The 57,671-nt window shown below is 63.6% G+C and carries 45 protein-coding genes and 1 tRNA gene (1 of these 46 cut by a window edge); 24 read left to right on the top strand and 22 right to left on the bottom strand.

Translation table 11 applies throughout. The features are described from left to right. A protein-coding gene (locus CEJ45_RS08260; RefSeq protein ID WP_187697645.1) for a UvrD-helicase domain-containing protein crosses the window boundary here: on the bottom strand, window positions 1-1,951 show its 5' portion. Its footprint begins 1,520 nt before the window's first position; only the first 1,951 of its 3,471 coding nucleotides appear in the window; it begins with the start codon at window positions 1,949-1,951; the stop codon falls past the left edge of the window. Beyond that, entirely contained in the window at window positions 1,948-4,707 is a 2,760-nt protein-coding gene (locus tag CEJ45_RS08255; protein ID WP_088754676.1) for a PD-(D/E)XK nuclease family protein, read from the bottom strand. Before CEJ45_RS08255 ends, CEJ45_RS08260 begins: the two co-directional genes overlap by 4 nt. A gap of 493 nt (window positions 4,708-5,200) precedes the next feature. Between CEJ45_RS08255 and trxA the strand changes: the two genes are divergently transcribed. The 5 genes from trxA (at window position 5,201) to CEJ45_RS08230 (ending at window position 10,851) form a co-directional block, all read left to right on the top strand. Continuing rightward, a complete protein-coding gene (gene trxA / locus CEJ45_RS08250; RefSeq protein WP_006462943.1) occupies window positions 5,201-5,527 on the top strand; it encodes a thioredoxin TrxA in 327 nt (108 codons plus the stop codon). Between the two features lie 131 nt (window positions 5,528-5,658). Continuing rightward, window positions 5,659-6,921 carry a transcription termination factor Rho gene (gene rho, locus CEJ45_RS08245; protein ID WP_008325783.1) on the top strand — a complete coding sequence of 421 codons (1,263 nt, stop codon included), beginning with the start codon at window positions 5,659-5,661 and terminating at the stop codon, window positions 6,919-6,921. Window positions 6,922-7,198: 277 nt separating this feature from the next. After that, window positions 7,199-7,468, top strand: a complete 270-nt coding sequence (locus CEJ45_RS08240; RefSeq protein WP_088754675.1) for a type B 50S ribosomal protein L31 — start codon at window positions 7,199-7,201, stop codon at window positions 7,466-7,468. A 248-nt stretch (window positions 7,469-7,716) separates the two neighbouring features. After that, on the top strand, window positions 7,717-9,441 hold the full coding sequence (locus CEJ45_RS08235; RefSeq protein WP_088754674.1) for an ArnT family glycosyltransferase: 1,725 nt from the start codon (window positions 7,717-7,719) through the stop codon (window positions 9,439-9,441). A gap of 18 nt (window positions 9,442-9,459) precedes the next feature. Next, complete coding sequence (locus CEJ45_RS08230; protein WP_088754673.1) at window positions 9,460-10,851, top strand: MATE family efflux transporter; 1,392 nt, start codon at window positions 9,460-9,462, stop codon at window positions 10,849-10,851. Here the strand turns inward: CEJ45_RS08230 and CEJ45_RS08225 are convergent. Then, the gene (locus CEJ45_RS08225; RefSeq protein ID WP_088754672.1) at window positions 10,841-12,943 is read right to left on the bottom strand and encodes a putative bifunctional diguanylate cyclase/phosphodiesterase; all 2,103 of its coding nucleotides are present in this window, start codon (window positions 12,941-12,943) and stop codon (window positions 10,841-10,843) included. The two genes, CEJ45_RS08230 and CEJ45_RS08225, sit on opposite strands and share 11 nt — an antisense overlap. A gap of 993 nt (window positions 12,944-13,936) precedes the next feature. Here CEJ45_RS08225 and CEJ45_RS08215 point away from each other — a divergent pair. Further along, a complete protein-coding gene (locus CEJ45_RS08215; protein ID WP_088754670.1) occupies window positions 13,937-14,395 on the top strand; it encodes a DNA-binding protein in 459 nt (152 codons plus the stop codon). Window positions 14,396-14,632: 237 nt separating this feature from the next. Here the strand turns inward: CEJ45_RS08215 and ybiB are convergent, their stop codons facing one another. Further along, the gene (ybiB, locus tag CEJ45_RS08210; protein ID WP_088754792.1) at window positions 14,633-15,652 is read right to left on the bottom strand and encodes a DNA-binding protein YbiB; all 1,020 of its coding nucleotides are present in this window, start codon (window positions 15,650-15,652) and stop codon (window positions 14,633-14,635) included. A 131-nt stretch (window positions 15,653-15,783) separates the two neighbouring features. Between ybiB and tsaD the strand changes: the two genes are divergently transcribed. After that, window positions 15,784-16,830 (top strand): tRNA (adenosine(37)-N6)-threonylcarbamoyltransferase complex transferase subunit TsaD, encoded by a 1,047-nt coding sequence (gene tsaD, locus CEJ45_RS08205; protein ID WP_088754791.1) that lies wholly within the window; start codon window positions 15,784-15,786, stop codon window positions 16,828-16,830. A gap of 57 nt (window positions 16,831-16,887) precedes the next feature. Here the strand turns inward: tsaD and CEJ45_RS08200 are convergent, their stop codons facing one another. From CEJ45_RS08200 to CEJ45_RS08180, 5 genes are all read right to left on the bottom strand, one after another. Then, the gene (locus CEJ45_RS08200; RefSeq protein ID WP_088754669.1) at window positions 16,888-17,193 is read right to left on the bottom strand and encodes a HigA family addiction module antitoxin; all 306 of its coding nucleotides are present in this window, start codon (window positions 17,191-17,193) and stop codon (window positions 16,888-16,890) included. A gap of 133 nt (window positions 17,194-17,326) precedes the next feature. Then, the gene (plsY, locus tag CEJ45_RS08195; protein WP_088754668.1) at window positions 17,327-17,944 is read right to left on the bottom strand and encodes a glycerol-3-phosphate 1-O-acyltransferase PlsY; all 618 of its coding nucleotides are present in this window, start codon (window positions 17,942-17,944) and stop codon (window positions 17,327-17,329) included. 95 nt (window positions 17,945-18,039) lie between these two features. After that, on the bottom strand, window positions 18,040-18,540 hold the full coding sequence (locus tag CEJ45_RS08190) for an aminoacyl-tRNA deacylase (RefSeq protein WP_088754667.1): 501 nt from the start codon (window positions 18,538-18,540) through the stop codon (window positions 18,040-18,042). Between the two features lie 76 nt (window positions 18,541-18,616). Then, window positions 18,617-19,540 carry a site-specific tyrosine recombinase XerD gene (xerD, locus tag CEJ45_RS08185; protein ID WP_088754666.1) on the bottom strand — a complete coding sequence of 308 codons (924 nt, stop codon included), beginning with the start codon at window positions 19,538-19,540 and terminating at the stop codon, window positions 18,617-18,619. A gap of 9 nt (window positions 19,541-19,549) precedes the next feature. Then, window positions 19,550-20,053 (bottom strand): methylated-DNA--[protein]-cysteine S-methyltransferase, encoded by a 504-nt coding sequence (locus CEJ45_RS08180; RefSeq protein ID WP_088754665.1) that lies wholly within the window; start codon window positions 20,051-20,053, stop codon window positions 19,550-19,552. An 88-nt stretch (window positions 20,054-20,141) separates the two neighbouring features. Between CEJ45_RS08180 and CEJ45_RS08175 the strand changes: the two genes are divergently transcribed. After that, window positions 20,142-20,792 carry a VOC family protein gene (locus tag CEJ45_RS08175; protein WP_088754664.1) on the top strand — a complete coding sequence of 217 codons (651 nt, stop codon included), beginning with the start codon at window positions 20,142-20,144 and terminating at the stop codon, window positions 20,790-20,792. Window positions 20,793-21,302: 510 nt separating this feature from the next. Here CEJ45_RS08175 and CEJ45_RS08170 read toward each other — a convergent pair. From CEJ45_RS08170 to CEJ45_RS08160, 3 genes are all read right to left on the bottom strand, one after another. Then, window positions 21,303-22,583 (bottom strand): TRAP transporter large permease, encoded by a 1,281-nt coding sequence (locus CEJ45_RS08170; RefSeq protein WP_088754663.1) that lies wholly within the window; start codon window positions 22,581-22,583, stop codon window positions 21,303-21,305. Continuing rightward, a complete protein-coding gene (locus CEJ45_RS08165) occupies window positions 22,580-23,140 on the bottom strand; it encodes a TRAP transporter small permease (RefSeq protein ID WP_039790095.1) in 561 nt (186 codons plus the stop codon). The genes CEJ45_RS08170 and CEJ45_RS08165 overlap by 4 nt, the downstream gene beginning before the upstream one ends. A 127-nt stretch (window positions 23,141-23,267) precedes the next feature. After that, window positions 23,268-24,284 carry a TRAP transporter substrate-binding protein gene (locus CEJ45_RS08160; protein WP_088754662.1) on the bottom strand — a complete coding sequence of 339 codons (1,017 nt, stop codon included), beginning with the start codon at window positions 24,282-24,284 and terminating at the stop codon, window positions 23,268-23,270. A gap of 208 nt (window positions 24,285-24,492) precedes the next feature. On the opposite strand from CEJ45_RS08160, the gene CEJ45_RS08155 reads away from it, so the two are divergent. Genes CEJ45_RS08155 through CEJ45_RS08145 form a run of 3 tightly spaced genes read left to right on the top strand, consistent with a single transcriptional unit; the run spans window position 24,493 to window position 28,047 of the window. Further along, window positions 24,493-26,520, top strand: a complete 2,028-nt coding sequence (locus tag CEJ45_RS08155; protein WP_088754661.1) for a PAS domain S-box protein — start codon at window positions 24,493-24,495, stop codon at window positions 26,518-26,520. A gap of 41 nt (window positions 26,521-26,561) precedes the next feature. Beyond that, window positions 26,562-27,152, top strand: a complete 591-nt coding sequence (locus CEJ45_RS08150) for a response regulator transcription factor (RefSeq protein ID WP_088754660.1) — start codon at window positions 26,562-26,564, stop codon at window positions 27,150-27,152. 4 nt (window positions 27,153-27,156) lie between these two features. After that, entirely contained in the window at window positions 27,157-28,047 is an 891-nt protein-coding gene (locus CEJ45_RS08145) for an AEC family transporter (RefSeq protein ID WP_088754659.1), read from the top strand. 36 nt (window positions 28,048-28,083) lie between these two features. Here CEJ45_RS08145 and CEJ45_RS08140 read toward each other — a convergent pair whose 3' ends face one another. Together CEJ45_RS08140 and queG are read right to left on the bottom strand one after the other, a co-directional pair. Then, window positions 28,084-30,507 (bottom strand): penicillin acylase family protein, encoded by a 2,424-nt coding sequence (locus tag CEJ45_RS08140; protein WP_088754658.1) that lies wholly within the window; start codon window positions 30,505-30,507, stop codon window positions 28,084-28,086. Window positions 30,508-30,533: 26 nt separating this feature from the next. Beyond that, window positions 30,534-31,718: a tRNA epoxyqueuosine(34) reductase QueG gene (gene queG, locus CEJ45_RS08135; protein WP_088754657.1), complete on the bottom strand. Its 1,185-nt coding sequence runs from the start codon at window positions 31,716-31,718 to the stop codon at window positions 30,534-30,536. Between the two features lie 67 nt (window positions 31,719-31,785). Between queG and tsaE the strand changes: the two genes are divergently transcribed. After that, window positions 31,786-32,271, top strand: coding sequence for a tRNA (adenosine(37)-N6)-threonylcarbamoyltransferase complex ATPase subunit type 1 TsaE (gene tsaE / locus CEJ45_RS08130; protein WP_039790104.1), 486 nt, complete (start codon window positions 31,786-31,788; stop codon window positions 32,269-32,271). Continuing rightward, entirely contained in the window at window positions 32,235-33,596 is a 1,362-nt protein-coding gene (locus CEJ45_RS08125) for an N-acetylmuramoyl-L-alanine amidase (protein WP_088754656.1), read from the top strand. Before tsaE ends, CEJ45_RS08125 begins: the two co-directional genes overlap by 37 nt. A 97-nt stretch (window positions 33,597-33,693) precedes the next feature. On the opposite strand, the gene CEJ45_RS08120 is transcribed toward CEJ45_RS08125, so the two are convergent. Next, complete coding sequence (locus tag CEJ45_RS08120; RefSeq protein WP_088754655.1) at window positions 33,694-34,356, bottom strand: VTT domain-containing protein; 663 nt, start codon at window positions 34,354-34,356, stop codon at window positions 33,694-33,696. A gap of 524 nt (window positions 34,357-34,880) precedes the next feature. On the opposite strand from CEJ45_RS08120, the gene CEJ45_RS08115 reads away from it, so the two are divergent. The 6 genes from CEJ45_RS08115 to CEJ45_RS08090 all read left to right on the top strand — a co-directional run bounded on the left by CEJ45_RS08115 (window position 34,881) and on the right by CEJ45_RS08090 (window position 44,725). Further along, window positions 34,881-37,883 (top strand): sensor domain-containing protein, encoded by a 3,003-nt coding sequence (locus CEJ45_RS08115; RefSeq protein WP_088754654.1) that lies wholly within the window; start codon window positions 34,881-34,883, stop codon window positions 37,881-37,883. Window positions 37,884-38,425: 542 nt separating this feature from the next. After that, window positions 38,426-40,399, top strand: coding sequence for a methyl-accepting chemotaxis protein (locus CEJ45_RS08110; protein WP_088754653.1), 1,974 nt, complete (start codon window positions 38,426-38,428; stop codon window positions 40,397-40,399). Window positions 40,400-40,533: 134 nt separating this feature from the next. Further along, a complete protein-coding gene (gene mutL / locus CEJ45_RS08105; RefSeq protein ID WP_167386288.1) occupies window positions 40,534-42,465 on the top strand; it encodes a DNA mismatch repair endonuclease MutL in 1,932 nt (643 codons plus the stop codon). Between the two features lie 10 nt (window positions 42,466-42,475). Then, window positions 42,476-43,432, top strand: a complete 957-nt coding sequence (gene miaA, locus CEJ45_RS08100) for a tRNA (adenosine(37)-N6)-dimethylallyltransferase MiaA (RefSeq protein WP_088754651.1) — start codon at window positions 42,476-42,478, stop codon at window positions 43,430-43,432. A 93-nt stretch (window positions 43,433-43,525) separates the two neighbouring features. Then, window positions 43,526-43,602: transfer RNA gene (locus CEJ45_RS08095), tRNA-Met, on the top strand. 193 nt (window positions 43,603-43,795) lie between these two features. Beyond that, window positions 43,796-44,725 carry an HNH endonuclease gene (locus CEJ45_RS08090; RefSeq protein WP_141106967.1) on the top strand — a complete coding sequence of 310 codons (930 nt, stop codon included), beginning with the start codon at window positions 43,796-43,798 and terminating at the stop codon, window positions 44,723-44,725. A gap of 135 nt (window positions 44,726-44,860) precedes the next feature. On the opposite strand, the gene CEJ45_RS08085 is transcribed toward CEJ45_RS08090, so the two are convergent. Further along, complete coding sequence (locus tag CEJ45_RS08085) at window positions 44,861-45,790, bottom strand: LysR family transcriptional regulator (RefSeq protein ID WP_088754649.1); 930 nt, start codon at window positions 45,788-45,790, stop codon at window positions 44,861-44,863. Between the two features lie 100 nt (window positions 45,791-45,890). Between CEJ45_RS08085 and CEJ45_RS08080 the strand changes: the two genes are divergently transcribed. The 5 genes from CEJ45_RS08080 (at window position 45,891) to CEJ45_RS08055 (ending at window position 50,939) form a co-directional block, all read left to right on the top strand. Further along, window positions 45,891-47,021: an alkene reductase gene (locus tag CEJ45_RS08080; protein ID WP_088754790.1), complete on the top strand. Its 1,131-nt coding sequence runs from the start codon at window positions 45,891-45,893 to the stop codon at window positions 47,019-47,021. Between the two features lie 30 nt (window positions 47,022-47,051). Then, window positions 47,052-47,747, top strand: a complete 696-nt coding sequence (locus CEJ45_RS08075; RefSeq protein WP_088754648.1) for an SDR family oxidoreductase — start codon at window positions 47,052-47,054, stop codon at window positions 47,745-47,747. Window positions 47,748-47,754: 7 nt separating this feature from the next. Continuing rightward, window positions 47,755-48,162: a VOC family protein gene (locus tag CEJ45_RS08070; protein WP_088754647.1), complete on the top strand. Its 408-nt coding sequence runs from the start codon at window positions 47,755-47,757 to the stop codon at window positions 48,160-48,162. 488 nt (window positions 48,163-48,650) lie between these two features. Continuing rightward, window positions 48,651-50,075, top strand: a complete 1,425-nt coding sequence (locus CEJ45_RS08060) for a GGDEF domain-containing protein (RefSeq protein WP_088754645.1) — start codon at window positions 48,651-48,653, stop codon at window positions 50,073-50,075. A 54-nt stretch (window positions 50,076-50,129) separates the two neighbouring features. Further along, a complete protein-coding gene (locus CEJ45_RS08055) occupies window positions 50,130-50,939 on the top strand; it encodes a TIGR02285 family protein (RefSeq protein ID WP_370516361.1) in 810 nt (269 codons plus the stop codon). Between the two features lie 8 nt (window positions 50,940-50,947). Here CEJ45_RS08055 and CEJ45_RS08050 read toward each other — a convergent pair whose 3' ends face one another. The 6 genes from CEJ45_RS08050 to CEJ45_RS08025 form a co-directional block, all read right to left on the bottom strand. Continuing rightward, window positions 50,948-52,138 (bottom strand): AGE family epimerase/isomerase, encoded by a 1,191-nt coding sequence (locus CEJ45_RS08050; protein WP_088754643.1) that lies wholly within the window; start codon window positions 52,136-52,138, stop codon window positions 50,948-50,950. Between the two features lie 26 nt (window positions 52,139-52,164). Next, window positions 52,165-53,181 (bottom strand): ABC transporter permease subunit, encoded by a 1,017-nt coding sequence (locus tag CEJ45_RS08045; RefSeq protein ID WP_088754642.1) that lies wholly within the window; start codon window positions 53,179-53,181, stop codon window positions 52,165-52,167. A gap of 2 nt (window positions 53,182-53,183) precedes the next feature. After that, window positions 53,184-54,776 (bottom strand): sugar ABC transporter ATP-binding protein, encoded by a 1,593-nt coding sequence (locus CEJ45_RS08040; protein WP_241517302.1) that lies wholly within the window; start codon window positions 54,774-54,776, stop codon window positions 53,184-53,186. 118 nt (window positions 54,777-54,894) lie between these two features. Further along, window positions 54,895-55,845 carry an ABC transporter substrate-binding protein gene (locus CEJ45_RS08035; protein ID WP_088754641.1) on the bottom strand — a complete coding sequence of 317 codons (951 nt, stop codon included), beginning with the start codon at window positions 55,843-55,845 and terminating at the stop codon, window positions 54,895-54,897. Between the two features lie 91 nt (window positions 55,846-55,936). Further along, complete coding sequence (locus tag CEJ45_RS08030) at window positions 55,937-56,566, bottom strand: nucleoside/nucleotide kinase family protein (RefSeq protein WP_088754640.1); 630 nt, start codon at window positions 56,564-56,566, stop codon at window positions 55,937-55,939. A 399-nt stretch (window positions 56,567-56,965) separates the two neighbouring features. Continuing rightward, a complete protein-coding gene (locus CEJ45_RS08025) occupies window positions 56,966-57,574 on the bottom strand; it encodes a cysteine hydrolase family protein (RefSeq protein WP_088754639.1) in 609 nt (202 codons plus the stop codon). Window positions 57,575-57,671 lie beyond the last annotated feature (97 nt).

Genomic DNA, 57,671 nt, shown 5'->3' with positions numbered 1-57,671 from the left:
AAATGAAGGGAATCCCTGCGGCGCGCAAGGCGCTCTCGTAAGCGGCCAGGTGCGTGCGCTTGCGGACCAGCAGCATGATGTCGCCCCAGCGCATGGGCCGCGTGCCCCGGGCGTCGGCCACCGGCACTTCGCGACGGGCTTTGAGCAAGGCCTGCGCCAGCGCCTGCCCTTCCAGCAGGCGGCGGGCGTCGTCTTCCTCGCCGCGCGGCGTGGTCAGCGGGTTGCGCCAGGGCATGACGTCCTCGGGCTTTTCGGTAGATTCGGGCGAGGCCGATCCTTCGGCGGTTTCAGGCGCAATGACGTTTTCTGCATCATCGTCCTGCCGCGCCAGCGGAAGCCGCCACACCTCGCCCCCCGCAAGGCCCAGCGTGGTCTGCTGCGCGAACAGCGGATTGCCGCCCATGACGAATGAACGATTCAGTACATCGACCACGGCCGAGGCATTGCGGCGCGTCTGGTTGGCGCGCAGGATGGCGGCACCCTGCACGCGCAGCATCTCGCGCGCGGCCACGAACACGCGCGGCTCGGCGCGGCGGAAGCGATAGATGGATTGCTTGGGGTCGCCCACCACGAAGACGCTGGGCTGGGCCGCATCGCCGCCATAGGCATCGAGCCAGCAGCGCACGATGCACCATTGCAGCGGGTTGGTGTCCTGGAACTCGTCGAGCAGGATGTGCTTGTAGCGCGCATCCAATCGGGTCTGCAGGTAGGCGGCGCTGGCCTCGTTGCGCAGCAGGCGGTAGGCCTGCCATTCGAGGTCGGCGAAGTCCAGCACGCGCTGTTCGGATTTCACCTCCTGATAGCAGGCCAGGTAGGCGCGGCCAGCGGTGAAGAGGGCCCGGTTGAGTTGCAGGACCGCCTTTTCCTTGCTGCGCCCCTGCAGCTTGCGCAGTGCGTTGCCGATGGCATTGAACTCTTCTTCAAACGCCGCCAGGGCAGCTTCCTCGCTGCTGCCGAAGTGCTGCACCAGAGCGGCCAGCAGCGACTTGACCTTGCCGTTCTTGCGCGGCTTGTCCTTGTCATCGAAGAACTGGCTGTAGAGGGCGTCGAAATTCTCCAGCGCAGACCCGGCCGTCAATGCCGATTCGATGGCTACCGCGCGGGTCTTGTTGGCGCTGCCCCCCTGGCCCAGCAGGATCGCCACCTGGCTGGCCCGCGCGACCAGTGCGGGATCGTCCCACAGCGACAGGCGCGCATCGCGCTGCGCATCGGGGCCGCACAGGTCTTCCAGCCAGCGCAGGGGCGAGGACATGTCGGCTGCCTCTTCACCTTGCTCGCCATCGTCTTGCGTGGCAGCCCACCATTCGGCGCGCTTGTCGATGAAGGCATCGAGCAACTGGCGCGCGTTGAAGTCGCCTGCCAGTTCGTACAGTTCCAGCAGAGCCGCCTTGACGGGCGCGCCCTCCGGCTCGCGCAGTGTCTGCATGAAGCGGCGGTAGGCTTCATCGATCAGCTCGCCGTTCTTTTCGGTCAGGGAATAGCCGTGTGGCACCCCGGAGGCCAAAGGTGCAATCTGCAACAAACGTGCGAACCAGCTGTGGAAGGTGTCGATGGACAGGCTCTGTTCAGACGAGAGGATGCGCTCGTAGAGTCCGCGCGCCACCGGCAGCAAGCGGGGCAGGTCGGGCTCGGCCACACCGCGTTCGCGCAGCAGCATCGCCGCCTCGGTATCGTCTGCCAGGGCCAGTTCGTGCAGCAGTTCGAGCAGGCGTTCGCGCATCTCCTGCGCGGCCTTGCGGGTAAAGGTGATGGCCAGCAGCTCCGGTGCCTGCGCTCCGGCCAGCAGCAGGCGCAGCATGCGCGCTACCAGCAGCCAGGTCTTGCCGCTGCCGGCGCAGGCCTCGACCACGACCGAATGACGCGGATCGCAGGCGGCGCGCGTGAAGACAGCGGCCTCGACGGCTTCCCCATTGACCTCGTAGGCCGCGGGTTGCTTGTCGGCCGCGCTCACAGCCAGGCTCCCTTGCGGCACAGGCCGCGCATCTCGCAATACTGGCAGACCGATTCAATGCCGTTGGCCGGCAGGGCCGCGCCGTGGGCGACGGCTTGCATGGTGGTGGTGATCTGTTGCTGGAGCATCTTCTGTTGGCGTGCAAAATCGGGAGCGGCGGCGTCGCCGGTTTTCTTGTCAGGGCCCAGTTCGAGGGCGACGTAGTGCGCGTGTTCCACTGCACCACCGGCCAGCAGGCCATAGAAGGCCAGCTGGTGGTCATCCTCTTCCTTGACCTTCTGCCGGAGGCTGGCGGCGGTACGGGTCTTGTAGTCGAGCACGGCGCGCTCGCCGTCGGCATTGCGGTCGACCCGGTCAAGGCGTCCGAACAACTCGATGCCGCCATCCTGCCATTGCAGGGCGTGTGATTGCGACTCTTCACCGAAGGCGAATTGCCAGCCTTCCGCTTCGCGCTCGTTGGCCCACAGCAGATAGGCCGGCATCACCTTCTGCCAGCGCGCATGGAAAGCCAGCGCGGCCGGATGGCGTTGCATCTCGCGCTGGAACACTTCCTCGGAAAGCTGCGCCAGCAAAGGCGCACGGGCCGGCAGCGGGGTGTCGTTGTCGCGCAGGTGCGCGTGATAGCGATAGAGAATTTCGTGCAGCCAGCTGCCGTAGTCGCGCTTCTCGGGCATGTCCGAGAGCTCATCCATCACCGCCACGCGCAGCATGCGTTGCGCAAAGAACTGATACGGGCAGGCCAGGAAACTGCCGAAGCCGCTGGCCGACAGCGACGCCGGCAAGAGATCCGGCGCGCTCGGCATCGGCATGGAGGAGAGCACCGCACCCAATGATTTCAATGGCGGCGGCAAGCTCACACGTTCCAGGGGCGTGGCGCCCTGCTGCGCCAGCTTCAGTTCAAGGCGCTGGATCCACGGGCTCACGGGATTGGGCTCGCCATCCTGGTGGGTCTGCCAGCACAGCACCACCTCCGGATTCACGCACAGCAATTCGGTGAGGTCGCGCAATTGCTGGCGCTGGCGCGTGGCACGCGTGGCCAGGTTCAGTTCGCGCCGCACGGCATTGGAGAAGAACAGGGTTTCCTGCGGAGGTGAAGGCAAGTGCGCCGCATCCGCACCGATCACCAGCACCGCCTCGAAACGCCGCAGCCGCGCGCCGTTCAGGGGCAGCATCACGACGCGCCGGTCCTTGATGGGCGGCATGAAGGAAGTCGCATCCAGGCGCAAGTTGAGCAGCGCGCGCCATTCCGCAAAACTGAAGGTATCGCCCAGTCCACCCTGCTCGGCGGCGATCTCGTCGAGCATCAGCAGGCATTGCTCGCCCGCGCCATCGGCGCGCAGCGCGCTTTCCATGCCCAGCGCCTGGCACAGGCCGCGCTGCGTCTCGCACCATTGCGCCAGCGTCTTGCGGCCACCGAAGCGCGCGGCCTGTTTGGCCAGCGTGATGATGCAGGCCAGGTCATCAGCCTGCCCCGCTTCGGCAAAGGCCGACTGCAGTGCCTGCCAGTCGCCGGCAATGTTGGTACGGCGCAGCCGGGCTTCGATGCGCATGACGCGGTCGCTGCGGTCGGCATCATCGGGAAAGACGAAGGGCGACTTCAACAGGTCCAGCAGCGCATTGGTTTCACCGCGCGCCGAGACCAGGTCATTCCATGCGGCCAGCGCAGCAGCAGCACGGGTGGTGGAGAGCTTCCAGCCGGTCTCGTCGGCCACGGCCACTTCGGCACGCTCCAGCAAGGCGCGCAGGCGGCGTGCGGTGACGCGATCCTGGGCCACGATGGCGATGTCGGTCTTGCCCTGCTGCAGCCAGCGCAGCACGATCTGTGCGCTTTGTATCGCGGCGTTTTCCAGGTCGCCGGCCGGGCACAGCCGGGGCAGCGCGACGGGGTGTACGGGGGATGCGGCAGCTTGGTCCGCTTCCATCGGCAGGCCTTCATCGTCGCGCACCAGCTCTTCCCAGGCCGACAAATAGAGCGGATGCAGCGGCGCAATCGCCGCACGGCTCCAGTCCAGCGTGACGATGCGCACCGGCTGGCGCTGTGCATAGGCCGACAGGAAGGCCGCATCCAGCGCTTCCGGTTCGGTCGGGCTGACCCACACCAGCGGCAGGCTGGCCTGGTCAGCCAGGGTCAGCATGGCATCAAAGCGTTGCACGATGCGGTCATGGGCATCGAGCTGAGTCTTCCAGACCTGCCATACCAGCGCCGCTTCATCGGAGAGCATGCCGTGCGCCGAAGGTGCGAGCGGCTCCAGCAATTGCGCCAGGGCCTGGGTCCAGCGGCCCACCGCAGCCTCTTCGCCCTCTGCATTGGCGCGGATCTCCGGCAACAGCGCCAGGGTCAGCTCATCGGACAAGGACAAGAGCGTCTGCGCCAGCGGCAGCAGGTCGGCATTGCGGCGGGCGGAAAACATTTTCTTGAGCCAGCCGTGTTCGCGCAGTTGCGCATAGAGCTGCATGAGCCGCTCGCTCTCGGAGGGCGGCACGCTCTCACCCGGCGGCTGCATCGCCAGCAGGCCGGAGAGCGTATTGATGCGCGGGGCGATGTAGGGCCGGCGCAGTTCGCGCGCCAGGGCCGCCTTGAAATTCTGGGCGTGGGAAAACGCCGGCACCATCAATTGCACGCCCGAGAAATCCAGCACGCCGTCCTGTTGCGCCTGCAGCGCCTGACCCAGCGGCTGGTCCTCGCGCAGCAGCGCGCGCACGGCCTGTTGCCAGAAATCGGGAGTGGGCGGGATCGGTACGGTGGCAAGCAGCATGCGTTCTCTGGATTCGGTGAGGGCTGGTGAGGATAGCGCGTATCTGCACGGCCGAGGTGACGGCCGAGGCGGCACAAGAGCGTCAACGGACCGCGCGGTCATTGTATTTTTCTCTTGCTCCGACAGATTTTTTCAATCGCGCCGGGGCAGTCCATGCTGCGCATTGTATGCCAGACAGCGCCCTGCCGGCCCTGCGGGTGCAGCGGGCAAAGCCGCGCCGGTGCTAGCGCAGCGCCGCAATGGCAGGGATGAGGACGGGTGACAACAGGCCACGGACCGCGCGTCCACACTTTCCCTCAAAATGGGTTATGATTGCCCCTGTATCCCGCCGCTTACCTCTGCCGCGCTTCAATTACAACTTGAATCGGCGCGCAACGACTCCACGTAGACCTAGCAACTCCGGAAGCGTTGATGGCTCACGCCAGGCCTGATGGTATGTGTCCACCGGCGCTGATTGACTAATTACACCACTGCCTCACACCGAGGAAATGCCATGAGCGAACATATCAAACATATTACTGACGCCTCCTTCGAAGCCGATGTGCTGAAGTCCGACAAGCCCGTGCTGGTTGATTTCTGGGCGGAATGGTGCGGCCCCTGCAAGGCCATCGCCCCGATCCTGGAAGAAGTCGCCAAGGAATACGACGGCAAGCTGCAGATCGCCAAGCTGGACGTGGACTCCAACCAGGCCATCCCGGCCAAGTTCGGCATCCGCGGCATCCCGACCCTGATCCTGTTCAAGAACGGTGCCGCCGCTGCCCAGAAGGTCGGCGCACTGGCCAAGGGCCAGCTGGTCTCGTTCATCGACAGCAACATCTGATTCTGATGTAACATCCGACGGCGGCGCGCTCGCGCTGCCGTCCGCCCGCCACACGGTGGCCGGCTTTATCCTAGATCCACACCACGCAATTCCCTCCCCCACCTTTACTTATCCCGTCCCGGGACACTCATATGCACTTATCAGAACTAAAAGCGATGCACGTCTCTGCCTTGCTGGAAATGGCCATCAGCCTGGACATCGAGAATGCTGCGCGCCTGCGCAAACAGGAGCTGATGTTTGCCATCCTGAAGAAGCGCGCAAAATCAGGAGAACAGATTTTTGGCGATGGCGCCCTCGAAGTGTTGCCTGACGGCTTCGGCTTCCTGCGCTCGCCCGACGCCAGCTACATGGCGTCCACCGACGACATCTACATCTCGCCTTCGCAGATCCGTCGTTTCAACCTGCACACCGGCGACTCCATCGAAGGTGAAGTGCGCACGCCCAAGGACGGCGAGCGCTATTTCGCCCTGGTCAAGGTCGACAAGGTCAACGGCGAACCGCCGGAAGCCTCCAAGCACCGCATCCTGTTTGAAAACCTGACGCCCCTGCATCCCAACAAGCTCCTGCAGCTTGAGCGCGACATGCGCGGCGAGGAAAACATCACCGGCCGCATCATCGACCTGATCGCCCCGGTCGGCCGCGGCCAGCGCGGCCTGCTGGTGGCCTCGCCCAAGTCGGGCAAGTCGGTGATGCTGCAACACATCGCCCACGCCATCACCACCAATCATCCGGATACCGTGATGATCGTGCTGCTCATCGACGAACGTCCTGAAGAAGTGACCGAAATGCAGCGCTCGGTGCGCGGCGAAGTGGTCGCCTCCACCTTCGACGAACCGGCCACGCGTCACGTGCAGGTCGCCGAAATGGTGCTGGAAAAGGCCAAGCGCCTGGTGGAAATGAAGAAGGACGTGGTCATCCTGCTGGACTCGATCACCCGCCTGGCACGCGCCTACAACACCGTGATCCCGGCCTCCGGCAAGGTGCTCACCGGTGGTGTGGACGCCAACGCGCTGCAACGCCCGAAGCGTTTCTTCGGCGCTGCCCGCAACGTCGAAGAAGGCGGCTCGCTGACCATCATCGCCACCGCCCTGATCGAAACCGGTTCGCGCATGGATGACGTGATCTACGAAGAATTCAAGGGCACCGGCAACATGGAAGTGCACCTGGAACGCCGCCTGGCCGAAAAGCGTGTCTACCCCGCCATCAACCTCTCCAAGTCCGGCACCCGCCGCGAAGAGCTGTTGATCAAGCCGGACCAGCTGCAAAAGATCTGGGTGCTGCGCAAGCTCATGTACGACATGGATGAAATCGAGGCGATGGAATTCATCCTCGACAAGATGAAGTCCACCAAGAACAACGCCGAGTTCTTCGACATGATGCGCCGGGGCAACTAAGTTCATCAAAGCAACTAAGTCCTTGGCAGGTTCGGAAAACGGCATGTCCCTCACCGGACATGCCGTTTTTCATTGCCCCATGGGAAACAAGGCGGGCGCATTTTCATCTGAAATACCACGCCGCACCGGTCGGCTCGGTCGCCCGCCTTGACCCAAGCCCCTGATTCCACTGTATAATTTCGGACTTTTCCAAACCGGCAAGTGATCATCAATCGGGTCAAGAAGCAGGGCGACCGACGAAGTGGCGATTGGCTACCAAACTACTCTTGAGGCAATCATGAAAGAAGGCATCCACCCGGATTACCGCGAAGTCCTGTTCCACGACATGTCGAACGACTTCAAGTTCATCACCCGCTCCACCATCGGCACCCGCGAAACCGGCGAGTTCGAAGGCAAGGAATATCCCCTGGTAAAGATCGAAGTGTCTTCCGAATCGCACCCGTTCTACACCGGCAAGCACAAGATCGTCGACACCGCTGGCCGCGTCGAGAAGTTCCGCCAGAAGTTCGGTTCCGTCGGTTCGAAGACTGCTGTCTCGAAGGCGTAATCAGTACTTCCTCCAAAAAAGGCAGCTCCGGCTGCCTTTTTTGTTTGGTCCACCCGTGGTACGTAGCCCGTGGCCTGCACCAGCATGTAGCAGACAGAAACAACTATTTACCGGGTTTTCCTGCACAATAGGGCCTGCTAAAAAAACAGCCAACAATATCAGCCGCCGACAACGGCAAGCGCGGCCAAGGCCACCCCAGCCCGCGCATCACCCAACACGCAGCACAGAACAAGAGCAACAAGATCTTGATGAAGCCAGTCCGTCTTCCCGCCGCCGCGACCAATGCGCTTCCGCGCATGGCCCTGCTTGCGCTCGCCCTCCTCTACATCCTGCCCGGCCTGATCGGCCGTGACCCCTGGAAGAACGAGGACGCCACCACCTTCGGCGTGATGTGGACCATGGCCCACGGTACGCTCACCGACTGGCTCACCCCCAACGTGGCCGGCCTGCCGCTGCCGGCTGAAAGCCCTCTGGCCTACTGGTTCGGTGCAATTTGCATCAAACTGTTCGGCTGGCTGCTGGGCGACCCGCTGGCCGCGCGCCTCTCGGTCATCGGCTGCTTCCTGGTCGGTTCGCTCTCGATCTGGTACACCACCTACCTGCTGGGCCGTCGTGCCGAAGCCCAGCCCTTGAAGCTGGCCTTCGGTGGCCAGCCCGAACCCAAGGACTTCGGCCGTACCCTGGCCGATGGTGCCTTCCTGATCTATCTCGGTTTCCTCGGCCTGCTGCTGCACAGCCATGAGACCAGTCCCAAGACCCTGCAGATCGCCCTGGTGGCCTATGCCATGTTCGGCGCGGCCCGCGTGTTCGATGCCGGCAAGCTGCGCCATGGCATCTGGCTGGGCGCGGCGCTGGGCATGCTGGTGCTGACCTATGGCTGGCTCCTGCCGGCCGGCGTATTGATCGCCCTGGTGTTGCTGGCCGCGCTGCGCAAGGATGGCCGGGCCCTGGGCCTGCTGCTGTTGTTGTCGCTGCCGCTGGCCCTGCTCATGAGCGCCGCGTGGGTGGTCACCCTGCACAAGCTGATCCCGGCTGAAGCCGCCAGCCAGTTCGAGCTGTGGATGAGCTGGAACATCTACCAGTTGAACCGTCCCACCCTGGCCACCGTGGCCTTCCTCGGCAAGTACGGCGTCTGGTTTGCCTGGCCCGCCTGGCCCTTCGCCGGCTGGGCGCTCTACGCCTGGCGGCGCCAGCTGGGTTCGCTGCATATCGCGCTGCCGCTGGCCTTCCTGATCCCCATCACGCTGCTGATCCTGATCAACGTGCATCGCGAAGAAGGCATGCTGCTGCCGCTGCTGCCGCCGCTGGCGATCCTGGCCGCCTTCGGCCTGCCCACCATGAAGCGCGGCGCCATCAATGCGGTGGACTGGTTCTCGGTGATGACGCTGACCACCTCGGCCGCCTTCATCTGGATCGGCTGGATCGCCAAGGAAACCGGCTGGCCGGCCAAGATCGCGCGCAATGCCTACAAGCTTGCGCCCGGCTTCAAGCCCGGCTTCGAATGGATCTCGCTGGCCATTGCGGTGGCCGCCACCATCGCCTGGATCGTGGTGGTGCACTGGCGCATCTCGCGCCGTCCTTCGGTCTTGTGGCGGGCGGTGGTGCTGTCTTCGGGCGGCGTGATCCTGTGCTGGGTGCTGCTCATGACGCTGTGGCTGCCCTGGGTCAACTATGGCAAGAGCTATGCCGGCGTGGCCGAGCAGATCGAAGCCAAGCTGACCTCGGTCAAGCAGTGCGTGCAGACCAATGTCGGCCCGGCGCAACGGGCTTCCTTCGCTTATTTCGGCAACGTGCGTTTTGCCGATGAGCGCGACCAGAGTTGCGATTACCTGCTGCTGCAGGATGACATCAGCAACCAGGACGCCACGCTCCTGTTGCGCCAATATCCCGGCAACTGGCGCATGGTCTGGGAAGGCCGCCGCCCCTCCGACCGTGACGAGCGCTTCCGCCTCTATCGCCGTGCCGGCCGCTGACCAGGGCTTGCTTCTCGCGTGACCACTGAACTGCCCGCCCTCTCCTCCCGCCATCACGCCGGCCGCATCGCGCGGCTGGCCTGGCCGCTGCTGATCGGCCAGCTGGCCATCATCGCCAATGGCGTCATCGATACCGCGATGGTCTCGCGCTTTTCCGCGCTGGACCTGGGCGCGCTGGCGCTGGGGGTGTCGATCTACGTGAGCGTCTTCGTCGGCTTGTCCGGCGTGCTGCAGGCGCTGCAGCCGACCATCGGCCAGCTCTACGGCGCAGGCCGCGTGGGCGAGATCGGCCATGAGGTCAAGCAGGGCATGTGGCTGGCGGTGCTGCTTTCCATCGTCGGCTCGCTGATCCTGATGTTCTCGCCGCTCTTTTTGGCCGTCGCCAAGGCTTCGCCGGAACTGGTCGAGAAGGCCACGCTGTACTTGCGCATCGAGGCACTGGCCCTGCCTGCCACGCTGTTCTTCCGCGTCTACTCCTCGCTCAACACGGCGCTGGCCAAGCCCAAGATGGTGATGGCCTTGCAGCTGGGCGGCCTGCTGCTCAAGCTCCCCTTGAATGCACTGCTCATCTTCGGCGGCCTGGGGCTGCCTGCCTTTGGCGGCCCCGGTTGCGCCATCGCCACGACGGTGATCGCCTGGCTGATGATGATCGCGGCATGGCTCCTGGTGGCGCGCCTGCCGCTGTATCGTCCGCTCAAGCTGTTCGGCAGCGGCTTCGTGGCGCCCTCCTGGAAAAGCCAGCGCACGCTGCTGCGGCTGGGCATTCCGATCGGCATGTCCTATTTCATCGAGGTCACCGCCTTCACCTTGATGGCCGTCTTCATCGCCCGCCTGGGTGCGGTCCCGGTGGCCGGTCACCAGATCACGGCCAACGTCGGCACGGTGCTCTACATGCTGCCGCTATCCATCGCCAGCGCCACCAGCACGCTGGTGGCACAAGCCATCGGCGGCGGCAACATGCTGGAGGCCAAGAAGATCGGCCGCGCCGGCATCCGCCTGGCCGTTTCATTGTCGGTGGTGATCGGGGTGATAGTCTGGTTCCTGCGCGAGCACATCATTCGCGCCTATACGCCCGATCCGGTGATCGTGGGCGCGGCGCTGCCGCTGTTCCTCTACATCGCCTTCTACCAGCTCTTCGATTCCATGCAGGTGACCACCGCCTTCGTACTGCGGGCTTACAAGGTGGCGGTGGTGCCCACCGTCATCTATGCGGTCACACTGTGGGGAGTGGGATTGGGCGGCGGCTATCTGCTGGGACTCGATCCCCTGGGCATGGCCCCGCCCGCCTTGCGCGGCCCGTCCGGCTTCTGGTTGGCCAACAGCCTCAGCCTGGGCATGGTGGCGGTGGGCCTGCTGGCCTACCTGCGCGTGATCCAGGCCCGCGCGCAGCGCGGCGAACTCAGCGTTTGAGCAGGCCGCCGGCGGCGAACAGATCGTCATTGCTGGCATTGACCAGGCCGGGCACGCTGGGCGCTTCGTCGGGCCGGCCCAGCAGGAAACCCTGTACCTGGTCGCAATGCAGCAGCTGCAGTTCGCGCAGCTGCCCTTCCGTCTCCACGCCCTCGGCCACCACTTCCATCTGCAGTGCATGCGCCAGCGCAATGATGGCGGCCACGATGGCGCGGCCGGAGTGATCGTCCAGGTCCAGGCGCGAGGTGAAGAAGCGATCGATCTTGACCTGCCGGCAGTGGAACTGCGCCAGGTAGGCCAGGCTGGAATAGCCGGTGCCGAAATCATCGATGGCGATATCGAATCCCAGCGACTGCAGCTCCCGCACCACCCGCGTCGTGCGCTCCACATCCTTCATCGCGGCCGTCTCGGTGATCTCGAACATGAGCCGCTGTGGCGCGATCCCGGCTGCGCTGACCACCTTGATGATGCTGTCCACCAGATCGCTGCGCATCTGCAGCGGTGAAAGATTCATTGCCACCTTGACCGGTTTCATGCCGGCCGCATCCCAGCACGCGATCTGGTCGCAGACGGCCTGCAGCACCCAGTCACCGATGCAAAGAATCTGCCCCGAGCGTTCGGCGATGGGGATGAATTCGGACGGCGCCATCTCGCCCAGCTCCGGATGATGCCAGCGCAGCAGCGCTTCCAGTCCGGTCAGTTCCTTGGCGGCACCGCGATACTTGGGCTGGAAGTGCAGGCGGAACTGGCGGCCGTCGATGGCCTGCTGCAGCGCCTGGCGCACCTGCAGGTGGCGCATGGCGCTGGCATGCATGGCCGGCTCGAAGAAACGATAGGTATTGCGCCCGCTCTGCTTGGCCTCGTACATGGCGGCATCGGCATTCTTCATCAGGGCATCGACCGAGTCGCCACTGTTGGGATAGACGGCAATGCCGATGCTGGAGGTCACGCGCAGCGTGGCATCCTCGAGCTGGAAATCCTGGCGCAATGCCGACAGGATATTCTCCGACAACTGCTCCACCACCTCCGGCGAAGACAGGTTGCTCATCACCACCACGAATTCATCGCCACCGATGCGCGCAACCATGTCCTCGCCGCGGATGCAGGCACGGATGCGCTGCGCCACCGCCACCAGCAGGCCATCGCCCACGGCATGGCCGAGCGAATCATTGATGGCCTTGAAACCATCGAGGTCCATGAACAGCACCGCGAACGGTTTGCCATTGCGGCGTGCCACTTCCACCGCATGCTGGATGCGGTCGGACAGGAGCGCGCGGTTGGGCAAGCCGGTCAGCACGTCATGGGTGGCGAAATGCAGCAGCTTGTCGTTGGTGCGCCCGACGATCTTCTTGAGGACTTCATTGCGCTGCACGCCGCTGACCACCAGCGCCAGCGCCATGGCCATGAAGGCGAGGAACACCAGGCCATTGACCAGGTGCTCGCGGCTGATGCCGTTGGCCACCACGCTCTGCGCCTGCGGCTCGATGAGCACGGCACGCAGCCCCGCTGCAGCCGAGGAGACCAGCCCGGCGCCCACCAGCAGTGCGGCCAGCACGCGCCGGGCCTGCTGCGAATTGAGTGACCCCGTCATGGGCTTGCGCCCGTTGCTGGCCGAGAACAGGGTGACGATGAATACCGCCACCACCTCCGACACCACCAGCGCCACGATCAGCAAGGGGGTGTGATACAGCAGTGGCGGCACCAGCGTCATGGATTTGAGCGCGATGTGGAAGGCGGCATTGAAGAGCGCGCCGATGGCCATCCCGCCGATCACCAGCCGGGTCGGATGAGGCCGCCGCATGCCCGTCAGGTGCATCAGGTAGAAGGCACTGCCCAGGCACAGCAGCAGGGCCAGCACCACCATGCGCGCATCGAAGGCGATGGTGAAGGGCGCATCCAGCGAGGCCACGCTGAGCAGCATGGCGCCCCACACGCCCAGGCCGAACACCACCGCGCCCACCGAGAGCCAGACGCGGCGATGCTGGGCTTCCTGCAGCACGATGCGCTCGGAGACCTCCAGCGCGGCGTAGGCCGACAGGCTGGCCACCAGCAGGGCGAAGGCCAACAGCAGGAAATGAAAGGAAGCTGACATTGTCGAACCTGGGCTCGGGTGCGCACCTTCCTCGCGGGCGATCGCTGGGAGCCCGCAGGAATGGACGCCTGCTCGGTATCGCGGCCGTTCCGTCCTGGCAGCTTGCGCGCTGGCAACGTGGCGCAGCGGGCCGCAGGACGTCAGTCGATCGCCGTTGCATGGCAACGGGTCGCCGCGTTCCATCCTGGAACGGAGGCCGGCACATCGCACCCGGCAAAAATCCATGCCGCAGTCACGACGCACACCGGCGCCATTCCAGGAACCTCAAAAAGTTACGTAACCAAAACGTACCACAGGGATGCTGCTGACTTCTTTGATTTGTTCGATTTGATTCAACCAGCGTGCTGCTTGTGTGACTGCCCGGCAAGATCCGGGTCGGTGATGCCCCTGAAAAGGCAGGTGCCAATTCTCTAACTAATTTCCATCCTCATGGGACGGGAAACATATCGGCTATTCATCCACCGGAAGACCGGTGCCCCTTTCGATGTCCCGCTATTCTAGCGCGCTTCGGGCCGGAAATACTGCGGCGCGCCAATGCTGGAACGCCGTGTCTCGTTGTCTCGCTGCGGACACAAGCCTTAAATAATTGTCGGCCGGGCACGCACACGAAAGGCATCTGGACCGACAATGCAGGCATCACAAGACCGGACTCTCCTTGCTCTTTGCCAGCGATGGAGCCACCGGTTTCCAGATATCCCCCCCCTCCCGGACGACGTACTCGAACTGGCCTGATGACCTGACATCTGCGCACCCATCCATGGGCCGGATGCAGCCAAACCCGGGGCCAGGGAACGCACTGGAGACCTGCACGTGAACGCTTTCCCACCCGATGGAACTGCCCGCCGACATGGGTTCGGCGAGCTGGTGCATGGTGCGCCCAAAGCGCGATGGCGGGCCATTTCCGACCAGTGAGCATAAATCACGTTTGCTGCGTAACTCACCTCAGAGACAAACGTACCCCGGAAAGCGCTACCTCAAAGTACCTTCGAAATCATGGAAACCGCCAATCAAAAATTCGCAAAGCGCCTGCGCGCAGCGATGGAAAAAGCTGGATACGAACCCAAGCCCGCCGTTCTGGAACGGGAATTCAATCTGCGTTACTGGGGCAAGCCGATGACCTTGCATGGCGTTCGCCGCTGGCTGCTGGGCGAATCCATGCCCAAGCAGGACAAGCTGGAAACGCTGGCCGAATGGCTCATCGTCACTCCGCAGCACCTGCGCTTCGGCGAAGAGATCGGCAAGCGCATCGACAAGCGCCGCGCCCGCTGGGAAGAAGCCATCGGCTACCGCGAGCGCGAAGCCTTCGAAGCTTTCATCAACCTGCCCGCCCCCCAGCGCAAGATCGTCAAGGAAGTGATCTTCGCCTTCTCCCAGGTCGCTGCCCAAGCCGCCGAGAAAGCTCCCGCTGCGGCCAAGACCGCTACCACCACCCGTCGCCGTACGCGCACCTGAGACACGCTCCCGCCATGCTGGCTGCGTGATCCGCTGCAGCGAATTCCCCGGGATTTTCTCCCTCCAGAATCACGATCCCGCTCCCCCCTGGGATCTTGCTTCCTTCGATTTCTGCTCACATCACCAAGTGCGTGCGAACCGGCACGAGGGCTGGCTGCCGCGCGCACGCAGCCTGTGAGCCTGTCAGCTTCCCGCTTGGCGGGAACAACTGTAGCAAATCATCCACGCAGCAGGCCATCAGCGGCCCACGCGTGCAGCGACGGCCACGCAGTGGTCGACCTGCTCCGCGATGGCTTGCGGCACCGGACGGCGACCGTCCAGCACCTCATTGATCCAGGCCGCGGTAGCGCGGGCATCGTGGCCCTCGGGCAGGTCGGGCAAGTCTTCGGCCACGCTTTGCTTTTCGACCAGCACGGTGCGCGTGCCGCGGCTGAACCAGTCGATGCGCTGGGCGCGCCGCGCGTTGGCCACGGTCTCCCCTTCGGTGCCGCGCATGAGGAAGGCGTCACCGCGATCATGGGGGGCGGCGTGACTGAAGTAGTCGGTCAGCATCTCCAGGTATTCGGGATGGGTGTACGACGTCAGACGCAGTGCCGGCTGCGCAAACGGCTGCATGATCTTGACCAGGGTGTGGGTGGAACTGCGTACCCCCAGGATCGCCCGCATGCCCAGCAGGCGGGCGATGGCGGGTGCCAGTGCGGCGATGGGAATGAAGGCCGGCTGGCCGGCCGCCATCAGTGCCTCGGCCTGCGCTGCCGACCCGGCATGGGCCACGCCCAGTGCACTGAATATCTCGGCGCTGGTGACGCGCTGGGGATCGTGGGTGACACCGTGCATGAGCACCGGCACGCCGCGGCGGACCAGCAGCATGCACAGCAGCGGCGTCAGGTTGGCCATCTTGCGCGAGCCGTTGTAGCTGGGCAGCACCACCGGCGCATAGGGACCGGCCGGCGCATGCAGGGGCGTGAAGGAGGCCTCGGCCGCTGCCAGGAAGCCGGCGATCTCCTCGACCGACTCGCCCTTGATGCGCATGGCCAGCAGGATGCCGCCGAGTTCCAGATCACTCACGCGGCCATCGAGCATGGCCGCATACATCAGTTGCGCATCTTCGCGCGACAGGCTGCGGGCACCGTCCTTGCCGCGTCCGATTTCCTTGATGAAACGGGCGGCAGCGAAGGGAGCCGCTGTGACGACGGCAGCGCTGGAGGCAGGCTCGACGGCCGCAGCCGGAGCAGGAATGTGGGCATCGTTTTGCATGGCCGAAGGGTACACCAAAACCGCCGCATGCCGCAGCCGGGGCGCTTGCCGGATGGCTTTCCGTTACAATGGCGCCTTTGCCGCGCGGCCTGTTTGGGCTATTTGGCGGCAGCTTCATTGAGTCCATCCCCATGTTAGTTCTCGGCGTCGAATCTTCCTGTGACGAAACCGGCCTTGCTCTGTATGACACCGAGCGCGGCCTGCTGGCGCATGCCCTGCATTCGCAGATTGCCATGCACCAGGAATATGGCGGCGTAGTCCCCGAGCTGGCCTCGCGCGACCACATTCGCCGCGCCATTCCGCTGCTGCAACAAACCCTGGCCGATGCGCAGGTGCAAGCCGCCGACATCGACGCCATCGCCTACACGCAAGGACCGGGTCTGGCCGGGGCGCTGCTGGTCGGCGCGTCAGTGGCCTGCGGACTGGGCCTGGCGCTGGACAAGCCGGTGCTGGGCATCCACCACCTGGAGGGCCACCTGCTCTCGCCGCTGCTGGCGAGCAAGCCGCCGCGCTTTCCCTTCATCGCCCTCCTGGTCTCGGGCGGGCATACGCAACTGATGCGGGTCGATGGCGTGGGCCGCTATGAACTGCTGGGCGAGACGCTGGACGATGCCGCCGGGGAAGCCTTCGACAAGTCGGCCAAGCTGCTGGGACTGGGCTATCCGGGTGGACCTGCGATCTCGCGCCTGGCCGAGTTCGGCGATCCGGCCGCCTATCAGTTGCCGCGTCCGATGCTGCACTCAAAGAACCTGGATTTCAGTTTCTCGGGATTGAAGACGGCGGTGCTGACCGTGGTCAAGCAGCACAGCGCCAATATCTGCGAACAGGACAAGGCCAACATCGCGCGCGGTTTCGTCGATGCCATCGTGGATGTATTGGTGGCCAAGTGCATGACGGCCCTGAAACAGACCAACCTGAAGCGCCTGGTCATCGCCGGCGGCGTCGGTGCCAATGCGCAGCTGCGCGCAGCCCTCAATGCTGCAGCGGCCAAGCGGCGTTATGAAGTGTTCTACCCGGAACTGCAATTCTGCACCGACAACGGTGCCATGATCGCTTTTGCCGGTGCCATGCGCCTGCGTGAGGAACCCGGTGCGGCACGCAAGGAATATGGTTTTGGCGTGCGTCCGCGCTGGCCGCTGGATGAGTTGCGGCCGCCGCAGGCAGCCCTGCCCGCCTGATCGGTGCAACTTGAGGAGCGCTCGCACGAGCGAGGCTCCCGACTGACTTCTCCAACCTCAAGCGAAAGCGGCCAGCGGCGTAATCGCCCGGGCGATGGCCTTCCCCTCTGAAATTTGCGCCATGCGCAGGTCGTAGGCCGTCTGCAGATTCAGCCAGCCTTGCGCTTCGCTGCCAAAGTAGCGCTCCAGACGCAAAGCGGTATCGGCGCTCACGCCGCGCTGGCCTTTGATGATCTCGCTAAGGCGCGAATACGGCACATGCAATGCCAGTGCCACGGCACGCACGCTGACGCCCATGGGCTTGATGTAATCGTCAAGCAATACTTCGCCGGGATGAACCGGGCGCATTCCATTTTTGTACATGATCGGCTCCTATATCCTCTAATTTTGGAATAGTTCAAACTCACATCAATCGTCCCAATCTGGAAAATATTTATACAATTTAAAAAGGGCCGCAATGCAATTGCGGCCCTTCTTTTCGTCCCAGTCGGCTGACTTACTTGGCCGCCTTCTTCTTGTCGCCAATCCGGCTTTCCTTGCCCGCCAGCAGGTTGCCGATGTTCTTGCGATGGCGATAGATCAGCAGGGCTGCCATGGCGACCACGGCCAGCAGGATGCCATCGGTGGTCCCGAACAGCAGGCCGTAATAGAACGGCGCAAACAGTGCTGCCACCAGCGCTGCCAGCGAGGAGTAGCGGAAAGCGAAAGCCACCGCCAGCCAGGTCGCCAGCGTCGCCAGGCCCAGCCACGGATCCAGCGCCAGCAGGATGCCCAGCGCAGTAGCCACACCTTTACCGCCGACAAAGCGGAAGAACACCGGCCACAGGTGGCCCAGGAAGACGGCCAGCGTCACCAGCGCGATGCCGGTATCGTCCACGCCATAGTGCGGACCGAACTTCTGCGCCAGCCACACCGCCAGCCAGCCCTTGAAGCCATCACCCACCAAGGTGAGGGCCGCAGCCTTCTTGTTGCCGCTGCGCAGGACATTGGTCGCGCCCGGATTCTTGGAACCATAGGTGCGCGGATCGGACAGGCCGAACAGCTTGGACACCAGCACCGCAAAGGACAGTGAACCGATCAGGTAGGCCGCGATGGCAAAGAGGATGTTGTACATGAAGTGGGGCTTTCTGCTTGTTGCTTTCTGTTGTCTCTGTTATCGGGGAGCAGCGTTGGCGCGCGTCAAGTTGGGTCAAGTTTGAGCGCAACCGCTCATGCTGCATCGGCCAGCGCACACTGCACCGCCTTGGCCGGCAACACTTTCAGGATCACGGCCGGATCGATGCCGATCAGGAAACCGCGCCGTCCGCCGTTGATGTAAATCTTGTCCAGTTCGAGAATGGTCGACTCCACATAGACCGGCATGGTCTTGCGCGTGCCGAAGGGCGAGGTACCGCCGATCAGGAAGCCCGAGTGGCGGTTGGCCACTTCCGGCTTGCACGGCTCGACCGACTTGCAGCCGATCTGGCGCGCCAGATTCTTGGTGGAGACCTTGCAGTCGCCATGCATGAGTACCAGCAGCGGCTTGGCGGCCTCATCCTGCATCACCAGGGTCTTGATGACCACATGCTCCTCCACGCCCAGTTCGCGCGAGGACACCGAGGTGCCGCCGTGCTCCTCGTAGGCGTAGGGATGCTCGGTGAAAGCCACGCCCTGCTTGCGCAGGAATTGTGTGGCCGGGGTTTCGGAGATGTGTTCTTTCTTGGCGCTCATCGGACTCTTCCTGGAAGCACACCGAACGGCCACACAGGCCGGCCGGGCCGTCATGGGCGCACATTATGCCGCAAGATCAGCCGCGGGGGTGATGTGCGGCATGCAGTTGCTTCAAGCGTTCGCGCGCCACATGGGTATAGATCTGGGTCGTGGAAATGTCGGCATGGCCCAGCAGCAGCTGCACCACCCGCAGGTCGGCTCCATGGTTGAGCAGGTGCGTGGCAAAGGCATGGCGCAGCGTGTGCGGCGACAGGCGCACGGTAATACCGGCCTGCAGCGCGTATTTCTTGATGAGGGTCCAGAACATCTGGCGCGTCATCGGCCCGCCGCGCGCGGTGACGAAGAGCGCATCATCGATCTGCCCCTGCAGGATCTGGCTGCGCGCATCGGCGAGGTAACGCGCCATCCACGCACCGGCTTCCTCGCCGAACGGCACCAGGCGCGTCTTGCTGCCCTTGCCGGTCACACGCAGCACGCCTTCGTTCATGCCGACCTCGATGCTCTTCAGGGTCACCAGTTCCGAGACCCGCAAGCCGCTGGCATACATCAGCTCGATCATGGCGCGGTCGCGCAGGCCCAGCGGCGTGGAGACATCGGGCGCAGCCAGCAGCGCTTCCACCTGGCCCTCCGACATGGTCTTGGGCAGGCGCTGCGGCTGCCGTGCCGAGCGCAGCTTCAGGCAGGGATCGGCGGCCACATGATGTTGGCGCAGCGCCAGCTGGAAGAAGCGTTTCAACACCGCCAGGCGGCGATTGGAGGAACTGGGCTTGGTCTCATCGTGGCGCGCCGCGAAGTAGGCGTTGAGGTCTTCGGCTTGCGTCTCGTAGAGCGCCTTGGCGCGCTCCTGGTAGAGCCAGTGGGCGTACAGGGTCATGTCGCGCCGGTAGGCTTCCAGCGTATTTTTGGACAGGCCATCTTCCAGCCACAGGCTGTCGCAGAATTCGTCGATGGCCTCACGGCTCACAGAGGGGGCTTCGATCTTTGGTGTGGTGCGTCCCATGCGTCTTCTTCAGTATCCGGCCACGCCCTCGTGGCGCAGCAGCCAGCGCTTGACCTCCAGGTGGAAGCCGTCCTCGTCGTCATGATGCGAGAAGCCGCCCAGCCCGCCCGCTGCCGTCACCCGATGACAGGGGATCACCAGCGGATACCAGTTGGCCCCGCAAGCCTGCCCGACCGCGCGCGGTGCGGACTGGATGCGCTTGGCGACCTGCCCATAGGTCAGCACCTGACCGCAGGGGATCCCGGCAATGGCTTGCCAGACACGCTGCTGGAAGACACTGCCCACGCTCAACAATGGCAATGCGAAACGAAAAGCCGGATCGGCCAGGTAACGCGTGATCTGCTGGACCGCCTGCGCGGCCACGGCATCGGCAGCGTCCTTCTCGGCGTAGTGCGGTGGCAGGTAGACCATCTCGACCAGGGCTCCGGCCCGGGTACGCACGCCCATGCCGCCGAAGGGCGTATGCACTACGGCGGAGAACAGGGCGGTCAATGGAGAATCTGCTGGGGTCATCGGGAGCCGTGGCATGGACCTGGGGCAGCTATTGTAAGCAATTCGCGCGCGGGCTTGATACCATCAGGCAAAACTTGATGGAGACCCCATGAGCACCGCCCCCTTGCACACCGAACCCGACCACCTCGTCATCACCGCCCCCACGCTCAAATCCGGCATGGTCTGGGTAGAGCAGTGCCTGGGCGTTTCCATGGCGCCCCGCATCGGCGGCCAGCATGTGCGGCTGGGAACACACAATGCGCTGCTCTCGCTGGGCGAAGCTTTCTACCTGGAAGTCATCACCATCGACCCCAACGCCGATGCGCCCGAGCGGCCGCGCTGGTTCGGCATGGATCAACTGGGCAAGGATGCCGCCCCGCGCCTGGCGCACTGGGTGGCGCGCACCAGCGATATCGCCGCCGCGGTGGCGGCCAGCCCCGTTTCACCGGGCGTGATCGAACCCATGAGCCGGGGTGCGCTGGACTGGCTCATCACCATCGCCACCGATGGGGCGCTGGCCTGCGAAGGCGTGATGCCGTCCCTGATCCAGTGGCTCAGCCAGCCGCACCCGGCCAGTGCCCTGCCCGACCGGGGATGCCGTTTGCAGCAATTGATCCTGGAACATCCCGCCGCACAGGAACTGCAGGTCGCATGGAAGGCCATCGGGCTGGCCGATGCGCGGATTGTCTTGAAGGAAGGAAAGCAGGCAAGCCTGCACGCTGTGGTGTCCACGCCACACGGGGAGCGTGTGCTGGGCTGACAGCTTCATGCCGGAGCTAAAAAATATAAACCGTATAAACGATTTATACGTGCCATCACCACCGCGCAGCACAAAGAAAAAAGGCGCATCCGCGGATGCGCCTTCAAAATACTCCAGATGCATTCCCGACCGTTTGAACGGTTTCAATCGAATGCACGTCTCCTCAGTTTCCCGGTATCGATACCGTTTGTTATGCACCACCCGCTTTGTATTCGGTGCTGCCTCGCCACGCCCGGACCGATGTGTCGGAAGGGTCGCCGCCAAGGCAAGTACATCAACAACTCACTAGAAAAACTTCTCTGCGAAACTCGATTGCCGGGACGGCAAATGCACGGTGCCGATTCAGCAAAGCCCGCACTTTAGCAGCACTTCGTGCCATTTCAAAGCACTTTTTCAGGGCAAAACCAACATACTTTTTGGCAACTTGACTGACATCTGACGAAATCGGCACCGGCCTGGTGCAAGCCAGGTGGCGGTGCCGATTTCATCGTCTCACGTGCTGGTTGCCGATCAGTTGTAGATCAGGTTCGGCAGCCACAGCGACAGCGCCGGCCAGTAGGTCACCAGCGCCAGGAAACCGAGCATGGTCAGCAGCCACGGCATGACCGCAATGGTCAGCTCGGTGATGCCCATCTTGGTGATGCCCGAGGCCACGTACAGGTTCAGGCCCACTGGCGGATGGCACATGCCCACTTCCATGTTGACCACGATGAGGATGCCGAAGTGCACCGGGTCGATGCCCAGCTTCATCGCCACCGGGAACAGGATCGGCGCCAGGATCAGCACGATCGACGACGGCTCCATCACGTTACCGGCCAGCAGCAGCAGGATGTTGACTACCAGCAGGAAGGTGATCGGTCCCAGTCCCGAATCGGTGATCCACGCCGCCATCGTCTGCGGGATGTTTTCGCTGGTCACCAGGAAGGAGAACAGCACCGCATTGGTGATGATGTAGAGCAGCATGGCCGACATCGACGCCGAATCCAGCAGCACCTTGGGCACTTGCTTCAGGCTCAGGTCCTTGTAGACGAAGACGGCGATTAAGAAGGCATACACCGCCGCCATGGCCGCGGCTTCCGTGGGCGTGAAGACACCGGAGTAGATCCCGCCCATGACGATGACGATCAGGAACAGGCCCCAGCCGCTCTTGCGGAAGGCCGCCAGACGCTCAGCCCAGGTTGCCTTCTTCAAACGCGGGTAGTTGTTCTTGCGCGCCAGGAACCAGGTGGTCAGGCCCAGCAGGAAGGCCAGCAGCAACCCCGGCACCACGCCCGCCATGAACAGCTTGCCCACCGACGTATTGGTGGAGACCGAATACATCACCATCACGATGGAAGGCGGGATCAGGATGCCCAGTGCCCCGGAGGTCGTGATCACCCCCGCGCCGAAGCGGTTCGGGAATCCCTGCTTGACCATCGCCGGCAGGATGATGGAACCGATGGCCACCACGGTGGCCGGCGAGGACCCCGAGACCGCCGCAAACAGCGCGCAGGCCAGCACCCCGGCCAGCGCCAGGCCGCCATGCCAGTGGCCGACCATGGAGGTGGCGAAGTTGATCATGCGCCGCGCCACACCGCCATGGGTCAAGAAGTTGCCGGCCAGGATGAAGAACGGGATCGCCATGATCTCGAACTTCTCGATGCCCGTGAAAAGCTTCAGCGCCACCGACTGGATCGGCACTTCGGTCATCGTGAACAGGAAAGTCAGGACAGTCAGGCCCAGCGAGATCGAGATGGGCATCCCGGTCAGCATCAGCCCGAACAGCAAGACGAAAATGATCAGTGCATTCATGCTTTACCTCCGCTGGTTTCTTCGTCCAGACCTTCCACGTGGGCATGGTCATGCTTGGGCAATTCGCCGGTCCGGTGGAAATTCCACGCGACCTGGAGGAAGCGGAAGCACATCAGGTAAGACCCCAGCGGCACGGCCAGGTAGACGATCCACATCGGCAGTTCCAGCACTTCGGAGGTGCTGTCGTGCTGCGCGATGTCGTAGACGAACTCGGCACCGAAAGTCCCGACGATGCCGGTAAAGAGCGCGCCGGCAAACAGGCCGAAGAGCACGAACTTGTTGCGCCACGGCGTGTTCATGCGGTTGATGAGCACATCGACGCCGACGTGGATGCCGGTGCGCACGCCGTAAGCGGCGCCGAACTTGGCCATCCACACGAACATGAAGATGCACAGCTCCTGGGCCCAGCTCATGTTGATCTGGATGAGCTGGTCCTGCAGCCAGGGAATATCCAGTCCCGAGGCGTAGCGGTGTACCACCGCCACGAAAATGATGAAGGTGGCCGCGGCCATGAGGAACGCGATCAGCCACTCTTCCAGGTGGTCGAGTAACTTCATGAAGTCTCCTTGCGCCAGCAGGCCGATACCATCGTGGTATCAGCCCATGACATTGCTTGTTAGGATTGTTCTTCTCTGCAATGCGCCCGCTTCATTGCGAAGGCGGGCGCCCGTTGAAGCAACGGGTTTACTTCTGGCCCAGTGCCGCCGATTCCTTGTTGACGGCGTCGATGAGCTCCTTGCCGATGCGGCTGGCCATCTGCTGCTGTACCGGCAGCAGAGCCTTGCGCCACTCTGCCTTCTGGGCATCCGTCAGGCGGTAGACAGTGGTCTTGCCGGTCTTTTCGACGGCGGCCAGGGCCGCATCGTTTTCCTGTTGGGCGATGGCATTGGCGTACTTGGTGGCGTCCTTCATGGCGCCCTCGAGCTGGGTGCGCACGTCGGAGGGCAGGCCGTCCCAGAACTTCTTGTTGACGATCACCGCATAGCCCAGGTAGCCGTGGTTGGAGACGGTGACGTGCTTCTGTACTTCATGCATCTTCTGGGTGTACAGGTTCGAAGGCGGATTCTCGGTGCCATCGACCACGCCGGTCTGCAGCGCCTGGTACACCTCGGAGAAGGCCAGCACCTGCGGGTTGGCACCCAGTGCGCGCATCTGGGCATCGAGCACCTTGGAGGACTGGATGCGCATCTTCAGGCCACGGAAGTCCGACGGCTGATGCAGCGGCTTGTTGGCCGACATCACCTTGAAACCGTTGTCCCAGTAGGCCAGGCCGGTAATGCCCTTGGGCTCCAGCTTCTTGAACAAATCCTTGCCGATCGGGCCTTCGGTCACCCGGTACAGCACGTCCTTGCTGGGGAAGATGTAAGGCAGGTCGAACACCTCGAACTCCTTCACGCCCAGCGGACCGAACTTGGCCAGCGACGGGGCCAGCATCTGCACGGCACCCAGTTGCAGGGCTTCCAGCTCTTCCTTGTCCTTGTACAGGGTGCTGTTGGGATAGACCTCGACCTTCACGCGCCCCTTGGTGGCCTTCTCGGCCAGTTCCTTGAAACGCTCGGCGGCCTTGCCCTTGGGCGTGTCGTTGGCCACCACGTGGCTGAACTTGATGATGATGGGCTGTTGCGCGAAGGCGCTGGCAACCAGGCCGGCATTGACGACAGTCGCCGCAGCCAGCGCAAAGACGATGGACTTCAGTTTCATGCTTGTCTCCCCAATGAGATGGAAATGATTTAGTTAGTATTATTTTTGAACTAAGGCCGGTCTTGGCGGGGACCGGATTGTGCTGGCGAATTTTGCGCGGCCTCACCAAACGGGGGCAAGTGTGGAAAACCACAATGCCCCCGCAGCCCCCTTCCCGCCGTGCGGGAAGCTGGCGCAAGCCTTTGGGCGCAGCTACACTGGCGGCGTCATGAAAACCGTCCCGCCGCCCCCGATCGCTCCCCAGCCCGATGCCGCCTCGCAGCTGCAGGCCTCGGGCCGCAAGACCACCATGCGCTGGCTGATTCCCTTCCTGCTGGTGTGCCTGTTCCTGGCCACGCTGATCTGGCTGCCGCGCCAGGCGCAGCAGATGGAAGCCAGCGAACGGCTGGAGCAACTGATCGCCGATTCGCTCTGGGTGGAACAGGCGATCCGCTTCCAGTTGAGCCGCGATGACGAAAGCATGCGCATCATCGGCCGCGAGATCATCAGCGGCCGCCTGCACCAGGACCATTTCCGCAGCCGCTTGAATGCCCTGCTGCGCAACAACCGCGAGTTCTATCGCGTGACCTGGTTCAATGCGGAGGGCCATCCGGTGGCCTCCACCGACGACCTTCCGATCAGCCGCAAGGACCTCTCGCAACCCTCGCTGATGACGGCAGAACGCGCGCGCCAACTGCGCCGTCCGCTCTACAGCCCGCCGGCCATCCCGCCCGGCATCGCCGAGCCGATGCTGATGGATTATCACGTGCCCCTGTTCCATGACAATCACTACATCGGCAGCCTGGTGGCCAGCTACGCGGTGGCGCGCATCCTCAACGAGATGGTGCCGTGGTGGTTTGCCCAGGACAATGAGATCTCGCTCACCGATACCGATGACAACGTGGTGGCGCGCCGCACCTCGGGCGGGCCGGGCCTGAATGTCTACACCCATCGCCGCGAACTGGAGCTGCCGGGCTTGACGCTGGTGCTGCATACCAACAGCACCAAGAGCGCGCCCAAGCTGCTGCCCAACCTGCTGGTGGGCTCGGTGATCGTGCTCTCGCTGGGCCTGCTGTGGAGCCTGTGGGCGCTGTGGCGCGACATCAACCGGCGCACCAAGGCCGAGAAGGCCCTGCTCAATGAAGCCGTGTTCCGCGCCGCGATGGAAAACTCGCTGGTCACCGGCATGCGTGCACGTGACCTGCAGGGCCGCATCACCTACGTCAATCCGGCCTTCTGCAAGATGGTCGGGTACGCCGCGCAGGAACTGGTGGGCCGGATCCCGCCCATGCCCTACTGGGCGCCGGAAGCCATGGATGAATACCAGGAGCGCTTCTCCAACGTGCTGGCCGGACGCGTCACCCCGCAGTTCGAGACCATCTTCCAGCGCCGCGACGGCGAACGCTTCCCGGTGCTGATCTTCGAATCGCCGCTGGTGGACCAGGATGGCAAGCAGACCGGGTGGATGGGTTCCATCCTCGACATTTCCGAACGCAAGCGCGCCGAAGACCTCAACCGCACCCAGGAAGAAAAGCTGCAGGCCAGCGCCCGCCTGGCCAGCATGGGCGAGATCGCCTCGACCCTGGCGCACGAGCTGAACCAGCCGCTGGCGGCCATCTCCAGCTATACCACCGGGGCGCTGAACATGATGCAGCAGGGCCAGGCCGATCCCAAGGCGCTGCAGCCGGCGCTGGAAAAGATCCACACCCAGGCCCAGCGCGCCGGCCACGTGATCCGCAGCGTGCACCAGTTCGTCAAGAAGCGCGAACCGGCGCGCCAGCGGCTGCAGATCCGGCAGCTGGTGGACAACGTGGCCCCGCTCATCGAACTGCAGGCGCAGCAGTTCTTCGTGGTGCTGCAATGGCAGGTGCCCAAGTCGCTGCCACCGGTGCTGGGCGACCAGGTGCTGCTGGAGCAGGTGATCCTGAACCTGACCCGCAACGGCATCCAGGCCATGGCCGCCGTGCCCTCCGCGCGACGCATCCTGCGGGTGACCGCCGAGCTGGTCCGCAACGACGATGGTGCAGAATCGGTCACGGTCTCGGTGATCGACCAGGGGCACGGGATTGCCGAGGAAGTGGCGGCGCGCCTGTTCTCGCCCTTCTTCTCGACCAAGGCCGAGGGCATGGGCATGGGCTTGAACATCTGCCGCACCACCATCGAATTCCACGGCGGCACGCTCACTTACACCGATAACCCGGCAGGCGGTACAATCTTTCGGTTTTCGCTGCCCGCCCAAAGCGGGCAGCCACAATAACGAGACGCCCCTCCCACACTGGATTCCCGCCCCGCATACCGATGCTGCACATAGTCGACGACGAAGAAATCATCCGCGATTCGCTGACCTGGCTGGCGCGCTCGCGCAACATCGCCGCCATCGGCTATGAAAGTGGCGCCGCCGTGCTGGCCGCGCTGGCCCATGCTACGGGCATCGATGCCGAAGGCGAATGCCTGCTGCTGGATGTGCGCATGCCCGGCACCAGCGGCGTGGCGCTGTTCAATGAACTCAAGACCAAGGGCCTGCTGCACCGGCGTCCGGTGATCTTCCTCACCGGTCATGGCGATGTGCCGATGGCGGTGGACATGTTGAAGAACGGTGCCTTCGATTTCTTCGAGAAGCCCTTCAACGACAACCAGTTGATGGACCGCGTGCTGGAAGCACTGGAGGTCTCGCGTGCGGGCGGTGCCGAGGATGCCGTGCAGAGCCGCCTGGCGGCGCTCTCCGCGCGCGAGCGCGAAGTGCTGGACCTGATCCTGGCCGGCAAGATGAACAAGGTCATCGCCGATGAACTGGGCATCAGCATGCGCACCGTGGAAGTCCATCGCGCCCACATCTTCGACAAGATGAACGTCAAGACTGCCGTCGAACTGGCGCGCCTGCTGAAGTAAGCACGTGGAGATCCTCAACCTCCTGCTGCCGGACTTCAGCCTCATTGCGCTGGGCTTGCTGATCCATCGCATTTCCAACTGGGGCGAAGAATTCTGGGCCGGCATGGAAAAGCTGGTCTATTTCATCCTCTTCCCTGCGTTGCTGTTCTATTCGACGGCGCGCCTGAAGGTCGATCTCTCGGTCACCGGCGGCATGGTGCAGACGGGCGTTGCGGCACTGCTGGTGGGCATCGCGCTGACCTGGCTGGGCAAACCCTTGCTGCGCGCCACGCCCATGACCTACGAGTCGGGCATGCAATGCGCCTTTCGCTTCAATTCCTATATCGCCCTGGCACTGGCTACCCGAATGGCGGGCGAAGAAGGCGCCGGCCTGATGGCCATCCTGCTGGGCTTTGGCGTCCCCCTGTGCAATATCGCGGCCGTCCATGCGCTGGCGGCAAAAAATAGCAACCTGCTGCGCGAGCTGGCCCGCAATCCCTTGCTGGTGGCCACTGCTGGCGGGTTGACGTTTTCTGCACTGGGGCTGCAGTTGCCGGAAGTGGCCAGCGTGGTGCTCTCGCGACTGGGCGCGGCCTCCATTGCGCTGGGCCTGCTGATGGTCGGGGCCGGACTGCGCTTGTCGGGCTTGAAAGAGAGCAAGCCGGTGGTGGCCTGGTTCATCGTCATCAAGCTCGTTGCGGTGCCGCTGGCCGCTTACCTGATCGGCATGCTGCTGCAACTGCCACCGCTGCAGTGGCGCATCGTGGTGCTGTTCTGCAGCTTGCCCACGGCTTCCAGCGCCTACATCCTGGCTGCGCGCATGGGTGGCAACGGGCCCTTCACGGCCTTCCTCATTTCATTCGGGACCCTGCTCTCGGCATTGACCATCCCGCTCTGGCTGGCGCTGGTGCATTGATCACGACGCACCAGGCCAGCCCTGCAGCTCAGCGGCTCAGCGCACCGGCTGCGCGACGATGCGGTGCTCGGTGACTTTCTCGATGGCCCCGCGTGAATACAGCAGCGGGAAATACTCACCCTTCAACCACTTGTCGGCCAGGTCGCGATAGTGCGGACTGTCGGGGTCACCCGACTGGCCCGGGGCATTGACGGCCCAGGAATTGTCCCAGCGGCCCACATCCACCACCACGCGGAAGGAGGGTCCGTTGGTCTGGCGAAAATCATTGACGCGATAGGTCGACTGGTTGGGCGTATAAGCACCGCCGTGCTTGGGCATGGGGCCGACGTTGAGCTTCTTGCGGGTCGCCTCATCCACCACGTCGGCCAAGGGATGCGCCATCAGGTTGTGGTGCAGCTTGCCCCATTGCCACTGCGACGGATCAGCGCCTTGCAGTTTGACCAGTTCGGCCCAGGCAGCACCGAGGCTGGAGAGCAGCACCTGATCGCGCCGGGCACGGGCCTGTCGAGCGTCGGTGCCAAAGGCGGGTACCGGGTTTTCCAGCGTATCGAGCAGCACTGCCGTATCGGGAGCCCCCATGGCATCGGCAGCGGTCTTGGGCAGCACGGCTTCCTTGAAGGCCTTGCCGAGATGGCGCGAGAGCCAGACTTCGTACAGCGCCGGCTGGGCCGACTCGCTGCGTTCGACATAATCCCACTGGCCCAGCATGGTCAGCGCAGCACCGGCGTTGGCGTCATCCGAGGACAAGGGCTTGAGCAAGGCGGCCAGGCGGCGTGCGGGGATGGCCAGGTCATCGTTCTGCAGCCGCATGGAATCCTGCAGCGAGACTTTGGGCAAGCTGCCCAGCACTTCGCTGATGCGGGTGAAGCGCGAGTTGTTGGTCCACTCGAAACCGAGCTTGCGCTCCCGGTAAGGGTAATCGGCAGGAAGATTCATCTGGTTCGCGGAGGCAAACCAGCCCTGCGCCGGATTGTAGGACGAGGGCAACTGGTCACCGCGCCAGAAGCCGGACCATTCATATCGCCCGTCACCGGGCACCGGCAACAGCCCGTCCCAGTTGGGCCGCTTCGGTGCCAGCCCGCCCGGCACCCAGCCGATGTTGCCCTTGGTGTCGGCATAGACCTGGTTCTCGGTCGGCGCGCCCCAGTTCAGCATGGATTGCTTGAAGTCCCTGAAATTGCGCGTGCGCATGTAGGCGATGCTGCCGAAGTAAGGCGACATGCCTGGCTCCAGCCAGCCCGACCGTACCGCGTAGGCCAGGTGTTTAGCCTGATCGACGTAGATCACCGGACCATGGCGCGTGAAACTCAGATCGGCCACGGCGGGCGCGCCGTTCTTGATGCGCACCGGTTCATGCAGCACGCGCATCGATTCCCACTGGCCCTGATAGCGGTATTGCTGCGGATTGTCGGGATTGAGCTGGTAGACGTAGAGGTCTTCCTGGTCGATGTTGAAGATGGTCAAGCCGAAGGCGATGCTGCCGTTGTGGCCGATGGAAATGCCCGGCAGCGCCGGTTCGCCGGCACCGATGACGTTCATCCCTGGTGCGCTCAGGTGCGCAATGTAGCGCAGCGACGGGGCCGAATAGGCGCGATGCGGATCGTTGGCCATGATGGCGCGGCCGGTGGCCGATTTCGACGGGGCAATGACCCAGTTGTTGCTGCCCTCCATGGTCTCTTCCGGATTGGCGGCCGGCTCGATGCGCACCAGCTGGGGGTCGCCTGCCGTGATGGCGGCGTTCAGGCTCTCCTTGGTAATCCGCACGCCCTGCGTGGCCAGCGTGAAGACCTGCAGCAGGTCCTTCGGCAGGCAGGGGTCCAGGCCCTCGGGCATCCCGGCGGTCCAGGGCGGCGTCAGGCCGGAGCGGATTTCATCGGATTTCAGGTCGGCCGCGCACGCCACCTTGGCGCGCGCCACTTCGCTTTGCAGGTTGCGTGTGAGACCGTGACTGCGGATGCGCACCACATCCTCAGCCTGCCATTTGGCGGGGAGATAGCCCAGCTGGCGGAATTCATAAGGCAGTTTTTCCTGATGCAGGGAGACGTAATCGATATAGGCATTGATGCCTTCCACGAACGCCTGCGCCACGCTTTCCGCACCGGGACCATAGGCGGCCCATTCGCGCCGCATGTCGCCACGGTAGAGGAACAGCCGGGTCGCACGATCCTGGGCCAGGTAAGCGGGACCGAACACTTCGGAGAGCTGGCCCAGTCCGCGCCGGCGCCACAGGTCGATCTGGAACAGGCGGTCACGCGCGGCATTGAAGCCCTGCATGAAGAAGGCATCGCGCTCGCTGGCGGCATAGATGTGGGGCACGCCCCAGCGGTCGATGAGGATCTCGGCGCGCTGCTGCAGGCCGGGGATGGCGATCTTTTCGCTCGATGCGGGCTGGGCACTGGCCGCCAGCGGCAGGCTCGCGGCCAGTGCGCCGGCCAGCAGGGCGCGGGTCAGTCTGGGCATGGGTGTCTCCTCCTTGTTGGGAGGGGTCACTCTACTCCATCTGCTCCCGCGACTCCATGGACTCCATGACGGGCCAGCGCCCAGGCCACATGCTCGGCCACCAGCGCTGACGGATGATCCAGACGCCCCCGCAAGGCCGCCACGATGGCGGCATCGCCCCGGTGTGAAGGGGTATCGGCGGCATTGCCCAGCCCGACGGCCAGGTTGCGCAGCCAGCGTTCATGGCCGATGCGGCGGATGGCGCTGCCTTCGGTGTTCTTCAGGAAGACCTCTTCACTCCAGCCGAACAGCTCGACCAGGCTCGCGCTGTCGAGGCCATGGCGCGGATCGAAGTCCGGCAGGCTGGCACGCTGGGCGAACTTGTTCCACGGGCAGTAAAGCTGGCAGTCGTCGCAGCCATAGATGCGGTTGCCGATCAGCGGGCGCAGGTCTTCCGGGATGCTGCCCTTGAGCTCGATGGTGAGATAGGAAATGCAGCGTCGCGCATCCAGTTCATAAGGGGCAACGATGGCCCCGGTCGGGCAGGCCGTGATGCAGGCGCTGCACTGGCCACAGTGCGAGCTGACCGGTTCGTCCACCGGCAGCGGCAGGTCGGTCAGCATCTCGCCCAGGAAGAACATCGAGCCAGCCTCACGATGCAGCAGCAGCGTATGCTTGCCGCGCCAGCCCAGTCCGGCCTTTTCAGCCAGGGCCACTTCCATGACCGGGGCCGAATCAGTGAAGACGCGGTAGCCGAAGGCGCCGATGCGGCCTTCGATGCGGGTGGCCAGCTGCTGCAGGCGGGCGCGCAGGACCTTGTGGTAATCGCGTCCGCGCGCATAGATCGAGACCTGGGCGGCGGCCGGATCGGCGCTGCGCGCCTCTTCGCGGGCGCGCCAGTCGGGCTGGTCGGGCTGATCCGGGTCAGCGGCGGCCGGCAGGTAGGGCATGCGCACGCTCACCACGCGCACCGTGCCGGGCACCAGTTCGGCCGGCCGTGCCCGTTTCAGGCCGTGGCTTGCCATATAATCCATCTCGCCGTGGTAACCCTTGTCCAGCCAGGCTTGGAAGCCCGCCTCGCGGTGCGACAGGTCGACATCGGCGATGCGCACCTCGGCGAACCCCAGTTCCCGGCCCCAGGCCTTGATGGCGGCCGCCAGCGCCGCCAGACCGGCGGGATCGGCGATGGCAGTGCTCCCGGCCGGATCGGCTGGCGTGGGGTGAATGGACATGAGCGCTTGAACCTTCAGACTAGAACCTTGTAACGAACCATCCCGGATGACCCAGAACAGCATGAGCATGCAGCGACTCCACCTCCACCTGCCCGACGAAGCCGCCACCGCCCGCCTGGGCGCCGACCTGGCGCAGGTGCTGGCTCCCGGCCTGGCGATCTACCTGCACGGCGACCTCGGGGCCGGCAAAACCGCGCTCACCCGCGCCCTGCTGCATGCGGCGGGCTACCAGGGGCGGGTCAAGAGCCCGACTTACACGCTGGCGGAGCCTTATGAAGTTTCCTTCGCAGGCCGCATGGTAACAGTCATCCACTTCGATCTGTACCGCATGGCCAGCCCGGAAGAATTCCTCGATGCCGGTTTTCGTGAACATTTCAACGAAAACTCCGTCTGTATCGTCGAATGGCCTGAAAAGGGCGATCCGGTGTTGCCGCCACCGGACATACACGTCAACCTGTCGCTTGCAGGGGACGGTCGTGATGTAGAATTGCGTGCGTTGTCCGACAAGGGTCATCAATGCCTCGCTCGACTGAAATTCGCTCCCAACCTGTGAAGTCCAAAACCCGCCGCACCATCATCAAAGCCGGCGGCGCGCTGTTCGTCTCCGTCGTCACTCCCCTGCCCGCCCTGGCTTCGCAAATCCTGGCCGTGCGTGTCTGGCCGTCCGAGGACTACACCCGCGTCACGCTGGAAAACGACAGCGACCTCAAGGTCACCCACTTCGTGGTCAAGAACCCGGAGCGCCTGGTGGTGGACATCGAGGGCATCGACCTCAATAGCACCCTGAAGGACCTGGTCGCCAAGATCCAGCCCAACGATCCCTACATCAAGCAGGTGCGCGTGGGCCAGAACCGGCCCAGCGTCGTGCGCCTGGTGTTTGATCTCAAGGATGAGATCAAGCCGCAGGTCTTCACCCTGGCCCCAGTGGGCGAATACAAATACCGCTTCGTCATCGACCTGTACCCGGCCGCGCCGCAGGATCCGATCGCCGCCCTCATCCAGAAGGGCGAGTGGAACAAGGAAAACCCGGCCACCCCGCCGCTGGCGCAGGCCCCGGTCGCTCCGCCCAAACCCGATCCGGCCCCGCTGGCCGAGATCAAGCCTCAGCCGGAAGACAAGACCGAGCGCAACCCCAAGGTGGTGCCGGACGAACCGCGCATGCAGCTGACCCGCATGATCACCATCGCGCTGGACCCCGGTCACGGCGGCGAAGACCCGGGCGCCACCGGCGCGCGCGGCAACCGCGAGAAAGATGTGGTGCTGTCCATCGCCAAGCGCCTCAAACGCAAGATCGAGCAATACCCCAACATGCGCGTCATGCTCACCCGTGACGCCGACTTCTTCGTCCCCCTGGGCCAGCGCGTGGTCAAGGCGCGCAAGGTGCAGGCCGACCTGTTCGTGTCGATCCATGCGGATGCCTTCGTGCAGCCGACCGCACGCGGCTCCTCGGTGTTCGCCCTGTCGGAAAAGGGCGCCAGCTCCACCGCCGCACGCTGGCTGGCCAACAAGGAAAACTCGGCCGACCTGATCGGCGGGGTCAACATCAAGACCCATGACCGGCAGCTGGCCAGCGTCCTGCTGGACCTGTCGACCACGGCGCAGATCAACGACAGCCTGCGCGTGGGCAATGCGGTGCTGAAGGAAATCGGTGGCATCAACAAGCTGCACAAGGGCGCGGTGGAGCAGGCCGGCTTTGCCGTGTTGAAGGCGCCGGACATCCCCAGCATCCTGATCGAGACCGCCTTCATCTCCAATCCGGAAGAAGAAGCCAAGCTCACCGACGAGCGCTACCAGGAGCAGATGGCCGATGCCATCCTGACCGGCATCCGCAATTACTTCGCCAAGAACCCGCCGCTGGCCAAGAATCGCCTGACCTGAAACGCGGCCCTGCCCTGGCCGACGGACAACAAAAAACCCGGTACTGCTGTCGCAGGCCGGGTTTTTTGTCGGGTGCGTCCCGCGCGGGACGCGCAGGTCAGGCGTTGCTGACCTTGCGCTTGCTGCGCAGCTTGCGCCACACCTGCCACAGCGCGCCCAGCACGATGGGGATCACGGCACCGACCAGGCCGATCAGGACCAGGGTATTGAGGTTCTCCCGCACCAGCGGGATATTGCCGAACAGGTAGCCCAGCACCACCAGGCCGACTACCCAGAGGAAGGCGCCCAGCACGTTGAACAGCTGGAAGCGGGCGAAACTCATGGCCGACACGCCGGCGATGAAGGGCGCAAAGGTGCGCACGATGGGGGTGAAGCGGGCGATCACGATGGTCTTGCCACCGTGTTTCTCGTAGAAGCTGTGGGTCTTGCGCAAGGCTTCGGGATTGAGCCAGCGGTAGTTGTGGGTGTAGACACGCTGTCCGACCCAGCCGCCGATCCAGTAATTGAGGGTGTTGCCGGCCACCGCCGCCACCACCAGCAGGCCCATCAGCAACCAGATGTCCATGGCGCCCATGGCACAGAAGGCGCCGGCGATGAACAGCAGCGAATCCCCCGGCAGGAAAGGCAGGACCACCAGCCCCGTTTCACAGAAAACGATCAGGAACAACACCGCATAGATGAGCGTGCCGTACTGCTCGATCAGGACACCCAGGTATTTGTCCACGTGCACCAGCACGTCCAGCAACTGCAGATAATCCATAAAGCCCAATCGTTGGTGATTCATCAAGGCCGGGGCTTCCCATCGCCGCACGGCCGGATATTTCCCATGTGCAATGCCGGTCAGGAAACATCGTGCAGGCAACGCTCGCTTGCGCACCTGCGCAGGCATCATACAACACTCACCCCCGCCGGACTCAAGAAGCCTTGCGGACGGTCGATAAAATCCTCGGGAGAAACATGCTGCGCCGGGATCCTCACACAAGCTCGCAAGCCTGTTGCTGCGGGCCCGTAGGGGATGCACCAGAACGCACAACCGAAAGGATTTGGCATATGATCAAAGTCAGGTTCATTCAGTCTTCCCGTGCCAGATATGCATGATGAGGCAGGTCATGCGCCTTCCCGGGCCGGGGCTGCACGCCGCAAGGCAGGCAATCTGGCGGTTTTGAGGCTGGGCCTGGCAACAGGGAAGCAACCGGGGACAAACGGGGAACCCGGGCAATCGCAACTCCGCACTGCATGAGGCAAGACGCGCCAGGCGTCATTACCGGCCAGAGGGGGCGCTGTATGGGGAGCCAGGAGTCATTCGTGGGCCAGTTCGATCACTCGTCGCAGCCGCACGGGGTGCAGGGCGATTTCCAGCGCCTGCGCGAGGACGAACGCGAGGCGCTGCTGGGCGCCTTGTGGCGTTCCATGGCCATCCTCGAATTCGCCGCCGACGGCACCATCCTCGATGCCAACGACAATTTCCTTGCCATGCTGGGCTACCAGCGCCCGGAGGTCGTGGGCCAGCATCACCGCATGCTGTGTGACCCGATGTATATCGAGACCGAGGACTACCAGCGCTTCTGGCAGCACCTGCGCCAGGGCGAGGTGATCTCCGGCACCCTGCAGCGGCGCCGCATGGACGGCACCATCGTCTGGCTGGAAGCGCTCTGCAGCCCCATCCTCGATGCCGCTGGCCAGTTGCGGAAGGTGATTTCGGTAGCCGCCGACATCAGCTCCCATATCGACGATTCGCGCCACAGCAACAATGTGCTGAGCGCCCTGAACCGCTCGCTCGGGGTGGTCGAACTCTCGCCCGACGGCAAGATCCTGGCGGCCAACCGCAATTACCTCAAGACCATGGAATACATCGCCGAGGACCTGGTCGGCCAGCCGCACAGCACCCTGTGCTCGGACGATTACGCCGATAGCGAGGAATACGCGGCCTTCTGGCGCGATGTCTGCAATGGCCGCTTCTTCTCGGGACGCTTCCCGCGCCGTACCCGCAGCGGCCGCACCATCTGGTGGGAAGCCACCTACTCGCCCCTGCTCAACCAGCAAGGAAAAGCCGAGCGGGTAATCTGCATCGGCAATGACGTCACTTACCGCGTCACCCGCGAGAAGAGCGACCGCGAACACCTGCACCTGCTCTCGCTGGGCATCAACGAGACCGACAACGCGGTGCTCATCACCGATGAGCAGAACCGCATCGTCTTCCACAACACCGGTTTCACCCGCATGCTGGGCTTCCAGAGCCAGCAGACCATCGGCAAGCTGCCGCGCGAACTGTTTGCCAGCCACCCTACCTTCGTCAAGTCGATCGAGCGCTGCCATGGCGAACTGCTGCAGGGACACAGCTTCCACACCGAGGAACTGATCTACGACCTGCACGAGCAGCCGGTGTGGATTTCGGCGGTGGTCAATCCCATCCTTGACCCTGTGGGTAAGCTCATCAATGCGGTCTGCGTGATGACCGACATCACCAACACCAAGGTCCACGAGGTATTGCAGTACCGGGTGCTCAATGCCATGGCGCGCGACTCGTCGCTGGGCGAGCAGATGAACCTGCTGTGCGAAGAAGTGGAGCGGGTTGCGCCCGAGGTGATTGCCTCGGTGCTGCGCGTGGACGAACAGGGCCGCCTGCACACCCTGGCCGCGCCCAGCCTGCCGGAAGCCTACACGCGCGCCATCGAGGGCATACAGATCGGCCCGCTGGTAGGCTCCTGCGGCAGCGCCGCCTATACCGGCCAGAGCGTGGTCTCGGAGGACATCGCCACCGATCCGCATTGGGCCGACTACAAGGAACTGGCCTTGAGCCACGGCCTGCATGCCTGCTGGTCGACCCCGATCAAGTCGGCCGACGGCAAGGTCATCGGCACCTTCGGTTTCTACTATCGCCAGCCGCGCCCGCCCAGCGCCTTCCACCACCTGCTGGTCGATGCCGGCCTGCACCTGTGCGCGCTGGCCATCGAGCGTGAAGCCTCGCGCGCGCGCATTCATCAACTGGCCTTCTATGATTCGCTGACCGGCCTGCCCAATCGCAGCCTGCTGCTGGTGCAGGCCGGGCAGGCCATTGCGGCGGCCGAGCGCAATCGCAACACGGTGGCGGTGATGTTCATCGACCTGGATCGCTTCAAGCAGGTCAACGATTCGCTGGGCCACCAGGCCGGTGACGAACTGCTGCGCACGGTGGCCACCCGGCTGCAGTCACAGGCCCGCCGTTCGGACATCGTGGGCCGGCTCTCGGGCGACGAATTCGTGGTGGTGCTGACCCAATACGACACCGGACACCTGGGCGAAGTGGTCAAGCGCATCCAGGAACGCCTGGCCATGCCCTGCCACATCAATGGCACGCCCCTGAATCCGTCGGCCAGCATCGGTGTGGCCATCTTCCCGGACAACGGCCACGACATCGAGACCCTGCTGCATCGTGCCGACATCGCCATGTACCAGGCCAAGGCAGTCAACCGGGGGCGTTTCAGCTTCTTCAGCGAGGAGATGAACAGCCTCGCCCAGGAACGCCTGGCCCTGGAAAGCGCGCTGCGCGACGCCTTGCGGGGCGGCAGTTTCGAGCTGCATTTCCAGCCGCAGATCAACCTGCACGACCACAGCCTGCATGGCGTGGAAGCGCTGGCTCGCTGGCACGATCCGCAGATGGGGCAGGTCTCGCCGGGCCGCTTCATCCCGATTGCCGAGGAATGCGGCCTGATTGGCGAACTGGGCAAATGGGCGCTGGAAGAGGCCTGCTTCCAGCTGGCCGACTGGCGCCGGCGCGGGATCCAGGTGCCGTCGGTCTCGGTGAACCTGTCGGCCACCAATTTCCATGACCTGGAACTGCCGCAATTCGTCACCGGACTGCTGCGCCGATACAGCCTGGCACCCACCGACCTCACCCTGGAAATCACCGAGACCGTGCTCATGGATACCAATCCCAGCACCAACCAGACCATCGCCGCCGTGCATGCCCTGGGCATTCCGCTGGCCATGGATGACTTCGGCACCGGCTATTCCAGCCTGGGCTACCTGCGCAAGCTGCCGGTCTCCGAACTCAAGCTGGACCAGAGCTTCGTGCGCGACATGGCCAAGGACGAGGCCGTGAGTGCATTGACCAATGCCGTCATCCGCATCGGCGAGAGCTTGAAGCTGACCGTGGTGGCAGAAGGCGTGGAAGATGCCGACCAATACCGCCTGCTGATCAGCCAGGGCTGCGACGTCGCGCAGGGCTATTATTTTTCGCGGCCGATGTCGGCCGATCAACTGGAACACTGGGTGCGGGAGTATCGCAGCGCCGCGCCCGTGGAGTAAGGAGCATTGACGAGCATTGATGAGTATCAGTGAGCATCAATACTCATCAATGAGTATCGAGGAGTATGGAGGAGTATTGAGGGCGTAGGAGACTTGCGCGCCGGGAAAGCGCAGAGGCCGTGGAGACCGGGAATCCCATGCCAAAAAAGCACTTTCCCGCTGGAAAAACAACAGCACAGTTAGATGTGAGCGCAAACATTCGAAGTATTTTGATTCAGCGCAATACGCTGACGATATACTGACGACCTCCCCCGCAAGTACCGTGATTGCAGCGCTCAAGTTGGACCTCCTTCCAAGGCGGCCCTTGACGTTTGCGACCATATTGCGTTGCCGTATCGGCAATTCGCTGTAGAGCACCGCCCCCCCTGGCCTGCAGGCCGGCGGTAGGCAAGCTCAGTGCTTCAGGACTTTCCGGACGCTGGAAACAAGGAGGGCAAGCGATGGCGATTTGAATGCGCAAGCAGCAACCGCCGTCGGTCCCTGGATGGTTTTTTCCGGTATTGGCATTTCCACACCCTTATTCTTCAAGAACAACAACAGCCATGGCTAATGACTTGTCTGGTGCGCGCGGCGCATCGCTTTTCCACCGTTCGGTGGGTGCAAAACTGACTGCCATGACGGTGGCCCTGGTGGGCATCGTCTTCGTGATCGCATTGCTGCTGATCACTTACTCCGCCTCGCGCATGGTGGAATCGCGCTCGATCGAACAGATGGGCAACGATGCGCGCGGCGTGGCCAACATGGTCGGGATCTTCGACCGTTCCGTGAACAGCCAGGTGGACCGCTTCTCCACCATGTTCGACAAGGAATTCGGCAAGCTCACGCTGGATGACAGCCGCACCGTGCAGATCGGCGACCGCGCCACGCCGGTACTGTCCAACGACGGCCGCGAACTGAACCTGGATTTCTCCATCCCCGACCGCTTCACTGCACGCACGGGCGTGACCGCGACCATCTTCGCCAAGACCGGCGACGACTTCGTGCGCGTGTCAACTTCCGTCAAGAAAGAAAACGGCGAACGCGCCGTCGGTACCCTGCTGGACCGCGCCCACCCCGGCTATGCGGCCCTGAAGTCCGACAAGTCCTACAGCGGCCTGGCCACGCTGTTCGGCAAGCAATACATCACCAAGTACGTGCCCATCAAGAATGACGCCGGCCAGATCATCGCCGCGCTCTACGTGGGCATCGACATCTCGGCAGACGTGAAAGCCCTGAAGGACCAGATCAAGTCGCTCAAGATCGCCGAGACCGGCAACTTCTACGCGCTCAACGGCCGTGAAGGCAAGGACCAGGGCGTGATGATTGCCGGCGCCCCGCGCGAAGGCAAGGAAGAAGGCGGCAACCTGATCGAGGCCAAGGATGCCAGCGGCGACACCTACATCAAGACCCTGGTGCAGCAGAAGGAAGGCCAGCTGCGCTACGCCGGCAGCGATGGCCGCCAGAAGATCGCGGTCTTCACCCACTACGCACCGTGGAACTGGGTCATCGTGGGCGAAGCGGCGGTCGATGAGATCACCCGCGAAGTCAACTCGATGCGCAACCTCTACATCGGCCTGGGCCTGCTGTTCCTGGCGGTGCTGGGCGCGATCCTGACGGTGATGATCAACCGCATGATTACCCGTCCGCTGGATGCGGTGTGCGATGCCGCCGACCGCATCGCCGGCGGCGACCTCACCACCCGCCTGCACGTGCACAGCAGCGACGAAATCGGTCGCCTGATGACGGCCTTCAACGGCATCAGCATGGGCCTGTCGGAAGTGGTTTCCAGCGTGCGCGCCGGTACTGAAGAAATTAACACCGCCGCCAGCGAGATCGCAGCCGGCAACCTGAATCTTTCTTCCCGCACCGAGCAACAGGCCGGCGCCCTGGAAGAAACCGCCTCGGCCATGGAAGAGCTGACCTCGACCGTGAAGCAAAACGCCGCCAACGCGGTGCAAGCCGATGAACTGGCCGGTTCCGCCTCCGAAGTCGCCAGCCACGGCGGTGACGTGGTCGGCCAGGTGGTGCAGACCATGGATGCCATCAACAGCTCCTCGCAGCGCATCGTCGACATCATCAGCGTGATCGACGGCATCGCCTTCCAGACCAATATCCTGGCCTTGAACGCGGCAGTGGAAGCGGCCCGCGCCGGTGAGCAGGGACGCGGCTTTGCAGTGGTGGCCACCGAAGTGCGCACGCTGGCCCAGCGCAGCGCCTCGGCCGCCAAGGAGATCAAGGAACTGATCGACGCCTCGGTGCAAACCGTGGCCGGCGGCGGCCAACTGGTTTCCCAGGCCGGCAACACCATGAATGACGTGGTGGCCAGCGTGCAGCGCGTCTCCACCGTCATCAGCGAAATCACCACCGCCAGCCGTGAGCAGAGCGAGGGGATCGACCAGATCAATCGGGCCATCGCCCAGATGGATGAGAGTACCCAGCAGAACGCGGCCCTGGTGGAGCAGGCCGCCGCTGCAGCACAGTCATTGCAGCAGCAGGCCGAACGCCTGGCGGCAGCGGTGAGCACCTTCCGCGTGTAAATCTGTTAAATCATTTATATCGTTTTCGGAATTTCCTGCGTGGCGCCCCCCGGATTGCCCGGCAGTAAAACCTGATACTGCAAGCACGCACGAAGCCGCCTCCGGCCTGCGGCGCCGGCAGGTATAATCCCGCCATGAACGTACCGCACTCTTCCCCCGCTTCCGAACCGGCTGCCGCCCCCTCCCCTCGCCCCATCCAGGCCCTGCCCGATCAACTGATCTCGCAGATTGCCGCTGGCGAGGTGATCGAACGTCCGTCGGCCGTGGTCAAGGAATTGCTGGAGAACGCGCTCGATGCCGGCTCCACCCAAATCACCGTGCGCCTGGAGCAAGGCGGCGTCAAGCGCATCGCCATCACGGACAACGGACGCGGCATTCCACCGGAGCAATTGCCGCTGGCGCTGGCCCGTCATGCGACTTCCAAGATCGCCTCGCTGACCGACCTGGAGAATGTCTCCACCCTCGGTTTCCGTGGTGAAGCGCTGGCCTCGATTGCCTCGGTGGCCCAGCTGACGGTCACAAGCCGCACCGCCGATGCCCCGCACGCCTGGGAAATCACCGGCTCCCAATTCGGTACCGTGGCCCCGGCCTCAGGCGCACAGGGCACCACCATCGATGTACAGGACCTGTATTTCAACACGCCGGCGCGGCGCAAATTCCTCAAGTCCGAACAGACCGAATACGGCCATTGCGCCGAAGTCGTGCGACGCATTGCGCTGGCGCGTCCGGATGTCAGTTTTTCGCTCTCGCACAACGGCAAGACGGTCGATCACTGGAACGTGGGCGAGTTCGCCAAGCGCAGCGCCCATATCCTCGGCGACGACTTCGCCAATGCCCGCCTGCCGCTCGACGAGAGTGCCGGTCCGCTGCGCCTGCACGGTTTCGTGGGCCTGCCCACGGCCTCCAAGGCGCGCGCCGATGGCCAGTACTTCTACGTCAACGGCCGCTTCGTCCGTGACAAGCTGCTCACCCACGCCGTACGTGCCGCCTACCAGGATGTGCTGCATGGCGACCGTTATCCAGCCTATGCGCTCTCGCTCACGCTGGACCCGGCGCTGGTGGATGTGAACGTGCATCCCTCCAAGATCGAAGTGCGCTTCCGCGACAGCCGCGCGGTGCACCAGTTCGTCTTCCATGCGGTATCGCGCGCGCTGGCGCAGACCTCAGCCGTGTCCTTCGGCAATCTGCCGCAGCAACAGAGCGAGAGTGCCGAGGGTGCGCCCGCTCCCGCCAGTAGCCCGAATGCCCCGCTGCCCTGGATGCGCGAACAGACACAGCAGAGTTTCTCGGCCCAGTTTGCCGAACAGCCGCGCCCCTTCTCCTTTGCCGGCAACGGCGGCTTCGGCGTACGCCAGGATCGTGCGGCCTACGGCAACATGTTCCGCAGCGAACCGGCTGCGCAGGGTGGTGCATCCACAGCCGGCGTCAACAGCGCTGCCTTCCCGTCCTCCGCGCAGCCCGCTGCAGCGCTGCCCGAGGGCGACTTCCCGCTGGGCTTTGCACTGGCGCAATTGCACGGCATCTACGTGCTGGCCCAGAACAAAGCGGGCCTGGTGGTGGTGGACATGCACGCGGCACATGAACGCATCCTCTACGAACAACTGAAGACGGCGCTCGATGGCAACGAGATGTTCGTGCAGCCGCTGCTGATCCCGGTCACCTTCTATGCCGATCCGGTGGAAGTGGGCACGGTGGAAGAACATCAGGAAACGCTGTCGGCACTGGGCTTCGATATCGCCGTGATGTCCCCCACCACGCTGGCCGTGCGGGCCGTCCCGGCGCTGCTGAAGAACGCCGACGCCCAGACCCTGGCACGCGACGTCCTGCGCGACGTGCGCGAGTATGGCGGCTCCCGTGTCTTGCTGGAGCGCCGCAACGAACTGCTCGGCACCCTGGCCTGCCACACGGCCGTGCGCGCCAATCGCAGCCTGACGCTGCCGGAAATGAACGCGCTGCTGCGCCAGATGGAAGCCACCGAACGTTCCGACCAGTGCAACCATGGCCGTCCCACCTGGACGCAGATGGGCTTGTCGGATCTGGACAAGCTTTTCCTGCGTGGCCAGTAAGGAGCCCCTGATGACCCAGCGCCTGCCTTTGGCCGTGGCCATCATGGGCCCCACCGCGTCTGGCAAGACCGCTGCCGCGCTGGAGATCGCCCGCCACCTGCCCTGCGAAATCATTTCCGTCGATTCGGCCCTGGTCTATCGCGAGATGGACATCGGCACCGCCAAGCCCAGCCCGGAAGAGCTGGCGGCCGTACCGCACCACCTTATCGACATCATCGACCCGACCGAAGCCTACTCGGCCATGCAATTCCGGCAGGATGCGCTGCGGCTCACGCTGGAGATTGCAGCGCGCGGCAAGCTGCCGTTGCTGGTGGGCGGCACGATGCTGTATTTCAAGGTACTGCGCGATGGGCTCGATGAGCTGCCGCAGGCCGATCCGGCCTTGCGTGCGCAACTGGATGAGGAGGCGGCACGGATCGGCATGCCGGCCATGCATGCGCGCCTGGCGACGCTGGACCCGGTCACGGCTGCGCGCCTGAAACCGACCGACAGCCAGCGCATCCAGCGTGCGCTGGAGATCAGCTTGCTGACGGGGCAGCCGATGTCGTCCCTGTTGGCGCAGAAGCCGCCTGAGCCGTTGCCTTTTGAGATGCTGCCGCTGGCGCTGGAACCGGCTGATCGCGCGGTGCTGCATGAGCGCATTGCGCTGCGCTTTGACCTGATGCTGCGCGGTGGCGCGCTGGAGCGAGAAGTCGCCGCCTTGCGCGCGCGTGGCGACCTGCACCTGGGCCTGCCGTCGATGCGTTGTGTGGGCTATCGCCAGATGTGGGAATACCTGGACGGCAGCATCGATGCCACCGCCCTGCGCGAAAAGGGCATTGCAGCCACGCGCCAGCTGGCCAAGCGCCAGCTGACCTGGCTGCGGTCCATGCCGGAGCGCATCAGCATCGACTGCAACCGCCTGGAGGCGACGGCCGAGGTGCTGGCGCGGGTGCAGCAGGCCTTGGCGGAACGGCGCGCCGGATGAGCTGCCGGGGGCTGTGGATAAAATAAAGAAAGAAATGCGGAAAAAGTATTGACAGAAGGCGATCAGACCTCTATAGTCTCGTGCTTGCCTCCTGGTGATATAGCTCAGCTGGTTAGAGCACAGCACTCATAATGCTGGGGTCGGTGGTTCAAGTCCACCTATCACCACCAGATACCCGTCGCTGCATGTGCAATCATGCGTATGCGGCGCCGTCCGAAAAACCCGCCTCTTCGAAAGAAGGGCGGGTTTTTTGTTTTGGGCGCGTTTCTTCACTTAGTCAGCCTATTAAACGCAGGAATTCCTTCCCCAAATCCCTAGACCTCGAATATTCTCGATAAAAATGGGAAAAACACGGGGGAAGGCTTGAATTTTTTCTGGGTCAATATTGGGCTATCGCATAAAGAAGTCGTCGATGGGAATTTCCTTTGGGCACCGCTACACAGCCAAAAAGAAGAGGCAGATGGCGTAATTCGCACGACGCGTTTTGGTCATTGGGATGTAGTCGCCACGGTGCGAGCAGGGGATGTGATCTTCTGCAACGTAGACAGAAGGATCACTTACATCGCTGTGGCTAAATCGGATGCCTACGAGGCAGATCAACCCGCCACTCGCGTCTTTAAGGGATGGGACGCGAAGGGGCGACGAGTCGATGTGCAGCTTTTCAAACTAGAGCCCGCCATCAGCATCGAGGGCTACCTGCTTGAAACCTTCGCTGAACGGTATAACGACCGCTGTATTCCACGCATCGTCACAAAGATCGGCAGTATCTTCCAGGGCTACATGGCATCGTTGCCTACAGATGCTGGCATCGATTTATTGCATTTGGCTGGTGACCAAGAAGAATCTGTCGCTAGTGCTTCGACCGACTTTCATTCACCAACTTTCTCTAAGACTCGACCGCCTTCTCCGACGACCAAACAAGCGCTGAGAGAAGCACGCATCGGACAAGGTCGCTTTAGAAAAGATTTACTTAACTTATGGCGTAGTTGCCCAATCACTGGCGTGACTCATCAGGATCTACTCATTGCCAGCCACGTCAAACCCTGGGCGATCTCTTCGGATGAGGAAAAGTTAGACCCCTTGAATGGCTTCCTATTTGCAGCCCATATTGATCGTCTGTTCGACAAGGGACTGATCAGCTTTAGTCCGAGCGGAAACATCCTCATTAGCTCGCACCTTTCCACACAAGATGCTCGCGCATTATATATTCATCATGAAATCACGCTTCCGCTAAAGCCTGGGAATCACAAATATCTCGAGGCTCATCGACGCATCTTTGGATGGGATAAGTAACCCATTTAGACAGCCGTGCGGACCGCGTGGGAAGTTTCACGAGCAGCTGCAACCAAAGTAAGGGAACCAACGAAGCCACATGAACAGCCGCCTCCAAAGGAACGGCTGTTCGCTTCAGCAATTCATTTCAGCACTTCATTTCAACAATCCCGCCATCCTGCTCCCCTCCGCCTCAAATCTCTCAACAAGAAAATCCAGCACCGCCCTCACCCGCGGCGCCATATACCGCGTGCGCTGATACAAGGCATGCACCGGCGCATCCGCCATGCGCCATTTCGGCATCAGCAATTTGAGCCGTCCCGCACGCAGGTCTTCGGCAACATCCCACACCGACTTCATCACGATCCCTTGCCCTTCCAGCGCCCACTGGCGGGCCAGTTCCCCGTCATTGGTTTCACGCGAAGTCGCCGCCGGCACGGTATAGGTCTGCACCTCCCCCTCGCGTTCAAAGCGCCACTCATTGGCCAGCCCGCTCGCGCCGAGCAGCACGATGCACTCGAAACGATGCAGATCGGCCGGGCGCCTCGGCATGCCTCGCTTGGCAAGATACGAAGGCGCCGCGCACAACACGCGCCGGTTCGGCGCCAGCGGCCGGGCCACCATCGAGCTGCTGGGTGGCACCCCGAAGCGGATCGCCAGATCCAGGTCATCCTGCAGCAGGTTGGCCATCGAGTCCCCCAGCACCAGCGCCAGCGTGATCTGCGGATAGCGCTCGTTGAATTCCTCCAGCCAGCCCCGCAGTACATGCCGACCAAAATCGGAAGTGGCCGCAATGCGCAACTTGCCACTGACCACGCTGCGTCCGGCCTGCAACGCAGCCTGGGCATCGTCCAGGGCGGCCAGTGCCTGCTGGCAATGCGACAGGTAAAGCGCCCCCTCGGCCGTGAGCCGCAAGTGGCGCGTGGTGCGTTCGAACAGGCGCGTGTTCAGCTCGCCCTCCAGCTTCACCAGGCGCGCACTGGCCGCAGCCGGAGACAGGCCGATCTTGCGGCCCGCAGCTGAGAGGCTGCCCAAGGCAGCGGCTTCCACGAAGAGGCGAATGTCGCCCAGGTTGTCTGCGGCCATTATTCTGCTCCATTTGATAATCCTTCAAATACTAGCCCAATTATCAAATGAGGTCGGCATTTGCATAATGGCCTCCATCAACGCATTCATGGAGCCTGTCATGTCAACCCCGACCACCCTGCTGACCCCGCTCACGGTAGGCCAGCTCACCCTTCCCCATCGCATCGTGATGGCACCGATGACCCGAGCGCGCAGTTCGCAGCCGGGCGATGTTCCCAATGCAATGAACGCCCTGCATTACGCCCAGCGTGCCTCAGCGGCCCTCATCATCACCGAAGCCTCGCAGATCTCGCCGCAGGGCAAGGGCTACTCCTTTACTCCCGGCATCTACAGCGCCGAGCAAGTGGAAGGCTGGCGCCTGGTCAGCCGTGCCGTGCACGATGCAGGGGGACGCATCTTCCTGCAGCTGTGGCACGTGGGCCGGATGTCGCATCCGGATTTCCACGGCGGGGCCTTGCCGGTCGCGCCGTCGGCCTTGCCCTTCGAAGGACAGATCTGGAAAGTCGATCCGGCCACCGGCGTGGGCGGCATGGTCGCCAGCCCCACCCCGCGTGCCCTGGCGCATGCCGAGATCAAGGCCATCGTCGAAGACTTCCGCCGCGCCGCGCGCAATGCCATCGCCGCAGGATTCGATGGCGTGGAAATCCACGGCGCCAACGGCTACCTGATCGACCAGTTCCTGCGCACCACCTCCAATGTGCGTACCGACGAATACGGCGGCTCGCGTGAAAACCGCCTGCGCTTCCTCAAGGAAGTCATCGATGCCGTCGCCGATGAAGTCGGCGCGCATCGCACCGCAATCCGCCTGGCACCCTTCCTGACCGCACGCGGCATGGATTGCCCGGACATCCTGCCGACCATCCTGGATGCGGCCAGCTTCCTGCAACAGCGCGGCATCGCCTACCTGCATCTGGTGGAAGCCGACTGGGACGACGCCCCCGTGGTCACCGAGAGCTTCCGCCAACAACTGCGCGAGCGCTTCACCCATCCCATCATCGTGGCGGGCAATTACAACAAGGCGCGTGCGCAATGGGTGCTGGAGCAAGGCTATGCCGACCTGGTGGCCTTCGGCCGTCCCTTCGTCGCCAATCCGGATTTCCCGCGCCGCCTGGTCGAAGACCTGCCCCTGGCCGACTTCGATGGCGCCACCCTCTTCGGTGGGGGTGCGGCCGGCTATACCGATTATCCGGCGCTGCCGCTCACCACACCGGCCGCCTCGAACGCGGCCTGAACAGCGATCGTTTCTTCAAGGAGCCTCATCATGCAAGACCAGAAAATCATCGTCATCGGCGGCCTCAGCGGTATCGGCCGCGCCGTCGCTGAACAGGCCGCCGCCAAGGGCGCGCAAGTCGTCGCGGCCGGGCGCCGCAAGGCCCCCGCAGACTTCCCGGCCCACATCGCTACCGCACAGGTCGACATCAGCGACGATGCCTCCGTGGCCCGGTTCTTCGAGGGCATCGGTGCCTTCGACCATCTGGTCGTCACGGCCGGGCCGGTGATCGGTTCAGCAAAGCTGGCGGACCTGCCGATCGCCGATGCCATCGCGGCCTTCAACATCAAGTTCTTCGGTCAGCTGCGCGCGGCCCAGCAGGCCTTGCGCCATCTGCGTCCAAATGGCTCCATCACCTTCACCTCCGGCCTGCTGGCACGCAAGGCGGCGCCGGGTTCGCTGGTGAAGGCCACCATGAATGCCGCCACCGAAATCATGGCCAAGACCCTGGCCAAGGAACTGGCACCGCTGCGCGTGAACGTGGTCAGTCCCGGTATGGTGGAGTCAGGCATGTGGGGCGACATGAGCGAGGCCGACCGCAAGGCCATGGCCGAGCGCGCCGGCGCCAAATTGCCAGTGGGCCGCGTGGGCCAAAGCGAGGATCTGGCGCAGGCCTATCTGCTGCTGATGCAGAATGGTTTCATGACCGGCAGCATCGTGGATGTGGACGGCGGAGGTTTGCTCTAAACGCACCATGCAACTCGATCACATCACCATCGTCGCAAACGATTGCCGCCGCCTGCGGGATTTCTTCGTGGAAGTGGCCGGCATGCAGGACGGCCCCCGGCCGCCCTTCGCGGTAGCTGGCCATTGGCTCTACCTCGGTCACAAGGCTGTGCTGCATCTGATCGAACGTCCGTCACCGTCGGGCGCACCGGTCGTGCAGTCGCGCGAATCTGCGGCACGCATCGATCACCTGGCGTTGCGGGTGGACAGTGCCGCGCAATGGGAGCAGTTGCTGCTGCGCCTGGCCGAGCGCGCCATCGCGTTCCAGGTGGCACCGCCCAATGCCGGGGAGGAAAGGCAATTGTTCGTCATGCCCGCGCCGGGTGTCAGGGTGGAATTCGTGATTGCCCGGCAGCATCTCGCAGGCTACGGCTGAGCGCGGCCTTCCTCATCCTGTCGCTTTACTTTGACTGACGTCGAGCCCCTTGATGCCTGCCGGCAACGACAAATCTACCAATCCTCATCAACTCTCCTCGCACGAGAAACAAAGTGTGCATGGAACGCACACTTAATTACGTTCAAGCAGCATTGGCCAACAATTCGGTAAAACCTAACTGTTAGAATTTACCCCGCACGTGACCAGCAATTAAGTGGCCAGCCCATGGCCCACATCACATCCGCGGGAGGAAATTCAATGCGGCCGTTTCACGCCATGCCAATGCAGCGCATCCGCGACTACGCGGGGCTGTCCGTCGTGGCCTTCGCTGTTGCCGCACTGCCCGCAAAGGGCCGGCTGACGCCACGCAGCGTCTCGCCATCGGCTGCCCGCACCCTGCGCGCTGGCACGATGTCTGCATGCCTCATCGGCACTGCTTTGCGCCATCGCGCGCACTCCTGAGCAAGGCATCCCCGGCACGCAAGAACATGAATTTGCTCTCCAAGCATTCCCTGGCAGTCCACCTGCTGCGCATCATCTTCGGAAGTTACTTTCTCGTTACGTTGATCGTGACCTGCCTGCAACTCGCGGCTGAATATGAGCACACGCAATCCGGGGTGGACAATGAATTGCGCGCCATGGACCAGACCTTCGGCGCCAGCCTGGCCAGCTCCACCTGGCGCTTCCAGGGCGACGTGCAAAAGGCCACCCTGCGCGGTATCAGCAACCTGCCGGTGGTCACGGGCGTCAAGATCGAGGACCCGCAAGGCAAGCTGGTCATGGCGCTGGGCAATATCATCGATCACGATGGCCGGCAGATCCACGTCGAGCCGGAGGGCGCGCGCAGCGCGGTCAAGCCGGGCTTCTTCAATGCCACCACCAGCCACCGCTTCCCGATTCTCTATCGTGATGAACACGGCGTGACGCACGACATCGGTTCCTGGACGGTGTATTCCAGCCGCCACGTGGTCATTGGCAAGGTGGCGTATGGCTTCACGCTCATCCTCATCAACTCGGTCATCAAGACGCTGGTGCTGTGGTTCATCTTCCTGTACGTCTTCAATCGCTGGCTGGGGCAACCGATGACGCGCCTGGCCGGCTTTGTGCGCGGGCAGGACCTGAACCAGCCCGACCAGCCCAACATGCCGCAACGCATCCACCTGGCCGGCCGCACCCGCCATGAACTGCACTTCCTGGCCGATGCCATCAATGCGATGCTGTCCAACCTGCGCAAGCAGTCGCGCCAGAACCGCGCGCTCTACGAGCAGCTGGAACAGGAAAAGGAATCCCTGCGCGCCCTCAACAAATCGCTGGAGCTGCGCATCGCCGAACGCACGCGCGACCTGGCACAGGCCAATGAACGCCTGCGCTCGCTGAGCCTCACCGATGGCCTCACCGGCATCGCCAACCGCCGCAGCTTCGATGAAACGCTGGACCTCGAATGGCGGCGCAGCCTGCGGCATGCCAAGCCGCTGACGGTGGCCTTCATCGACGTCGACTGGTTCAAACCCTACAACGATCATTACGGCCACGTGGCCGGGGATGCGGTCCTGCGCCAGGTAGCACAGACACTGCAGGACACCATCGGCCGCGCCGGTGAAACGGTGGCGCGCTATGGCGGCGAAGAATTCGCGGTGATCCTTGCCGAGACCGACAGCCTCCACGGCCAGCAGATCCTGCAACGCATGTGCGATGCCATCCATGCGCTGAACCTGCCGCATGCAGGATCAGCCCTGGGCCGTATTACCATCAGCGCTGGTGTGGCCTCGTGCGTTCCCGCCCATCCCGAAGCCCGGCTGGAATCCTTGCTGCAAGCGGCAGACCGGGCGCTCTATCAAGCCAAGACCGAGGGCCGCAATCGGGTGTTGCTGGCAGCGGCGTTGCCGTCGTCGCCATCCGCTGCCCACACCTGAAAAAGAAAGTCGTGCATGCTCCATCGTCATTTGCTCAAACCCCTCGCCCATCTGATGTGCTGCGCGAGCATGGCGGCCATGGTGCCCATCGCGATGGCCGCCGACCAGATCACCTGGGGCAAATACAATGTGCCGCCCTACATGATTCGCAGCGGCGAATTCGCGCATCAGGGCATCTTCGATCTCACCCTCAACGTGCTGAAAAAGGAAATGCCGGACTACGAGCACGTCGAGTTGGAGGCCCCCTTCCCGCGCATCAACAGCGAGATCCGCAAGGGTAGCCACTGGTGCTTCAATGGCATGCTCAAGACGCCGGAGCGTGAGCATTACGGCTACCTGTCGCTGCCGATGTCGATCTTCCTGCCCTTGCGCATCATCGTGCGGCGCGATCGCGTGGCCGAATTCAAGCACCGGACCTCGCTGATGGCCCTGCTGCAAGACCCGCGGCTGACCACATCGGTCATGCGTGACCGCTCCTACAGCCCGACGGTGGACAAACTGCTGACGGCCTATCCGCCACGTGAAAATTATTCCGAACAAATGGAGGCCATCGGCATGCTGCTGGCCGGTCGTCTCGACTACATGGTGGAACTGCCGCTGCTGGCCTTCGACCAGGCGCGCGCCATGGGCCATGCCGGCGAACTGGTGGCACTGCCGATGCAGGAGGCCAATGAAGTCGTCTTCAACCGCGTGATGTGCCCGCACAATGAATGGGGCCGCCAGGTGGTGGAACAGGTCAACAAGGTCCTGCTGGCCGAGCGCGCCAAGCCTTCGTATCGCGCCATCGTGGAGAAATGGCACGACCCGGAGTCGGTGGCGGAGATCCGCAAGATCTACGACAAGGTATTCCTCAAGATCCCCTGATCGCCTCCTCAACCGCTCAGGCCACCCGCCTCCAGCACATCCCAGCACGCACCCATGGTGTGATAGTCGACCTTGCCGGCGGGGGACTTGGTGTCTTCCAGCTTGCTGCCATCGGCCGCCAGGATGCGGAACCAGGCACCATGATGGTGATCGACCAGGTGCGCCCAGCTCCACGCCCAGATGGCGTGATACTGCTGGCGGAAACGTGCTTCACCTGTCACGCGCCACAGCCGCCACGCGCTGGCGAAGGACTCGGCCTGGACCCAGAAATATTTATCCGTGTCATAGGGACGCAGGTCCGGATCGAAGCCGTAGATCAAGCCACCGTGGAGCGCATCCCAGCCGTGCTGCCACGCTGCATCCTGCAATTGCGCGGCACGCGTCACATAGGCCGGACGCGGCTGCTGTGGATGGGCGATCAGCAGCAGCTTGGCCCACTCGGTCTGGTGCCCGGTCTGGAAACCCCAGGGCTTGAAGATGTTGTCGCGGTTGCCGCGGTTGTAGTCATGATCCAGGGACCAGTCCTGGCGATAATGCTCCCACACCAGATCCTGCGATTGCCGCGCAAGGCCGAAGACGAAACGTTCGATCAGCAGTTGCGCCCGCTCCAGGTAGACCGCGCGCCCCGTCGCAGCGTGCGCCGCCAGGCAGGCTTCGCACATGTGCATGTTGGCGTTCTGGCCGCGATAGGCGATCAGCTCGCCGGCCGGCGTGATCTCGTCCGCATACGCTTGATGCGCTGACTCGAAGAAGGCGCTCTCCATGCGCTCATAGGCCTGCGCCACCTGCTGCGCATCGCACAGCCCGACACGGTGCGCATGCGCATAGGCCAGCAGCACGAAGGCCTGGCCATAGGCCATCACGGTGCCATCCTCGATCTGGCCATCACGCAAGGTCCACGCATACAGGCCTGCCAGCGGCCCCTCGGGATGGCGGAAGCGCTCCAGGTGCGCCAGTGCATGGCGCGCCTGCTCCAGGTAGCGCGGCTGCGCCGTATGCAGGTAGGCCATCGATTGCGTGAAGACCAGGCGCGTGGCGCTGACCAGATGCCGATGGCTGCGCTCATAGACGCTGCCGTCGTCCTTGAGGTAATGGAAGAATCCGCCCTCTGGATCGATGGCATGGCGGTCGTAAAAGGCCAGCGTATCGGCCACATGCGCTTGCAGGAAGGCGCGGCTTTCAAGATCGGGAAGGGACATGCGGGCTCCGGATGGGGAAGAGAGTGTCATTGCGCGGCATCCTTCTGACGCCATTTGTCGAGGATCACGGCCAGCACGATCACCGCGCCCTTGGCCACGTATTGCCAGAACGAGGACAGGCCGAGGATGGTGAGTCCGTTGTTCATCACCCCGATGATGAGCGCCCCCACCACCGTCCCCCAGATCGTGCCCACACCACCCATGAGGCTGGTGCCGCCCAGTACCACGGCAGCGATCGCATCGAGTTCATAGCCGCTGCCCCAGTTGCCGTTGGCCCCGTACAAGCGGCTGGCCGACATGGCCCCGGCCAGGCCGGCGAACAGGCCGCTGATCGAATACACGAACAGCAGCACCAGCCCCACGCGGATGCCGGTCAGCCGTGCGGCCTGCAGATTGCCGCCGATGGCGTAGATGTGCATGCCCAGCACCGTCTTGCGCAGGATCACCCAGGACAGCAGCACCACTGCCACCGCCACCCAGATCAGCCAGGGCACATGCAGGAAGTCGCCATTGCCGATCCATTCAAAACTGGGAATCTCATTGTTGAGCACCGTGGTCCCATCGGCCAGCAGATAGGCCGCGCCGCGAAATGCTGTCATCGTGCCCAGCGTCACCACGAAGGCATTGATGTTGAGGAAGGCGACCATGGCGCCGTTGACCATGCCCATCAACAGCCCCGAGAGAACGAACATCGGGATCGCCCATCCCGGCGCGGCGCTGAGCGAGATCTGCATGCCCAGCACGGCAGAGACGGCCAGCACCGAACCGACCGACAGGTCGATGCCGGCCGTGAGGATGACGAAGGTCATGCCCGCCGCCAGCACCAGGTTGATGGCGACCTGGCGCAGGATGTTCATGGTGTTTTCGGCGGTGGCGAAATTGGAGCTGCCGTCGCCGCTGAGATAGATTGTCAGCGCATAGAACAGCAGGTACAGCACCACCAGGACCGGCAACATGCCCAGCCGGTGCAGCAGCCATTGCGACGCCGTGGAAGAGGAACGTGCCGGGGCATCGTGCTTGGAAAGCGAAGTGGAATCAGCCATGACTAGAAGGAATGGGAAGAAGGAGAAGAATGGACCGCCGCAGTGCCGACGGCAGGCGGCGCTGCGCCCCCCGCATGCGTGCCATGCATGCCGGCGGTATCGGTGGCCAGGTGCATGATGGCTTCCTGGGTGATGGCCGCACCGGCGAGTTCACCCGTGATGGCACCCTCGCGCATGACCAGCACGCGGTCGCAGATGCCGATGACCTCCGGCAGCTCGCTGGAGATGACCACGACGGCCACGCCCTGCTCGGCCAGCTTGTGGACAAGTTGATAGATCTCGCTCTTGGCATAGATATCCACACCCCGCGTGGGCTCGTCCAGGATCAGGACCTTGGGTGCGATCTCCAGCCAGCGTGCCAGCAGAACCTTCTGCTGGTTGCCGCCGGAGAGCTTGCCGACTGCCACCTGCGGATGGGCGACCTTGACGTTGAGACGCTGGATGGCACCGCGCGCCACATCATCCAGGGCAGCGCTGCGCACCAGTCCCATGCGGCTGTGGCGGCCGGCCACGTTCATGGTGGCGTTGGCGCCCACGGCCATCTGCAGGAACAGCCCCTGGCCCTTGCGGTCTTCCGGCACGTAGGCGATACCGGCGCGCATGGCCGCGCGCGGCTCATCGATCTGCACAGCCTGGCCTTCCAGCAGCACATGACCGCCGCTGCGCGGGTCCGCCCCGAAGAGCAGGCGCGCCAGTTCGGTACGCCCGGCGCCGACCAGCCCGGCAAAACCGAGCACCTCGCCCGCACGCACCGCGAAGCTGGAAGGCTTGACCTTGCCGCCGGCCAGGTCCTGCACTTGCAGTACCACCGGCAAGGCTGCCGCGCGTTCAGGCGCCATGCGGGTGTGCTGGTAGAACTCGCCCAGTGAGCGCCCCACCATCATCTGCACGATGCGTTCGGAATCGATTTCCTCACGGGCCAGTTCGCCCACGAAGCTGCCATCGCGCAGTACCGTCACGCGATCGGCCAAGGCGTACACCTCGGCCATGCGATGGCTGATGTAAATGATCGCCAGGCCCTCGTCGCGCAGGCGTTTCACGACACCGAAGAGATGCTCGGTCTCGCGCTCGGAGAGTGCAGCCGTCGGTTCATCCATGATGACGATGCGGCTGCGATGCACCAGCGCGCGGGCAATCTCGACCTGCTGCTGTTCGGCAATCGAGAGCCGGCCTGCACGGTCCGATGCGCGGAAGGCGGCGCCCAGCTGCCTGAGCACGGCATCGGTGCGACGGCGCATGGCGGCGTGGTCGATCAGCCCCCAACGCGTGCGCAGTTCGCTGCCCATGAAGACATTGGCGGCCACGCTGATGTTGGGCGCGACCGCCAGTTCCTGGTAGATCAGGTTGATGCCGGCGGCGCGGCTGGCACCGGGGTCGCGCAGCGAGACCGGATGGCCGTCCAGCAGGATCTGTCCGCCATCGGGGGCGTGTACGCCCGAGAGCACTTTCATGAGCGTGCTCTTGCCGGCGCCGTTCTCGCCCATGAGCGCGTGGATCTCGCCGGGACGGATGGTCAGGTGCATGTCCGACAGCGCGCGCGTGGCCCCGAAGGACTTGCTGATGCCGGTCATCTGCAGAATGGGAGTGGAAGTCATGGCAATCGAAGAATGCAGCCGCAGGGCGGCAAGCGCATCCCGCAGCAGGAAGCTCTCCTGGCTGCGGGCGCTGCGGAGGCGGCGCTCACCAAAGTGATATGCCGCCGGACGCGGGGCCTCAGTTGGCCGGGACCCAGCCCTTGTAGTCAGCCACGTTGTCGCGTGTGATCAGCTTGACCGGCAGCAGCTTGACGGGCTTCTCGGGCGTACGGCCATTCATGACCTGATAGCCGATGGCCACGCTCTCGGCGGCCATGCCATACGGGTCCTGCGCGGGCGAGGCAGCGAAGAGCGACTTGCCGTCCTTGAGCGCGCGTTCGGCATCGGGTGCGCCGTCCACACCGGTGATGACCTTGATGTCGCTGCGCTTGGCCTGGCGGATCGCCAGCTCGGCGCCGATGGCAGTGGGGTCGTTGATGGCGAAGACGCCATCGATCTTGCCTTGCGCGGCCAGCAGGTTGGACATGGTGGTCATGCCGCCATCGCGGCTGCCGCCGGCGTTCTGGTTGTCGGAGAGAATCTTGATGCCGGGCGACTTCTTGAACTCGGCCTTGCAGCCGGTGACGCGGTCCATCACCGCCGACACCGGCGGCCCGTTGACGATGACCACGTTGCCCTTGCCCTGCAGCTTGTCGGCGATGAACTTGCAGGACTCGGCGCCGGCCATGGTGTTGTCCGACATGACGGTCACATCCGCACCTTCGGCGGCCACATCCACGGCCACCACCACGATGCCGGCCTTTTTGGCCTTCTTCACGGCGGGGCCCACGCCCTTGGAATCGGCCGCATTGAGCACGATCATGTCGACCTTGTTGGCGATGAAGTTCTCGATCTGGCCGACCTGGGTGTTGAGGTCATACTTGGAGGAGACCACGGTGACCTTGGCGTCCGGATTGATCTTGCGGGCGCCGCTTTCAGCCCCCTTGGCGATGGCCACGAAGAAGGGATTGGCGAGGTCGCCCAGGGTGACGCCGACTGATTTCAGGGGCTTGTCGGCGGCCTGTGCCGGGGCGGCGGCGGCGCCCAGTGCGAGGGTGGCGCAGGCGATGGCGAGGGTTTTCTTGATCATGCTTGTCTCCGTTCTTGTTGGAAGTTCCAGGGGGATGGCTGGGGCCTGTCGCGGCCCCTTGCTGCTTGCTGCTCACGACACGCCGGAACCCTCAGTCCCGGCGAAAAATCCGGTCGGCCCGGCTGCGCGTGGTCTCGATGAGCGCCGCATTGATTTCATCGCTGTTCATCACCCACGCTTCGGCCTCGGCCGGGCTGCGGCCAAACTGCACGTGGCGTGCGATCAGCCGCTGCAGCCGCAGCGCAGGATCGACATCGACATACCAGACCTCATCAAGCAAGGGCCGCACGCGCGCCCAGTGGCCGCGATCGAGCAGCAGGTAATTGCCTTCGGTGATGATGAGCTGCGTCTCGTGGGCAATGGCGATGCTGCCGGCAATGGCCTCCTCGATCTCGCGCAGGAATTGAGGCGCGTAGACGATTTCACCGGCCTGCTGTTCGCGCAGCCGTGACAGCAGGTGGACATAACCGGCACTGTCGAAGGTATCTTCCGCGCCCTTGCGCGCGGCGCGGCCCAGGCGCGCCAGCTCGGCATTGGCGAGGTGGTAGCCATCCATGGGCAGGATGACGGAATGCGCCAGTCCTTGCGAGCGGACATGCTCAAGCAGCGCCTGCGCCAGGGTGGACTTGCCGCTGCCGGGCGGGCCGGCAATGCCGAGTATGGTGCGCCGGCCGCTGGCCAGCAGGGCCGCAAGCCGGTCGGTGAAGACTGCCGGAATCATGGTCGACTCATTCCTTTTTCTAAGGACCGCCCGCAGGGCCATCCGTATGCGGCGTACGCGCGCTTTATTGAAATGCAGCACAACAGCAAGGGATGCTGTTGCGCTCGCTTTGCCCATCGACCGCGCTGCAGGCGGCTGGCGTGGCAGGCGAAGGAGGATGTGGGCAAATTGCGGAAAGCCGCCAAACTAAGCGATTTTGTCTCCTGAATTTCAGCGCTCCTGAATATTCATGCGTAATTTCTAATTATTGCTAGTTCCACGTCGTTAACGTGATGAAATTTTCTTTGAATATTGTCGATACCGATCTGCTTATGGGTAAGTCAGCATGATGAAAAAAGGACGCTACGGGTGAGGTAGCGTCCTTGCCTGGTTTGCAACAACCGGGGGCGTCTCAGCGCATCAGTTTTGCGCCAGCGCTGCTGCATCGGCCACCACCGTGGCGTAGCGATCGGCCAATTCGGTCAGCGCCACGCGCTGGATCTCGGCGGCGCTCACCGGTGCGCCACCCAGCGGGTCCGGCAGGTCGCGGGTGGCGCAGGCGGCGGCCACGACCGTGGAGGCATAGCCATGGTCCAGCGCCGAGCGCACGGTCGCGCTCACGCACATGTGGGTGGCAAAACCGCTCACGATCAGGGACTTGCGGCCGGTCTTCCTGATGGCCTCGTCCAGCGCAGTGCCGGCGAAGGCATTGGGCAGGCCCTTGGGCAGCACCAGTTCGTCCCCCTGCGGCTGCACGCCGTCGATGATGGCCACGTGCGGCCCTTGCGGATCGAACATGGCGCTGCCCGGCTTGCTGTGGTGGACGATGTGGATCACCGGCGCACCGGCGGCACGAGCCTGGCGCAGGAGTTCGGCGACCTGGCCCACGGCGGCATCGATGCCGGCCAGCGGGGCGCGCCCGGTGGTGTATTCGGTCTGGTGGTCGATGATGAGCAGCACGGCTTCCTGCCAGGTGGCGGCACGGGGGCTGCCACCGGCAATCTGGATCAGGGTCTGGGGAGAGGACATGGCGGTTCCTTGTTAAAAAATGTTCGAGGGAAGTCGATAAAACGCTGCAACTGATCTTCAATGCACAGTGACGGACCATCTTAGTCCGATAAAATTC

It is taken from the genome of Herbaspirillum aquaticum, from assembly GCF_002213425.1.
In the GTDB taxonomy this organism is placed as follows: domain Bacteria; phylum Pseudomonadota; class Gammaproteobacteria; order Burkholderiales; family Burkholderiaceae_D; genus Herbaspirillum; species Herbaspirillum aquaticum.
This window is presented reverse-complemented; position numbering and strand designations above follow the sequence as displayed.

What these genes read in the sequence shown, in the direction of transcription:
- xerD (WP_088754666.1), bottom strand. Translation starts at nt 19,540, where the DNA reads ATGGGACGCACCACACCAAAGATCGAAGCCCCCTCTGTGAGCCGTGAG.
- ybiB (WP_088754792.1), bottom strand. Translation starts at nt 15,652, where the DNA reads ATGCAAAACGATGCCCACATTCCTGCTCCGGCTGCGGCCGTCGAGCCT.
- CEJ45_RS08085 (WP_088754649.1), bottom strand. Translation starts at nt 45,790, where the DNA reads ATGGCCGCAGACAACCTGGGCGACATTCGCCTCTTCGTGGAAGCCGCT.
- CEJ45_RS08155 (WP_088754661.1), top strand. Translation starts at nt 24,493, where the DNA reads ATGAAAACCGTCCCGCCGCCCCCGATCGCTCCCCAGCCCGATGCCGCC.
- CEJ45_RS08200 (WP_088754669.1), bottom strand. Translation starts at nt 17,193, where the DNA reads ATGTACAAAAATGGAATGCGCCCGGTTCATCCCGGCGAAGTATTGCTT.
- CEJ45_RS08255 (WP_088754676.1), bottom strand. Translation starts at nt 4,707, where the DNA reads ATGCTGCTTGCCACCGTACCGATCCCGCCCACTCCCGATTTCTGGCAA.
- CEJ45_RS08115 (WP_088754654.1), top strand. Translation starts at nt 34,881, where the DNA reads ATGGGGAGCCAGGAGTCATTCGTGGGCCAGTTCGATCACTCGTCGCAG.
- tsaE (WP_039790104.1), top strand. Translation starts at nt 31,786, where the DNA reads ATGCAGCGACTCCACCTCCACCTGCCCGACGAAGCCGCCACCGCCCGC.
- CEJ45_RS08190 (WP_088754667.1), bottom strand. Translation starts at nt 18,540, where the DNA reads ATGAGCGCCAAGAAAGAACACATCTCCGAAACCCCGGCCACACAATTC.
- CEJ45_RS08240 (WP_088754675.1), top strand. Translation starts at nt 7,199, where the DNA reads ATGAAAGAAGGCATCCACCCGGATTACCGCGAAGTCCTGTTCCACGAC.
- CEJ45_RS08050 (WP_088754643.1), bottom strand. Translation starts at nt 52,138, where the DNA reads ATGTCCCTTCCCGATCTTGAAAGCCGCGCCTTCCTGCAAGCGCATGTG.
- CEJ45_RS08215 (WP_088754670.1), top strand. Translation starts at nt 13,937, where the DNA reads ATGGAAACCGCCAATCAAAAATTCGCAAAGCGCCTGCGCGCAGCGATG.
- CEJ45_RS08110 (WP_088754653.1), top strand. Translation starts at nt 38,426, where the DNA reads ATGGCTAATGACTTGTCTGGTGCGCGCGGCGCATCGCTTTTCCACCGT.
- CEJ45_RS08150 (WP_088754660.1), top strand. Translation starts at nt 26,562, where the DNA reads ATGCTGCACATAGTCGACGACGAAGAAATCATCCGCGATTCGCTGACC.
- CEJ45_RS08035 (WP_088754641.1), bottom strand. Translation starts at nt 55,845, where the DNA reads ATGATCAAGAAAACCCTCGCCATCGCCTGCGCCACCCTCGCACTGGGC.
- CEJ45_RS08080 (WP_088754790.1), top strand. Translation starts at nt 45,891, where the DNA reads ATGTCAACCCCGACCACCCTGCTGACCCCGCTCACGGTAGGCCAGCTC.
- CEJ45_RS08075 (WP_088754648.1), top strand. Translation starts at nt 47,052, where the DNA reads ATGCAAGACCAGAAAATCATCGTCATCGGCGGCCTCAGCGGTATCGGC.
- CEJ45_RS08160 (WP_088754662.1), bottom strand. Translation starts at nt 24,284, where the DNA reads ATGAAACTGAAGTCCATCGTCTTTGCGCTGGCTGCGGCGACTGTCGTC.
- tsaD (WP_088754791.1), top strand. Translation starts at nt 15,784, where the DNA reads ATGTTAGTTCTCGGCGTCGAATCTTCCTGTGACGAAACCGGCCTTGCT.
- mutL (WP_167386288.1), top strand. Translation starts at nt 40,534, where the DNA reads ATGAACGTACCGCACTCTTCCCCCGCTTCCGAACCGGCTGCCGCCCCC.
- CEJ45_RS08140 (WP_088754658.1), bottom strand. Translation starts at nt 30,507, where the DNA reads ATGCCCAGACTGACCCGCGCCCTGCTGGCCGGCGCACTGGCCGCGAGC.
- CEJ45_RS08120 (WP_088754655.1), bottom strand. Translation starts at nt 34,356, where the DNA reads ATGGATTATCTGCAGTTGCTGGACGTGCTGGTGCACGTGGACAAATAC.
- plsY (WP_088754668.1), bottom strand. Translation starts at nt 17,944, where the DNA reads ATGTACAACATCCTCTTTGCCATCGCGGCCTACCTGATCGGTTCACTG.
- CEJ45_RS08180 (WP_088754665.1), bottom strand. Translation starts at nt 20,053, where the DNA reads ATGACCCCAGCAGATTCTCCATTGACCGCCCTGTTCTCCGCCGTAGTG.
- rho (WP_008325783.1), top strand. Translation starts at nt 5,659, where the DNA reads ATGCACTTATCAGAACTAAAAGCGATGCACGTCTCTGCCTTGCTGGAA.
- queG (WP_088754657.1), bottom strand. Translation starts at nt 31,718, where the DNA reads ATGTCCATTCACCCCACGCCAGCCGATCCGGCCGGGAGCACTGCCATC.
- CEJ45_RS08030 (WP_088754640.1), bottom strand. Translation starts at nt 56,566, where the DNA reads ATGATTCCGGCAGTCTTCACCGACCGGCTTGCGGCCCTGCTGGCCAGC.
- CEJ45_RS08225 (WP_088754672.1), bottom strand. Translation starts at nt 12,943, where the DNA reads ATGTCAGCTTCCTTTCATTTCCTGCTGTTGGCCTTCGCCCTGCTGGTG.
- miaA (WP_088754651.1), top strand. Translation starts at nt 42,476, where the DNA reads ATGACCCAGCGCCTGCCTTTGGCCGTGGCCATCATGGGCCCCACCGCG.
- CEJ45_RS08060 (WP_088754645.1), top strand. Translation starts at nt 48,651, where the DNA reads ATGAATTTGCTCTCCAAGCATTCCCTGGCAGTCCACCTGCTGCGCATC.
- CEJ45_RS08235 (WP_088754674.1), top strand. Translation starts at nt 7,717, where the DNA reads ATGAAGCCAGTCCGTCTTCCCGCCGCCGCGACCAATGCGCTTCCGCGC.
- CEJ45_RS08070 (WP_088754647.1), top strand. Translation starts at nt 47,755, where the DNA reads ATGCAACTCGATCACATCACCATCGTCGCAAACGATTGCCGCCGCCTG.
- CEJ45_RS08025 (WP_088754639.1), bottom strand. Translation starts at nt 57,574, where the DNA reads ATGTCCTCTCCCCAGACCCTGATCCAGATTGCCGGTGGCAGCCCCCGT.
- CEJ45_RS08055 (WP_370516361.1), top strand. Translation starts at nt 50,130, where the DNA reads ATGTGCTGCGCGAGCATGGCGGCCATGGTGCCCATCGCGATGGCCGCC.
- CEJ45_RS08125 (WP_088754656.1), top strand. Translation starts at nt 32,235, where the DNA reads ATGCCTCGCTCGACTGAAATTCGCTCCCAACCTGTGAAGTCCAAAACC.
- trxA (WP_006462943.1), top strand. Translation starts at nt 5,201, where the DNA reads ATGAGCGAACATATCAAACATATTACTGACGCCTCCTTCGAAGCCGAT.
- CEJ45_RS08045 (WP_088754642.1), bottom strand. Translation starts at nt 53,181, where the DNA reads ATGGCTGATTCCACTTCGCTTTCCAAGCACGATGCCCCGGCACGTTCC.
- CEJ45_RS08040 (WP_241517302.1), bottom strand. Translation starts at nt 54,776, where the DNA reads ATGACTTCCACTCCCATTCTGCAGATGACCGGCATCAGCAAGTCCTTC.
- CEJ45_RS08175 (WP_088754664.1), top strand. Translation starts at nt 20,142, where the DNA reads ATGAGCACCGCCCCCTTGCACACCGAACCCGACCACCTCGTCATCACC.
- CEJ45_RS08170 (WP_088754663.1), bottom strand. Translation starts at nt 22,583, where the DNA reads ATGAATGCACTGATCATTTTCGTCTTGCTGTTCGGGCTGATGCTGACC.
- CEJ45_RS08165 (WP_039790095.1), bottom strand. Translation starts at nt 23,140, where the DNA reads ATGAAGTTACTCGACCACCTGGAAGAGTGGCTGATCGCGTTCCTCATG.